The 57671-nt window shown below is 57.1% G+C and carries 54 protein-coding genes, 1 CRISPR repeat array and 1 other annotated feature (1 of these 56 running past the window's edge); of the genes, 13 read left to right on the top strand and 41 right to left on the bottom strand.

The features are described 5' to 3' along the window. From EDC14_RS03500 to EDC14_RS03475, 6 genes are all read right to left on the bottom strand, one after another. Positions 1-213: the start of an alpha-mannosidase gene (locus EDC14_RS03500; protein WP_132012811.1), read on the bottom strand. The gene continues 2949 nt to the left of window position 1, outside the view; the window shows 213 of its 3162 coding nt (coding positions 1-213); its start codon is at positions 211-213; its stop codon lies beyond the left edge, outside the window. Positions 214-798: 585 nt separating this feature from the next. Next, positions 799-1620, bottom strand: a complete 822-nt coding sequence (locus EDC14_RS03495) for a carbohydrate ABC transporter permease (RefSeq protein WP_132012810.1) — start codon at positions 1618-1620, stop codon at positions 799-801. Between the two features lie 12 nt (positions 1621-1632). Continuing rightward, the gene (locus tag EDC14_RS03490; protein ID WP_243662795.1) at positions 1633-2562 is read right to left on the bottom strand and encodes a carbohydrate ABC transporter permease; all 930 of its coding nucleotides are present in this window, start codon (positions 2560-2562) and stop codon (positions 1633-1635) included. Positions 2563-2633: 71 nt separating this feature from the next. Then, positions 2634-3911 carry an ABC transporter substrate-binding protein gene (locus EDC14_RS03485; protein WP_132012809.1) on the bottom strand — a complete coding sequence of 426 codons (1278 nt, stop codon included), beginning with the start codon at positions 3909-3911 and terminating at the stop codon, positions 2634-2636. A 368-nt stretch (positions 3912-4279) separates the two neighbouring features. Next, positions 4280-5935, bottom strand: a complete 1656-nt coding sequence (locus EDC14_RS03480; RefSeq protein WP_132012808.1) for a response regulator transcription factor — start codon at positions 5933-5935, stop codon at positions 4280-4282. Next, on the bottom strand, positions 5928-7739 hold the full coding sequence (locus EDC14_RS03475) for a cache domain-containing sensor histidine kinase (RefSeq protein ID WP_165907761.1): 1812 nt from the start codon (positions 7737-7739) through the stop codon (positions 5928-5930). Before EDC14_RS03475 ends, EDC14_RS03480 begins: the two co-directional genes overlap by 8 nt. Positions 7740-8267: 528 nt before the next feature. Here EDC14_RS03475 and EDC14_RS03470 point away from each other — a divergent pair. Further along, positions 8268-9647, top strand: a complete 1380-nt coding sequence (locus EDC14_RS03470) for an amidohydrolase family protein (protein WP_243662794.1) — start codon at positions 8268-8270, stop codon at positions 9645-9647. 12 nt (positions 9648-9659) lie between these two features. Here EDC14_RS03470 and EDC14_RS03465 read toward each other — a convergent pair whose 3' ends face one another. The 3 genes from EDC14_RS03465 to EDC14_RS03455 form a co-directional block, all read right to left on the bottom strand. Then, positions 9660-10280 carry a copper homeostasis protein CutC gene (locus EDC14_RS03465; RefSeq protein ID WP_132012806.1) on the bottom strand — a complete coding sequence of 207 codons (621 nt, stop codon included), beginning with the start codon at positions 10278-10280 and terminating at the stop codon, positions 9660-9662. 81 nt (positions 10281-10361) lie between these two features. Next, a complete protein-coding gene (locus EDC14_RS03460) occupies positions 10362-11618 on the bottom strand; it encodes a hypothetical protein (RefSeq protein ID WP_132012805.1) in 1257 nt (418 codons plus the stop codon). 21 nt (positions 11619-11639) lie between these two features. After that, a complete protein-coding gene (locus EDC14_RS03455; RefSeq protein WP_132012804.1) occupies positions 11640-11831 on the bottom strand; it encodes a copper homeostasis protein CutC in 192 nt (63 codons plus the stop codon). Positions 11832-11940: 109 nt separating this feature from the next. Continuing rightward, a CRISPR array of direct repeats spans positions 11941-12640; the repeat unit is 32 nt; unit sequence GTTTCAATCCACGCACCTACGTGAGGTGCGAC. A gap of 1113 nt (positions 12641-13753) precedes the next feature. Here EDC14_RS03455 and EDC14_RS03445 point away from each other — a divergent pair. The 3 genes from EDC14_RS03445 to EDC14_RS03435 are packed head-to-tail and all read left to right on the top strand — an operon-like array spanning position 13754 to position 16368. Further along, a complete protein-coding gene (locus tag EDC14_RS03445) occupies positions 13754-14725 on the top strand; it encodes an ABC transporter ATP-binding protein (protein WP_132012803.1) in 972 nt (323 codons plus the stop codon). A 24-nt stretch (positions 14726-14749) separates the two neighbouring features. Further along, positions 14750-15550 carry an ABC transporter permease gene (locus tag EDC14_RS03440; protein WP_132012802.1) on the top strand — a complete coding sequence of 267 codons (801 nt, stop codon included), beginning with the start codon at positions 14750-14752 and terminating at the stop codon, positions 15548-15550. 5 nt (positions 15551-15555) lie between these two features. Continuing rightward, positions 15556-16368 (top strand): ABC transporter permease, encoded by an 813-nt coding sequence (locus EDC14_RS03435; RefSeq protein WP_132012801.1) that lies wholly within the window; start codon positions 15556-15558, stop codon positions 16366-16368. Positions 16369-16370: 2 nt separating this feature from the next. Here EDC14_RS03435 and gltX read toward each other — a convergent pair whose 3' ends face one another. Together gltX and EDC14_RS03425 are read right to left on the bottom strand one after the other, a co-directional pair. Then, positions 16371-18050: a glutamate--tRNA ligase gene (gltX, locus tag EDC14_RS03430; protein ID WP_132012800.1), complete on the bottom strand. Its 1680-nt coding sequence runs from the start codon at positions 18048-18050 to the stop codon at positions 16371-16373. A gap of 340 nt (positions 18051-18390) precedes the next feature. Beyond that, positions 18391-18642 (bottom strand) — a binding site (T-box leader). 188 nt (positions 18643-18830) lie between these two features. After that, the gene (locus tag EDC14_RS03425) at positions 18831-19637 is read right to left on the bottom strand and encodes a carcinine hydrolase/isopenicillin-N N-acyltransferase family protein (protein ID WP_132012799.1); all 807 of its coding nucleotides are present in this window, start codon (positions 19635-19637) and stop codon (positions 18831-18833) included. Positions 19638-19833: 196 nt separating this feature from the next. Here EDC14_RS03425 and EDC14_RS27180 point away from each other — a divergent pair, with 196 nt between their 5' ends. Beyond that, positions 19834-19947 carry a helix-turn-helix transcriptional regulator gene (locus EDC14_RS27180; RefSeq protein ID WP_424337392.1) on the top strand — a complete coding sequence of 38 codons (114 nt, stop codon included), beginning with the start codon at positions 19834-19836 and terminating at the stop codon, positions 19945-19947. 90 nt (positions 19948-20037) lie between these two features. Next, entirely contained in the window at positions 20038-20535 is a 498-nt protein-coding gene (locus EDC14_RS03420; RefSeq protein ID WP_132012798.1) for a cysteine hydrolase family protein, read from the top strand. A 92-nt stretch (positions 20536-20627) separates the two neighbouring features. On the opposite strand, the gene EDC14_RS03415 is transcribed toward EDC14_RS03420, so the two are convergent. The 7 genes from EDC14_RS03415 to EDC14_RS03385 all read right to left on the bottom strand — a co-directional run bounded on the left by EDC14_RS03415 (position 20628) and on the right by EDC14_RS03385 (position 24576). Continuing rightward, positions 20628-21179, bottom strand: a complete 552-nt coding sequence (locus EDC14_RS03415; RefSeq protein WP_132012797.1) for a D-lyxose/D-mannose family sugar isomerase — start codon at positions 21177-21179, stop codon at positions 20628-20630. Between the two features lie 141 nt (positions 21180-21320). Further along, entirely contained in the window at positions 21321-21563 is a 243-nt protein-coding gene (locus EDC14_RS03410; RefSeq protein ID WP_132012796.1) for a zinc ribbon domain-containing protein, read from the bottom strand. Positions 21564-21587: 24 nt separating this feature from the next. Beyond that, positions 21588-21929 carry a VOC family protein gene (locus tag EDC14_RS03405; protein ID WP_132012795.1) on the bottom strand — a complete coding sequence of 114 codons (342 nt, stop codon included), beginning with the start codon at positions 21927-21929 and terminating at the stop codon, positions 21588-21590. Between the two features lie 9 nt (positions 21930-21938). Beyond that, complete coding sequence (locus tag EDC14_RS03400) at positions 21939-22763, bottom strand: HEAT repeat domain-containing protein (protein ID WP_132012794.1); 825 nt, start codon at positions 22761-22763, stop codon at positions 21939-21941. A gap of 65 nt (positions 22764-22828) precedes the next feature. Then, on the bottom strand, positions 22829-23437 hold the full coding sequence (locus tag EDC14_RS03395) for a TetR/AcrR family transcriptional regulator (protein WP_132012793.1): 609 nt from the start codon (positions 23435-23437) through the stop codon (positions 22829-22831). Between the two features lie 105 nt (positions 23438-23542). Beyond that, positions 23543-24052: a hypothetical protein gene (locus EDC14_RS03390; RefSeq protein ID WP_132012792.1), complete on the bottom strand. Its 510-nt coding sequence runs from the start codon at positions 24050-24052 to the stop codon at positions 23543-23545. A gap of 107 nt (positions 24053-24159) precedes the next feature. Further along, positions 24160-24576, bottom strand: a complete 417-nt coding sequence (locus tag EDC14_RS03385; protein ID WP_132012791.1) for a BC1872 family protein — start codon at positions 24574-24576, stop codon at positions 24160-24162. A 262-nt stretch (positions 24577-24838) separates the two neighbouring features. Between EDC14_RS03385 and EDC14_RS03380 the strand changes: the two genes are divergently transcribed. Beyond that, on the top strand, positions 24839-25114 hold the full coding sequence (locus tag EDC14_RS03380) for a hypothetical protein (RefSeq protein ID WP_132012790.1): 276 nt from the start codon (positions 24839-24841) through the stop codon (positions 25112-25114). A gap of 18 nt (positions 25115-25132) precedes the next feature. On the opposite strand, the gene EDC14_RS03375 is transcribed toward EDC14_RS03380, so the two are convergent. The 9 genes from EDC14_RS03375 to EDC14_RS03335 all read right to left on the bottom strand — a co-directional run bounded on the left by EDC14_RS03375 (position 25133) and on the right by EDC14_RS03335 (position 34553). Continuing rightward, complete coding sequence (locus EDC14_RS03375) at positions 25133-26080, bottom strand: hypothetical protein (RefSeq protein WP_132012789.1); 948 nt, start codon at positions 26078-26080, stop codon at positions 25133-25135. 169 nt (positions 26081-26249) lie between these two features. Then, positions 26250-27725, bottom strand: coding sequence for a lysine--tRNA ligase (gene lysS, locus EDC14_RS03370; RefSeq protein ID WP_132012788.1), 1476 nt, complete (start codon positions 27723-27725; stop codon positions 26250-26252). Positions 27726-27957: 232 nt separating this feature from the next. After that, positions 27958-28437, bottom strand: a complete 480-nt coding sequence (gene greA, locus EDC14_RS03365; RefSeq protein WP_132012787.1) for a transcription elongation factor GreA — start codon at positions 28435-28437, stop codon at positions 27958-27960. A gap of 250 nt (positions 28438-28687) precedes the next feature. Further along, positions 28688-29599 (bottom strand): hypothetical protein, encoded by a 912-nt coding sequence (locus tag EDC14_RS03360; RefSeq protein ID WP_132012786.1) that lies wholly within the window; start codon positions 29597-29599, stop codon positions 28688-28690. 141 nt (positions 29600-29740) lie between these two features. Beyond that, positions 29741-30643 carry a quinate 5-dehydrogenase gene (locus EDC14_RS03355; RefSeq protein WP_132012785.1) on the bottom strand — a complete coding sequence of 301 codons (903 nt, stop codon included), beginning with the start codon at positions 30641-30643 and terminating at the stop codon, positions 29741-29743. 12 nt (positions 30644-30655) lie between these two features. Beyond that, on the bottom strand, positions 30656-31681 hold the full coding sequence (dusB, locus tag EDC14_RS03350; RefSeq protein WP_132012784.1) for a tRNA dihydrouridine synthase DusB: 1026 nt from the start codon (positions 31679-31681) through the stop codon (positions 30656-30658). Continuing rightward, the gene (gene hflX, locus EDC14_RS03345; RefSeq protein ID WP_132012783.1) at positions 31675-32958 is read right to left on the bottom strand and encodes a GTPase HflX; all 1284 of its coding nucleotides are present in this window, start codon (positions 32956-32958) and stop codon (positions 31675-31677) included. The genes dusB and hflX overlap by 7 nt, the downstream gene beginning before the upstream one ends. Further along, a complete protein-coding gene (locus EDC14_RS03340) occupies positions 32955-33725 on the bottom strand; it encodes a type III pantothenate kinase (RefSeq protein ID WP_132012782.1) in 771 nt (256 codons plus the stop codon). Before EDC14_RS03340 ends, hflX begins: the two co-directional genes overlap by 4 nt. A 6-nt stretch (positions 33726-33731) precedes the next feature. Beyond that, positions 33732-34553: a Nif3-like dinuclear metal center hexameric protein gene (locus tag EDC14_RS03335; protein ID WP_165907760.1), complete on the bottom strand. Its 822-nt coding sequence runs from the start codon at positions 34551-34553 to the stop codon at positions 33732-33734. Positions 34554-34840: 287 nt separating this feature from the next. Between EDC14_RS03335 and EDC14_RS03330 the strand changes: the two genes are divergently transcribed. The 4 genes from EDC14_RS03330 to EDC14_RS03315 all read left to right on the top strand — a co-directional run bounded on the left by EDC14_RS03330 (position 34841) and on the right by EDC14_RS03315 (position 38159). Beyond that, positions 34841-35470 (top strand): hypothetical protein, encoded by a 630-nt coding sequence (locus EDC14_RS03330; protein WP_132012780.1) that lies wholly within the window; start codon positions 34841-34843, stop codon positions 35468-35470. Between the two features lie 233 nt (positions 35471-35703). Beyond that, the gene (locus tag EDC14_RS03325; protein WP_132012779.1) at positions 35704-36132 is read left to right on the top strand and encodes a hypothetical protein; all 429 of its coding nucleotides are present in this window, start codon (positions 35704-35706) and stop codon (positions 36130-36132) included. Between the two features lie 210 nt (positions 36133-36342). Next, positions 36343-36873, top strand: a complete 531-nt coding sequence (locus tag EDC14_RS03320; protein WP_207930700.1) for a hypothetical protein — start codon at positions 36343-36345, stop codon at positions 36871-36873. Next, positions 36870-38159 carry an APC family permease gene (locus EDC14_RS03315; protein WP_132012777.1) on the top strand — a complete coding sequence of 430 codons (1290 nt, stop codon included), beginning with the start codon at positions 36870-36872 and terminating at the stop codon, positions 38157-38159. Before EDC14_RS03320 ends, EDC14_RS03315 begins: the two co-directional genes overlap by 4 nt. Before the next feature lie 413 nt (positions 38160-38572). Here the strand turns inward: EDC14_RS03315 and EDC14_RS03310 are convergent, their stop codons facing one another. The 10 genes from EDC14_RS03310 to EDC14_RS03265 all read right to left on the bottom strand — a co-directional run bounded on the left by EDC14_RS03310 (position 38573) and on the right by EDC14_RS03265 (position 51986). Then, complete coding sequence (locus tag EDC14_RS03310) at positions 38573-39805, bottom strand: MFS transporter (protein ID WP_132012776.1); 1233 nt, start codon at positions 39803-39805, stop codon at positions 38573-38575. A gap of 457 nt (positions 39806-40262) precedes the next feature. Further along, complete coding sequence (locus EDC14_RS03305; RefSeq protein ID WP_132012775.1) at positions 40263-41105, bottom strand: DUF2268 domain-containing putative Zn-dependent protease; 843 nt, start codon at positions 41103-41105, stop codon at positions 40263-40265. 185 nt (positions 41106-41290) lie between these two features. After that, positions 41291-42757 carry a 6-phosphofructokinase gene (locus EDC14_RS03300; RefSeq protein ID WP_132012774.1) on the bottom strand — a complete coding sequence of 489 codons (1467 nt, stop codon included), beginning with the start codon at positions 42755-42757 and terminating at the stop codon, positions 41291-41293. A gap of 339 nt (positions 42758-43096) precedes the next feature. Further along, positions 43097-43594: a GNAT family N-acetyltransferase gene (locus EDC14_RS03295; protein ID WP_132012773.1), complete on the bottom strand. Its 498-nt coding sequence runs from the start codon at positions 43592-43594 to the stop codon at positions 43097-43099. A 248-nt stretch (positions 43595-43842) separates the two neighbouring features. Then, positions 43843-45621 carry a methyl-accepting chemotaxis protein gene (locus EDC14_RS03290; protein ID WP_132012772.1) on the bottom strand — a complete coding sequence of 593 codons (1779 nt, stop codon included), beginning with the start codon at positions 45619-45621 and terminating at the stop codon, positions 43843-43845. Between the two features lie 677 nt (positions 45622-46298). Next, positions 46299-47555 carry a Gfo/Idh/MocA family protein gene (locus EDC14_RS03285; RefSeq protein ID WP_132012771.1) on the bottom strand — a complete coding sequence of 419 codons (1257 nt, stop codon included), beginning with the start codon at positions 47553-47555 and terminating at the stop codon, positions 46299-46301. A 30-nt stretch (positions 47556-47585) separates the two neighbouring features. Next, positions 47586-48422 (bottom strand): carbohydrate ABC transporter permease, encoded by an 837-nt coding sequence (locus tag EDC14_RS03280; protein WP_132012770.1) that lies wholly within the window; start codon positions 48420-48422, stop codon positions 47586-47588. An 18-nt stretch (positions 48423-48440) separates the two neighbouring features. Beyond that, the gene (locus EDC14_RS03275; RefSeq protein ID WP_243662793.1) at positions 48441-49361 is read right to left on the bottom strand and encodes a carbohydrate ABC transporter permease; all 921 of its coding nucleotides are present in this window, start codon (positions 49359-49361) and stop codon (positions 48441-48443) included. Positions 49362-49437: 76 nt separating this feature from the next. After that, positions 49438-50688 (bottom strand): ABC transporter substrate-binding protein, encoded by a 1251-nt coding sequence (locus EDC14_RS03270; protein ID WP_132012769.1) that lies wholly within the window; start codon positions 50686-50688, stop codon positions 49438-49440. Positions 50689-50777: 89 nt separating this feature from the next. Next, positions 50778-51986, bottom strand: a complete 1209-nt coding sequence (locus EDC14_RS03265) for an ROK family transcriptional regulator (RefSeq protein WP_165907759.1) — start codon at positions 51984-51986, stop codon at positions 50778-50780. 505 nt (positions 51987-52491) lie between these two features. On the opposite strand from EDC14_RS03265, the gene EDC14_RS03260 reads away from it, so the two are divergent. Together EDC14_RS03260 and EDC14_RS03255 are read left to right on the top strand one after the other, a co-directional pair. Further along, on the top strand, positions 52492-53127 hold the full coding sequence (locus tag EDC14_RS03260; RefSeq protein ID WP_165907758.1) for a TetR/AcrR family transcriptional regulator: 636 nt from the start codon (positions 52492-52494) through the stop codon (positions 53125-53127). A 39-nt stretch (positions 53128-53166) separates the two neighbouring features. Then, positions 53167-54132, top strand: coding sequence for a hypothetical protein (locus EDC14_RS03255; protein WP_132012766.1), 966 nt, complete (start codon positions 53167-53169; stop codon positions 54130-54132). 213 nt (positions 54133-54345) lie between these two features. Here the strand turns inward: EDC14_RS03255 and EDC14_RS26580 are convergent, their stop codons facing one another. The 4 genes from EDC14_RS26580 to EDC14_RS03240 all read right to left on the bottom strand — a co-directional run bounded on the left by EDC14_RS26580 (position 54346) and on the right by EDC14_RS03240 (position 57495). Next, positions 54346-54522, bottom strand: a complete 177-nt coding sequence (locus EDC14_RS26580; protein ID WP_165907757.1) for a hypothetical protein — start codon at positions 54520-54522, stop codon at positions 54346-54348. A 506-nt stretch (positions 54523-55028) separates the two neighbouring features. Continuing rightward, complete coding sequence (locus EDC14_RS03250; protein WP_132012765.1) at positions 55029-55337, bottom strand: zinc-ribbon domain containing protein; 309 nt, start codon at positions 55335-55337, stop codon at positions 55029-55031. Positions 55338-55582: 245 nt separating this feature from the next. Beyond that, positions 55583-56794, bottom strand: coding sequence for a cation:proton antiporter (locus EDC14_RS03245; protein WP_132012764.1), 1212 nt, complete (start codon positions 56792-56794; stop codon positions 55583-55585). Positions 56795-56997: 203 nt separating this feature from the next. After that, positions 56998-57495, bottom strand: coding sequence for a cation:proton antiporter regulatory subunit (locus tag EDC14_RS03240; protein ID WP_132012763.1), 498 nt, complete (start codon positions 57493-57495; stop codon positions 56998-57000). Positions 57496-57671 lie beyond the last annotated feature (176 nt).

Here is a 57671-nt window from a genome sequence, read left to right as displayed (position 1 = left end):
ATCGCTCCGGAACCAGTAGTGGCGGTCCCGTCCGCCCCAGCGCATTCCGGGAAGGAAATCCCGCCAGGGCGAGGGATCGGCGTCGGCCGCCGCGCCATTCGGGAAATGTCCCTCCTTGTACTGCCAGTGATCCAAGGGCAGCCTGGCGCGGTCGATATAACCGGCCAATTCCGCGCAGATCGTTTTGACCCGTTCCATCATGAAAAAACCCATTTGGTAACCTCCGAATTTTGATACTTCCGGCTAATTTTTATCATACCATGTTTGCCAATCCTAAACTCCGTTGAACTTCGTTCCGTTCCCGAGATGCTCGTTTTATTGCTGAGAATCCTCACTCGGTTGCCGAGGATGTTCATTCGGTAACTGAATATGCTCATTCGGTTACTGAAGATCTTTATTCAGTAGCTGAACGTGCTTATTCAGTTACCGAACATACTCATTCAGTTATTGAAAATGTTCATTCCATAACTAAACATGGTGATTCAGTTCCTGAAGATGTTCATTCTGTAATTGAACATGCTCATTCGGTTACTGAATGAATTCATTTCGTTACCGAATATCTTCATTCAGTTACTAAAGATGCTTATTTCGTTACTGAAGATGCTCGTTGAATTGCGGATACGTAAGCACGAAAAGAAAAACATTGGATGCTTGTTCCTGTGGCCTCGGCTTCGCCAAAAAGGCAATAAAGACCGATGGTGTTGAGGCAAGAACCGTCCCCATCGGCTTTCAGTCGCTGAAAGCTTTTGCTTATTTTTTCCATGCAAAAGCCCCGTCCCCGATAGCGAGCCGGTCCCCTCAACCCTTGATGCCGGTAAAGGTGATCCCTTCGATGAACCGCTTCTGGGCGATGAAAAACACCAGGATGATCGGGAGCGAGATCAGCACCGCGGCGGCCATCATCGGCGGCCAGTAGGTCAGGTGGGCGGTCTTGAACTGTTGCAGCCCCAGTTGCAGGGTATACATCTCCGACCGTTGCAAATAAATTAACGGGCCGTTGAAATCATTCCAGGAACTCAGCATCTGAAAGATCATGATCGTCAGCACCGCCGGCTTGCAGATGGGCAGATAGATTTTTAAGAAGATCCGGAACTCCGAGCAGCCGTCGATCCGCGCCGAATCCTCCAGGTCCTTCGGCAGTCCCTTAAAGAACTGGCGCAACAGGAAGATATAGAACGGCACGCCGAAGTACTGCGGAATGATCAGCGGCCAAAAGGTGCCCACCAGCTTCAGCTTGGAGAAGATCATGAAGATCGGCACCATGATCACTTGATACGGGATCATCATCACCGCCAGGGTCACAAAGAAGAGCGGATCGCGGCCCCGCCATTTCAAGCGGGCGAAACTGTAGGCCGCCAGCGGGCAGCAGCAGACGACGCCGATGACATTCAGCACCGTAATATAGGAAGTATTCAGAAAATAGCGCCCAAAGGGGATCATGCCGAAGATATCCCGGTACCCCCGGAGATTGAAATGCTCCGGCAGCCAGGTGATGGGATAGACGTAACATTCGGCCTGGGTTTTAAAAGAGGTGCAGACCATGAAGTAAAACGGGATGACAAAGAACAGCGAGACGAGTATCAGTGACAACTGAACGGACAGGTGATATTTTCGTAGCATCGGCGGTCTCCTTCATTCACCCATATAATGAACCCATTTCTTGGAGACGGTAAACACGAAAACCGTCAGGGCCATCACCACCACGAACATCATCCAGGCCATGGCGTTGGCGGTGCCCATTTTGAAATAGGTAAAGGCGTTTTTATACAGATACATCGCGTAAAACATCATCGAGTTGGCCGGCGTCCCCTGGCCGTTGGTGATGACGAAGGCCAGCGTGAATTGCTGCAGCGCCCCGATGATCCCCATGATCGTGTTGTACAGGATGATCGGCGACAACAACGGCAGCGTGATCCGGAAAAACTTATGGCGGGCGCCCGCCCCGTCGATGGCGGCCGCCTCGTAATAGCTCTCGGGGATGTCCTGCAAGCCGGCCAAATAGGTCAGGATGTTGGCCCCGATGGTCCAGATGACGATGAGCAGGATCGAGGGTTTGGCCCAAAGCTCGCTGCCGAACCAGGGCGGCCCCGGCAGGCCGACCCGGTATAACAAATAATTTACCAGCCCGAACTGGCTGTTCAACAGCCACTGCCAGATGATGGAGACGGCGACCACCGGCACCAGCGTGGGGATGAGGGCGATCACCCGGTATACCCCCCGCCCCCGGATCTTCGCGTTCAGCAGCACCGCCACCAGAATCCCAAAGATCAGGCTGGCCGGGACGGCCATCGCCGCAAAGACGAAGGTATTCTTGACCGCGATCCAGAAGGTTTCATCCGCCATCAAATCGGCGTAATTCCGGCCCCCCACAAAGCGGCCGGCCACGATCCCGTTGAATGAGGTGAAACTGTAAACGATCGATGAGCATAAGGGGTAGATATAAAAGACCGTCAATCCGATCAGCCAGGGCAGGGCGAACAGCCAGCCGTAGATGGGATGATTGGCGGCGAAAAAAACTTTGCGGGGCGCCTTTTTCGAAACCATGGAGGGTTGCGCGTTCATCATGGAAGACTCCTTTGAAGAAGATCGGGGAGGCGGAGGATCCTCCGCCCCGCCCACCAAATGCCGGGGGATTAGTAGCCCAGTTCCCGGTTGACCTTGGCCGTCGCCTTGTCCAGAAGCTCTTTGGGGGTTCCCTTGCCGTTCAAGGCGCTGTCCGTGGCATTGACCAGTTCGTCCCAGAGCAGCTGGCCCTTGGGGATCACCGGCCGGCAGAATGATTTGGGAAGCAGCGTCACAAAGATCTTGTACTTCGGATCTTCTTTGAACCAGTTGAATTTGTCATTCAGGGCTTTCGCCGACATGAAATGGGTGGTTTCCTCGCCGTAAATGCGGGCGCCCTCGCCGACCGACATAAACTTGGCGAAGCGGAACGCCGCTTCCTTATTTTTGACGCCCTTAGGAATGACGTAGGACCAGCCGCCCGCCCAGGAATGGAAGTTGGCGCCGGTGGGCGTGGGGATATAGGAGATGCCGTAGTCGAGGTTCGGAGCGTTGACTTTGAAGCCCGAAATCTCCCAGGGGCCGCTGATCACCATGGCCACCATCCCGGCGGCGAAGGGATTGATGTCGCCGCCGGCGGCGGTGGCGAAATTGGTCACGGCCTCGATATCATACTTCTTGGCATAGGTCGTCTCCCATTCCAGCGCCTTGACGACGCCCGGATCGTTGGCGGTGATCCGGCCGGTTTTCGGATCCTGGAAACGGCCGCCGAAGCTCCAGCCCCACGTATATAGCCAACCCTGTTGCAGCCAGGGAATAAATCCGATGACTCTGTAACGGTTTCCTTCTTTTTTGGTCAATTTGGCCGCGTATTCATCCAATTGTTTGATGGTCAGCGGCGGTTTCTCCGGATTGAGCCCGGCTTCCTTGAACATTTTCTTATTATAGAAAAGCGCCCGGGTATCGGTATCGAACGGCAGGGCGTACAGGTTGCCCTTGTAACTTGCTTCCTGCCAGGCAAAATCATAGAATTGATTCTTGCTAATCTTATGCGTCCGCGCCAAAGCGGTCAAATTCTCAAACAACCCTTGATCGGCCCACTGGCCAACCATAAAACGGTCAAAGGTGACGACATCGGGCGGATTTCCCCCGCTGATGGCCACCATTAATTTGTCGGTGGCGCCTTGGCCGCTGCCGCTGGCCCCGACAAATTCGCCTTTCACTTTAATATCCGGGTTCTGCTGGTTGAACAGATCGACCGCCTTCTTCAGAACGGCCTGTTCGTTGCTGAGGCCGTTGGGATACCAATAGGTCAGTTCCACCGGTTTCTTGGCGGCCATCGTGAGGCAATTGGATAGGATAAACAGAGCGATGAGCAATCCCGCGCACACTTTCATCGATTTTTTCATAACCAATTCAATCCTCCCCGTCGTTTTCTGGAAAACCCGGCCCGCTATTTTTTTACATTCATCGACAGCATTTTGCGAAAGCGTTGACGGGTTTGGAGCGAACAAAGCCGTTTACGCTTTATCAAAATGCTATATCTCTATCTCCCGCGGTTCGCCGGTACCGTAAACCGGATACGCCAACGAACCAAGCCTGTCACCTCCTGACCCGGGGGTCGATTCGCCAGGTTTTACACTATTTCAATTATATAGGCCCTCCTCTCGGTGAAGGAAGAGGAGGGCCTTTGTTTTTAGTCTACGATTTTTGTTTGTTATCGAGCGTGAAACAAATCGCTTCATGTTTCATCACGGCCGGCTTCGGGACATGATGCTCATTTCGAAATGGAATTCAACTTATGGGGCAGGCAACGGTCCCGGTATTCGCCGGGGGTCAGGCCTTCCAGTTCTTTAAAGACTTTGGTGAAGTATTTCAGGTCGCTGTAGCCGACCCGGTCGCCCACTTCATAAATTCGGACGCTGGGATCCTTCAGGATCTCCTTGGCCCTGGCGATGCGGATTTTCATGAGATACTTGGTGAAGGACTCTCCCGTCTCGGAACAGAACAGCTTGCTCAGGTAGGAAGGGTTGAAATGAAAATGCTCCGCCGCCGTGGCCAGGGAGATCTTCTGCGGGTAGCGTTGTTCCACATATTCGCGCACGCAGCGGATGATCTTCCGCTTTTCTCCCCCCAGCAACTGTCGCAGCCGGTCCAGCCATTCCAGGAATTGCGACTCGACGCAGCGGGCGGCCTTATCCAGATGGTCCTGGTACTTCAATTCCTTCAAGGTCCGCAATTTATCGGCGCTGAATTGACCGGCCGCCTGCGGGACCTCTTCCGCCAACTCGCGGCTCACATACTCCAGCAGCCCTTCGTAAATGAACAGCGCCTCCTGGGAGGTGAGGCTTTGATGATGCTCCAGCAGTTCCCCGGCCAGCTGGCGCAGGCGCTGCTGAAGCAGGGCGCGGTCTCCCAGGCGCAGCGCCTCCAGGATCCCGCGTTCGGAGTGGGCATCATAACGATAGGGCGCCGCGGCTGCGGCCGGAGGCGGATCCTGAGCCGGATCGTAAAAGAGCAGGGCCGTTTGGGGGGCAAAGAAGCGGCGTTCGCGGCACCGCTCCGCCTGCTCCCGCAGTTCCGGCAGTTGGGTAAGGTCCGTCCCCCTTCCGCTGACATAGAGGCGGATGGATAACTCCGGCCCATGGCCCGGAATGGCGCGCCAGCCCTGCCATTCCCGCTCCAGCCCGGCCTCCGGGGGCGCTTCCGGGAACCCCACGCAGCCGTAGATCCGGTCGTTCTCCCCCGGCAGCGCCAGGCCCACTCCGTGAAGATCGATCCATCCTTGAAGCGCCTTTAGGAGGCGCAGTTTCATATCGTCCTGCTCCTTCAGCGACAGCTGCCGCTTCAGCCTTTCAAAATCGCTGATCTCGGCCAGAAACACCCGATACGCGGCAGCCTTCATATTCAGCCCCAGCTGCCGCAGGCTGTCGAGCGCCGCCGCCCCGTCCCGAACCGCCTCCTTGAGCAGCCGGTAGAGGGACTCCTGCTGCCGGAGGGAAGAGTGGGCCCGCATCTGGGTTTTGGCCGCTTCCAGCTCGTCCTGGCGTTGCCGCTCCTGGGCGATGGTCCCCAGGCACCGTTGCACCGTGGCCACGATATTCTCTTCATTCAACGGCTTCACGATATAATCGAAGACTCCCAGGGTCACGGCCCTCCGGGCATAATCGAAATCCTGGTAGCCGCTGATGATGATCACTTTGGTCCGGGGCAGTCTGTCCCGCAGCCGGTTGCAGAGTTCCAGGCCGTCGAGATCGGGCATCCGGACATCGGTGATGATGATATCCGGCTGAAAGGCGAGGCTTTTCGCCAACGCCTCCCCGCCGTCCTCAGCCTCCCATACCTCGTCGATTCCGCAGCCCCGCCAGTCGATGATCTGCAATAAGCCCTGGCGGATCCAAGGTTCATCATCGGCGATCAATAGCTTATACATCGGCCTCGGCCTCCTCTGGTTTCGAATGCTCCAAACGGGGCAGAAAGACCCGCACCACGGTACCCCGGCCCGGCTCACTGTCAATGGTCAGACCGAATGGTTTGCCGTAGCACAGCCGGATCCGGCGGTGAATATTCAGCAAGGCAAAACTTTCGCCATTCTCGTCCCGGCAGCCCTGAAGCTGTCGCTGGATCCGCCGGAGCTTCTCGGGAGCGATCCCTAGGCCGTTATCCTGAACCGTAAAGACCATTCCTCCGTCGCAGCCCTCCAAGGCGACCCTGATCCGGCCGGGACCCTTCTTTTTCTCAATGCCATGGCCGATGGCGTTCTCCACCAGCGGCTGGATGATCATGGGCAACACCGGATACTGGAGCATGGCGGGATCCGCCTCCACCTCCACCGCGATTTTGTCGCCGTAGCGGATCTTTTGAATCTTGAGGTACTCCTGAATCAGCGCGATCGTCTCGGCGACCGTGACCGTTTCCCTGCCGCTGGCCAGGCTCAACCGGTAAAAATTGGACAGCGCGAAGGTCAGCTGGCTGACTTCGTCCAGCTTGTGAAAACGCGACAGCCAATGGATGGAGTCGAGCGTATTATAGAGAAAATGCGGGTTGATCTGCGCCTGCAGGCTTTTTAACTCCGCTTCCTTCTTCAAGAGTTTTTCATGATAGAGTTCGTCGATGAGGCGCTGAATCTGATTGATCATCCGGTTAAAACCCCGGTTGAGCATCCCGAATTCATCCTGCCGCGCGCCGGGGATCTGGACCGTCAGATTCCCCGACTCCACCTGCTTCATCGAATCTTTCAAGACCCGGATCGGCCGGTAGATGCTTTGCGAGAAGAGGAACGCCAGGAAAACCGCGAGGCTGATGGATAACAGATTGACCCATATGGCTAAATTGCGAATCTCCACCGTATTGAGGACCACTTCCCGGATGGGCTCCATCGAAACATATTTCCAGCCGGTATAAGGGGAGGTCGTATAGCCGATCAGCATTTTTTCGCCGTTCACCTCGGCGATGAACGATTCCCGGGCGCCGTTCAAGAGGGTCCGGACATAGGACTGACTGCGCAATTCCTGCGAATAAACCTTGCGGTCACCGCTCGCCGAAAGCAGCGCGCCCCGGCCATCCAGCAGCATCACCGTGCCCCTGGCGCCTTCCCGGATGCTGTCCAGCAAATTATGCCGGAAATAGTGTTCTTCCAGGGCGATACAAGCCACGCCGATGGGCTGCTTCATATCGATACTCTTGATATTCTTAGTGACGACGAAGGAGTAGACCCCGGTGTCGTTGATATTGCTGCCCATGACGTTTGCCGCCGCCCATTCCGATTGACCGGTGGCGGCATCCACCGGCCTATTCAGCCATTGGTAATCCCCGGGGCGGTTGACTTCAATGACCCGGCGGTTATCGAAGGAGGTGAGCATCAGCCGGGGACGGTAGAGGTAAATGTAGATGGCGAGAATATTCTGGTTGGAAATCCGGAAATTGCGGAGCCGGGTCCAGATCTTCATGGCCAGCAGATCCTGGAAATAATCCGGCTGCCGCGTCACGTGGTTTAATTGGCCCAGATTCTCCGGATAAATGGTCAAAAAGGTCAACTGATATTCGGCGTCCTTCAGAATCGTATCGATCACCCGGCAAGTCTGTTCCAGACTGTTGACGATGGAATCGCCCTTTTTCTCGCCCAGCAGCCGCGTGGAGCGCAGGTACATCACTGTGGTGATCAAAATGGAGGGGATCAGGATCACCAGCAGGAAAAAGAAGATGAGTTTGTTGCGGATGTTATAACCGTGAAGCAAAACCGCTACCCCCGATCGTTTCCGGCATGCCCGCACCCAAATTATAGCATCCGCGCGCGGAAATATGAAATTTTTTTGAACAATGAAGAAACCGCGCCGCCCGGAGGAGTCCTCGTCAACCGGTCTTAGCTTGGATGTCATAGAAAGCGTATCGCATCATTTTGAAAATCATGTTTCGTCCCCATACCGGTCATGATGCAATTTTCTGATATTCGTTGAAAAATCCCCGGTTTTTCCGCCAATCTTGACGGAACCGCGCCACCGGAACATTCTCCCGCCGGCTTTCGGGTGGACGATGACATATTCGGCGTTACTCCGCTTGACAAGCGTCATATAATGGAATCAAACGCCCCGAAATGAAAGGGCTGCTATAGCATTTTATTAAAGCGTAAACGGCTTTGTTCGCGAAAAGCGCGGTGAAGCGTTCACGCTTTTCGCTCCAAACCCGTCAATGCTTTCGCAAAATGCCGTATTCCCCGTTTCAGGACCCATGGGTTCTTCCCTTGCTTGCCACTGGAGGTGGGCTGTTTGGAAACGGATGTTTATGATCTGGTGATTCGCGGCGGAATGCTGGTCGACCCGGAGCGGGCCACCGTCACCCCGGGCAATATCGGGATCCGGAACGGCCGGATCGCCCGCATCGCGCCGGATGAATTGCGCGGCGACCGGCTCATCGGCGCGGCGGGGCGGATCGTCTGCCCCGGCTTCATCGATAGCCACGCCCACATCGACGGCGTGCAGAGCGGCGCCGAGCTGGCGGCGCTCCAGGGGATAACCACCACCGTCGGCGGCAACTGCGGCGGCGGCCCCGTCGATCTGGCGGCTTTCTTCGGCGCGCTGGAAGAACGGGGCTTTCCCATCCATCAGGCGCAATTCATCGGGCATTCCCTGAGTTTGCGGCGGCGCGTGGGGCTGGATGATCCTTACCTGGCGGCGACGTCCCAACAGATCGCGGACATGGCGGAACTGGCCGAGGCGGCCTTCCGGGCCGGCGCCGGCGGTCTGTCCCTGGGGCTGGAGTACGCGCCAGGTTCCTCCTTCGCGGAGATCCTATCGTTAAGCAAGATGGCTGCCCGTTACGGCCGGCCGGTGGCCATTCATACCCGGGTGCTCTCCAAGGGCGACCTCGATTCACTGGATGAAGCCTTCCGCATCGCCGAGCAATCGGGCGCCGCGGTGCTGGTCTCGCATTTCGTCTATCAATACGGCGGCGGTTACATGGCCAAGGCGCTGGCAATGGTCGACCGGGCCCGCCAAAAAGGCCTGCCGGTGGCCATCGACAGCGGCATGTACGCCAGTTTCGCCACTCATATCGGGACGCCGGTCTTCAGTGAAAAGGCCATGGCCGAATTCGGCTGGCGGCCCGGGGATCTGCTGGCCGCGACCGGACCCCACCGGGGGCGGCGGCTCAACGCGCCGCTCTACCATGAATTGCGCCGGCATCAGCCGGATACGCTCATCATCTGGCGGGGCGGCGACGAACGGGAAATCGCCCTGCCGCTGCTCCGGGATTACGCGATGGTCTCCTCCGACGCCGGATCGTCGGCTTCGGGCGCGGCCCACGAGGGCCATCCCCAATGCGCCGGCAACTTTCCCCGTTTCTTCCGCAAGCTGGTCCGGGAAGAAGGACTGCTGCCGCTGGCCCAGGCCGTCGCCAAATGCACCATCGTGCCCGCCCGCTTCCTGGGCCTGGCACATAAAGGACGGCTGCGCGAAGGGGCCGACGCCGATCTGGTGGTCTTCGACAGCGCCCGGATCGGGGACCGGGCCGGTTTTCCGGGCATCGGCGATCCCGTCGCCCCGCCCGAGGGGATCGATTCCGTCATCGTAGCCGGCCAAACCGTGGTCCGGGACGGCCGGATCATCCCCGGCGCGCTGCCCGGCAAACCGCTCCGGGCCGGAATGTAAGCGGCGCTGATCTTACAGCGCGCCGACGATCCGGGTGCCATGCAGCTCCACGGCTCCGGTGGCCGCCGCCACCTGCTCCCGGTTGACCCGGGTAATGCCGCCGCCCGGCATCACGATCAGCCGTTCTCCGGCGTGCTCGACCAGCTCGCGCAGGGCCGCCAGATTGGCCGGGGCCGAACCGGCGCCGCCCCGGGTCAGGATCCGCTCCACGCCCAAACCGGCCAGGATGTCGATGGCCTCCCGCCGCTCCGCGACCTCGTCGAAAGCCATGTGAAACGTCACCTTCATGGGCCGGGCCGCCGCCAACAGCTCTTGCATTTCCGGCCGGGCGATCCGGTTACCCCGGTCCAATACCCCGAATACCACGCCCGCCACTCCCAACTCCCGGCACTTCAGGATGTCGATCCGCATCGCCTGCAACTCGTCGGCGCTATAGACGAAATCGCCGCCCCGGGGCCGGATGATCACATGGATCGGAATCTTCACGACCCGTTTTGCCAAAACAATGACGCCGAGCGAAGGCGTGATTCCGCCCTCCGCCAGATCGGCGCATAACTCGATGCGGTCCGCCCCCAGGGCCGCCGCCTTCTTCGCCTGTTCCAGATCCCCGACGCAGGCTTCGTAGATGGGCATGAGAAAACATCCTTTCAAAAAGCAATTCGAATTCAATCTTTTATCGCTTCTTCCGGTTGTCATTTCATTTCAATATTAAGCTTAAGCCACCGTTTCCTGATTTGCCCCTGATAAACTCCTTTCCTCAATATCCCGGTTTTCCGGCTGGACGATAAAACAAAATAAAGCAATCCCCAAAAGCACCTGGAGCAGCAGATCGAAACCATCGAGGATCACTCCTCCGAAATATTTGAAATCATTCAAGGGTGGCGTGGCTCTGCTTAAAATAAGATTTAAAAATCGCGGGATAAATAGGACTGCGCTGCCGGCGCCGATGAACAGGAGATACTTTACAAAATGCAGCCGAATGAAATTCAAACCTCGTATGAATGACTCAACTACGGTAAGATTATTCGTTATCAGAAAGACCGGAGCTCCCAAAGTCAACACGACGATTGCCGGAGCGATATTGTTAAAAAAAGGCAAAAGCCACTGTAGCGTAGGAAATGAACTCTTCGCCGGTAAAAATTGTAGCATTGTTTGGTAATATAAAATCAGATCCCGCATCAAACTGGGCATTACCAACCATAAATTCAGAAACAACAAGCGTTTTGCAACCATCGCGGTTTGATGTATCCGCGCTTTGACAGCTGCCTGGTCGCCGATAATCAGCCCTTTCATACGCAGCAAAACAAAAGTTTCTATAACCGTTGAAATTATTAATGCCACAAACCGGATTATGCTAAGCGCCCAATTACCGGCGGCAAAGCCAAGTTCCCGGTTTCTCCCGAATATGCCGATGAGGAGTGGGAGAATCATTGCGGCGAGAGCAACCAGAACAATTCTCAAAGTTTTCGCCAACCCTTCCACATTCGGCAAACCCTCTTTTTGCAACCGCGCGATGAGCGGTCGATAGGCCACGAGGCAGATTAGCGCGCCGATGAAAACGAGCTTTCCGGAGAAACTCCAATAAAACCCATCTACGGAATTGATACCGCCAAAAACTGCACCAAGTATATCCTTAAACGTAATCGGCAAACGATCTTCCAGTCCAATAGGATTTGCGCCCTGATAAAGGCGGGTAATTTGCCATTTAGTATAGATGAAAAAGCCAGTTTGAATGAGTTTATCAAATGCGAAAAAACTAAACGGAAGGAAAAATAGCCAACGGTTGGCTTTCATAAGCCTGATTGCCTGCCGAAAATAATACCAAAAGTGGTGGTACGAATCAAATCCCTCCAATGATAAGAGACAACGTATCGTAACCCGTTGATTGATTTTCAGTGCATAAAAAGCAATAACCAAAAGTGCTGCGGCAATGAAGATCAAAAAAGCCCAATCGGGGTTTCTGTGAGCCATCTCATTTCTCCTTCGATATCTCTAAAGCCATCGGGGCCGGATGATCACATGAATCGGAATCTTCACGACCCGTTTTGCCAAAACAATGACGCCGGGCGAAGGCGTGATTCCGCCCTCCGCCAGAACGGTGCATAACTCGATACGGTCCGCCCCCGGGGCCGCCGCCCGCTTCGCCTGTTCCAGATCCCCGACGCAGGCTTCGTAGATGGGCATGAGAAAACATCCTTTCAAAAAGCAATTTAGTCAAGCAAAATAAAAAAACGCGGAAGTAAACCCGCGAATTGCTCAATCCCGCTTATGCGAGGTGTATTGCGGGGTTGTGGTTTCAATCCACGCACCTACGTGAGGTGCGACCAATAGTAGTCGCCGGCTTGTTCGACCCGCTCCAGTTTCAATCCACGCACCTACGTGAGGTGCGACTGTTACCGGAAGGATCTTGCCAAACCGCTTCGGTGTTTCAATCCACGCACCTACGTGAGGTGCGACTGCAGCAATTTAAATGTTTCGGCTGCGTCTTTGGTTTCAATCCACGCACCTACGTGAGGTGCGACGGCGGTTGACTTCAGGTCCTCCGGCTCTTCATAATGGTTTCAATCCACGCACCTACGTGAGGTGCGACAAACGTCCCGGCGATCATAGTAATGCGCGGTATCAGTTTCAATCCACGCACCTACGTGAGGTGCGACTCCAGTATGCCTGGGAACATGTGACGATTACATTCCGTTTCAATCCACGCACCTACGTGAGGTGCGACAAAAAAACGTAGTAATGATAAGGGTTTACCCCGGTTTCAATCCACGCACCTACGTGAGGTGCGACCCGCCGACCCAAACCGTGCATCCGGGCCTTGATGTTTCAATCCACGCACCTACGTGAGGTGCGACGCCGCGCGCATCGGCGGCGCTGACCGCCTCCGTTTGGTTTCAATCCACGCACCTACGTGAGGTGCGACAGACCGGTGTCGTATATATTAAGGTAGGTTTTCATATCGTTTCAATCCACGCACCTACGTGAGGTGCGACAGCATCCCCTTCAAGCCCTTTATTCGTAAAGGATTCGACAACCGTTTCCGCGAACCTCTTTTTTCCTTCCCAAAAAATTGTAAAATTTGAAGCTCCGATCGCTCCAACCCGCGCCGAACCGGCGCCGCGAACCTCCTAGAGAAACCGTGTCCGCTTCCGGTTCGCGGAAACGCGCGCTTCAGCAATGCCAAATGAATCAGCCATGAAGATTTCCATTGTAGAATATGAATCTCCTTTTCTGTTCACGAAGTTCGAAACCAATGGTTCCTCACACCATCCCCCATCCCGGCCCCTCTAATATATCAGTCCATCATCCCTCATGTAAGGTATGGTCTTTCGTCCAACTAGGATATTCTTCATCCTTGTTAGGATGAAAGCCATCCTTGTAAGGGATGCCTCGATCCTTTCAAAGGATCCTGCGATCCTTGTAAGGGATGCCATGATCCGTGTAAGGGATGGTCTTCATCCTTGTAAGGGATCCGATGATCCTTTCATAGGATCTTCGGATCCTTTCTTCCCGAAAGATCATCCTAGCATCCCGGAGCCTTCGGGAACCATCCCCAAGGTTCCGGGATAAAGGACCAAGGCTCGGGGATGCTTCCCCAAACCTCCGGGAAAGAGGACGGAGGCTTCGGGAAGTATCCCCGAAGCTTCGGGAAACTTCCCCGAAGTTCCGGGAAGCTTCCCCAGGTTCCATCCCCGCCGGGGGAAGCACGATCCGGCCGGTTTAAAGAGCGTTCGAACCATGATTCGCCGGATTCAAGGATTCCCGGATGCACACAACCGCTGTTTTCCCCGGCGATCAATGTCCGGCTTGATTTATGATACAGGCAGATATGGCCGGGGGTATGCCCGGGCGTATGGATGGCCACGATCCCGCCGCAATCGGGCACTCCTCCAATATGGTCCATATCTTGATGCGTGATGATGATCTTCGCGAGGCGGCGCTTCCACCGGACCCGACAGCCCCGCATCCACCAGTAACAGCGCCTCGTCATCCCAGAGCAATACGCAAATGGCATAAAAAGGATTTCAAAGAACGGTGTCGAAGATACTCAAATTGACAGAAGTCTATGGCGAAAGTTTCATCATTCTGCAACAAGGTTGGTAACCATGCCCGTTATCGAAGTGGACCGTCTTGCAAAGCATTTTACTTATTACGAGAAGGAACTGGGACTGAAAAACTCCTTGAAAAACCTGTTCCGCCGGCGCAAGCTCGTCAAGGAAGCGGTCGCCGGCATCTCCTTCGCCATCGAGGAGGGCGAGATCGTGGGTTTCCTGGGTCCCAACGGCGCCGGGAAAACCACCACCCTGAAGATGCTCTCCGGCATCCTCTTTCCGAGCTCCGGCCGGGCGACGGTCCTGGGCTACGTCCCCTGGGAACGCAAAAAAGGTTTCAAGATGCAGTTCTCCATCGTGATGGGCCAAAAGAACCAGTTGTGGTGGGACCTGCCCGCCAACGAGTCGCTGTATCTGAACAAATGCATCTACGAGATTCCGGACCGGGAGTATTTCAGCATCCTCGACGAATTATCCGAATTGCTGGAAGTCCGCCAGTTGCTCAAAGTCCAGGTGCGCCGGCTTTCGCTGGGCGAACGGATGAAACTGGAGCTGATCGCGGCCCTGCTGCACCGGCCCAAGGTGATCCTGCTCGACGAGCCCACCATCGGCCTGGACCTGGTCTCCCAGCAGAAGATCCGCAACTTTTTAAAATATTACAATCAGCAGATGAAGACCACCATCATTCTGACCAGCCATTATCTGGTGGACATCGAGGAGCTCTGCAAGCGGACCATCGTCATCAACCAGGGCCAGATCGTCTATGACGGCGAGCTGACCGGCATCAACGGCTTGTTCAGCGAGCAAAAGATCGTCCGGCTGCAGTTTGGGGAGGAGATCGGCCGGGAGCGGCTGGCCGGCTTCGGCGCGCTCAAGGCGTTCGACGGGGTCAGCGCCACCCTGGCGGTGGAGCGGGGGCAGCTCAAAAAGAATTCCGCGCTGATGCTGGAGCACCTGCCGGTGATCGATTTCAATATCGAGGATGTGCCCCTGGAAGAAGGCATCGCCGCGCTTTACCAGCGATAAAATCAACCATGAGGAATCTTCGGGATGCAGAAATATCTTTGTACCTTTCAACTGGGCATTCAAAACGCCATGGAATACCGGGCCAATTTCCTGCTTTCCATGGTCAGCGCAGTCTGGCCCACTTTCATCCAGTTTTTCTTGTGGACCTCCATCTACCGGGGGGACACCGCGGCGGTCATCAATGGCTATACCTATGTCCAGATCATCGCTTACACGCTGATGGCCAACATCGTCTCCCGGCTGATCCGGACCGGCTTTGAGTATGAGATCAATGAGGACATCAAAAACGGCGGGCTGAACAAGTTCATCGTCAAGCCGGTGGATTATTTCTGCTACAAGCTCTCCTCCTTTCTCGGACAGAAATTGATCCAGACCGCTTTTCTGTTGCTGTTGATCGGGGGCGTGCTGCTCCTGCTCCGGCTGCGGTTCGGCATGGCGCTGGACCTCCTGCGGATCGGCGTTTTCTTTCTTTCGCTGCTGTTGGCTTTTTGCTTGAATTTCATGATCTTTTTCAGCGTCGGCATGATGGCCTTCTGGCTGTTTGAGGTGGGCTTCTTATTTGAGGCGATCCGCATCGTCATCATCATGTTGAGCGGCGGCATCTTTCCCCTGGACATCTTCGGCGCCGGAGTCTCCCGGGCCCTCGGCTTCCTGCCTTTCAAATACACCATCAGCTTCCCGGTGGAATTGATCAATAGCCGACTGGAGCCGTTCGCCCTGGGCCGGGGCCTGCTGGTTCAGATTTTCTGGATCATCCTGTTGACGGGCATCGCCCGGCTGCTGTGGCGGGCCGGCAGCAAACGCTACGTGGCGGTGGGAGGTTGAGCGGGATGCGGGAAGCGCTGTCGGAGATGAAAAAACACGGCTATCTTTACGGGCTGTTTCTGAAGAATTCGCTCATCGCCCAGCTGGAGTACAGAGCCAATTTTATCACCGGCATCCTGATGGAATGCGGTTATCTCGTGGTGAAGATCCTGTACGTGGTGGTCTTTTACATCTCCGGCAAGACGGTGAACGGGCTCTCGCCCGACGCCAGCCTCCTATTCATCGGCACTTTCGTGACCATCACCGGGTTTTACGCCGGCCTGTTCATGATGAACTTCTTCGAATTGCGCCACCAGATCAACAGCGGCTCGATGGACCTGCTGATCACCAAGCCGGTCTCGCTCCAGTTCATCCTGACCCTGCGCCGCGCGGACGTGGGAATCATGGCCGTGGATATTCTGGCCGGGCTGGTGATGGTGGCGGTCGGCTGGAGCCGGCTGAAGATCCCCTTCGACCTGGTGAACGCCCTGGGATTCCTGGGTTTTCTCTGCGGCGGGGCCGTGGTGGGCTATGCGCTGTTCCTGCTCCCCCAGATCTGCTCGTTCTGGTTCATCGAGACCAGCGCCATCTCCGAGGTGACCGATGCTTTCTGGGACTTCAATCTGGTGCCGATGCTGGTCTACGACCGCCTGATCCAGCGGATCGGCACCTTCGTGCTGCCGATCTTCGTGGTCACCAACTTCCCGGCCCTGTTCGTGCTGGGCCGGATGAACCGGATCTACATCATCTGGGGGATCGCGGCTCCCTTTTTGATGCTCGGGCTGACCCGGCTCTTCTGGAACTATGCGGTCCGCCACTACACCAGCGCCAGCAGCTAGCGCTACCCGGCGCGGCCATTCAGGCTTTGCAGACAGCGCTCCAGCCGCTCCCGCACCCGTTCCGGCCCCATCACCCGCATGATCTGATAGAGCTCGGGGGTGGCGGTCCGGTTGCACAGGGCGACTCGCAACACCATCGCCACCTGGCTGATGCTGCCCCGGAAAGCCGCCGGGTCCGCCCGGTAGCTCCGGAGATCCCGGGCATAGCCGAGGCGGCCCGCCAGCTCGCGCAACGCGCCGAACCACTCCGCCTGATCCCGGTATTCGCCATGGATCGCCCGGTATTCCTCGAGAATCTCCCGGATCGCCCCCGGTTCCAGCTCCGCCGGAAAGCGATACCCTTCTCCGAGGCCCCCGTAGAACAGCTCATCGTAGAAATACCCGCAATCCTCCTTGAGATCCGACCATTTGGCCCAATCTTTGCGCGGTTTGGCGGAGTCTCGCTCGATGCCCAGCAACTGCACGCTATACTCCGGATAGCAGCGCAGCAAATCAAAAAAGTCCTGGTTCCAGCGCTCGCTCCAGCGGAGCGCCGCTTCGTAAACGGTTTCCGCCGCGTAGCCGGCGATCCGGTTGCGGCTCACATCCAGGAGCTTGGCGGGATCGAACAAAGCCCCCCCGCTGCCGGTCCGCGCGAAGCTGACCGCGAACTGCTCCCAGGAGAGCGCCGGATTTTGGCGCCGCCAGGCTTCGAAATTGGAGTTGAGCAGGTTCAGCAGGTACTCGACCACCGCTTCGCCGGGATAGCCTTGCTCCTGGTAAAAGGCGGTCACGGCGTCGGAATCCTTCCGCTTGCTGAACTTCCGCCGCGAAGCGCCCTCTTGCTTCAGGAGCGGCCCCAGGTGCCCGTAGGCCGGCGCTTCCCAGCCCAAGGCCTTATAGAGCTGCAGGTGCAGCGGGACCGAGGGCAGCCATTCGTCGCCGCGGATCACGTGAGTGGTCCCCATCAGATAGTCATCCACCACATGCGCCAAATGATAGGTCGGCAGGCCATCGGACTTGACCAGCACGATATCCTGAAAGTTATCGGCCATCTCCAGCCGGCCTTTGATCTGATCCTGGAACGCGATCCGCGCGTGCGCCGCCTGCGGCGCCTTCAGGCGGATCACATAGGGCCGGCCCCGCTCCAATTCCGCCCGGATCTGCTCCAGGGTGAATTTCCGGTGCGCCGCCCACCGGCCGTAATAGCCGGACAGCATCCCCGATCGCTCTTGAAGATTCCGCATCCGTTCCAGCTCCGCCTCGCTGCAGAAACAAGGGTATGCCCACCCCCGGCGGAGCAATTCCTTGACAAAGACCCGGTAAAGCCCGGCCCGCCGGCTCTGGAGGTAGGGACCGTAGGCCCCGGTCTCCAGGTTTGCGCCGCGGATGCCCTCGTCGCAGCGGATCCCGAAATAGGCCAATGAATCGATGATCCCCGGGATGCTTGCCGCGATCTCCCGTTTCTGATCGGTGTCCTCGATCCGCAGGTAAAAGACTCCCCCGCTCTGGTGCGCCAGCCGTTCCGAAAATAAGGCCGCGTATAACCCGCCCAGATGCAGCATTCCGGTGGGACTGGGCGCAAACCGGGTGACCATCGCTCCTTCCGGCAGATTCCGCCGCGGATAGGCCGCCAAAACCGCGGCCGGATCCGCAGTCACCCCGGGATATAGCAGTTCGGCCAGTTCAATCGTTTCAGTCATTGCGACTCTCCTCTCTCATCGGTCCCAAAATTAAAAAAACCTCTCGTCCTCGGAAAGGACGAAAGGTTTAAACTCTCGCGGTACCACCTTGTTTGGCAAAATGCCCACTCTGTAAAGCAGCATAAAGAAGAGCGCCCATTGCAAAGAGCTGTGATAAACCAGGCTTAAAAGCCGGAAGGAGTCACAGCGATTGCTTGAAGCAAGTGATAAAGTCGTTTTTGAAATCTTTGCAAGCCGGATCGATTGAAAGAGACTTTATCACCTGGCTTCCATGAGAAGCATCCCCTTCCTGATCTCAACTCCAGGGTTGTACCGTCCAAAAATAAAAACCTTCCGTCCGTTACAGGACGAAAGGTTAAATTTCCGTGGTACCACCTGGCGTTGGCATCGAACGATGCCCCCTCAACAAAGCAGCATAAAGAATCCTCTTTATAGTGCCCTCTTCTGTAACGGGAAGATCCCGGTTAGCCTACTCCGTCTTTCAGCCACTGCTCCAAGGCCTGTTTCATCAAGCTCGACTGCCCAATTTCCACCGGCATGGGCTCTCTGCGGGTCAAGTTCCCTGACTACTCTTCCCCTTCATCGCAATTCCGGATATGAATGATTTGGAAGTATTTTATATTATAGGGAGCGGCAGCCGATTTGTCAAGCGAGAGGATTTCAAATCGCTTCGAAAAAGCTTCGCAATACAATATATTGAATGATATATCCGGGTTACTCACTATATATTGTATTGCGAAGGGAAGGTTATGGTGATTTGAAATTCTCTGAAGCTGCTCCTTACGGATAAAGTTTGACCTGATGCCGCCCTTTCCTTACCTCCCGGGCGAAGTTATATTTTACATACTTTGAAAAATCGTGCCGGTAAAACACGTAAATATCGAGGCTGCGCGCGTCGACGATATAGGAATAGATGGTTTGGTACTGCCCTTCCTGGTGAGTCCGGCGCAACAGCTCCGTGACCGCGGCCAAATCGACCTCTTCCTTCGGGCGCGTCCGGAGCTCCCGATCGACCGTCTGAAAGCGTTCGCAGGGATACCAGCCGACCTTCGGATTGACGACGCTGAAGTTGGTGATCACCTGATAGTTGCGGTCCTTCCGGATAAAGGCATAACCCCGCTCCGACCACTCGATGATGCAGGAAGCGCCGCTGCGATCGGCCACCAGCAGATGCTCCTCGGCCAGATGGGGGCAGTTGTACTGCCCGACCAGCCGGATGGCCTCGGCCACGGTTTGGCACTGCTTCAGGATTTTATAGAAGATATCCTCATCCAGCGTTTTTTTGCCCGGATCATTCCGGAACGGCTGGGGAGTCAAGGAGGCCCAATCCAGACAGACGCCGTGCTCATTCACGCCGCCTTGCGGATAGCCGGGCAGGTAAGCTTCCCAGCCGAAGACGATATAGCCGTAATGCTTCCCGTCGCCCGGCTCGACCCGCATGGCGGGATCGGTGGCGCTCCAATCCTCGTTGCTGGCGAAATAATGAGTGGCGGTCCCGCTCACCTCGAAAATCGTGCAGGCCCAGGTCGGCCCGGCCACGGCCAGCGCCAATCCCCAAACCATGAGAACCCAAACCAGTTTCTTCATCGTCTCACCCCAGTCCCGATTGCTTAAGCCTCGGCCCGGTCATTGCCCCTTTGCAGCCATGCTCCAGGCCGGAAAAGAAAATCGATCTTCATTCCACGGGGATCATTCTGCCTTTGCCGTTTTTTTCCTGCCCATTCTTCCGAAAATCCCAAAAATTGGTCTTTCTTTTCCGGCTCCGCGATGGGACCGTCCGAATATGGAATGTATAGCGCTGGAGAAGGGGAAATATTACCCCTCGCTTGAATTGGCCTTTAAGCTCGCCCGCCGTTTTCAAATCTCCGTGGAGGAGCTCTTCGAATACCAGGAGTAATTGTTTTCCAATTGTTCACCCTCCCCTTGCAGGACTGCCGGCCCGCGCCGTCGAATCACTGTCCTCGGAAAAACCGAAGGAGTGATTGCCATGAAGCCCGCATTGTTAGTCATTGACGTTCAAAAACAGTTCTTTGGCCGCAGTCCGGTCACGGATGAATCGCTGAACCGGGCCATCGTCTTCATCAACGAAGCCATCGCTTTTTTCCGCCGCAAGGGCTTGCCGGTCGTCTGCGTCCAGCATATCGACGAGGAAGACGGCTTGCTGCCGGGGACTCCCGGCTTCGATCTCCCCGAGCATCTGGCCATCCTGCCGGATGATCCGCACATCCACAAAACCTATGGCAATTCGTTCAATAAAACGCCGCTGGAGCAAGTGCTGCGCGATCGCGGCGTCGATACCCCGGTCATCTGCGGTTATATGGCGGAAAATTGCGTCCTCTCCACCTACCGTGGCGCGCTGGACCGGGATCTCCGCCCCATTCTGCTGCGCAACGCTCTGGCCAGCCGCAATCCGGGGAATATCCCCTTTGTCGAGAGCATCAACGACCTCGTCTCGCTCGGCGGCTTGATGAAACTGCTGTCCTAGTTCATTCGCTTGCCATCCGTCCATAACAAAAGCAACTCCCGGATTTTTGAGAGTTGCTTTTTCCAATGTCTTTCCAAATGAAACGGTTCTGACTACCGAATCTCCGGAATCCGCTGAATCTGCGGGTCGGACCAGAGATCCGCTTCATCCCGGCTCTTGGTGGAAAATTCCGATACCACCGCGCCCTCGGGCCCGGCCTGGAACCAGTGCCAGGTGTCTGGGGCCAGCGTGTACTGGTCCCCGGGATGCAGGATGATCTGGTGTCTGGCGGTAAAATATTGCTCCCGCCCCGCCGGCAGCGTCGCCTTGATCTCCGGCTCCGGCGTGGCCGGGCCGGCCACATACAGGTAGACCAGGCCGTAACGGCAGCGGAAGGTCTCTTCCTTGCCGGGCTCGCCCGCCACCGGCGGATGGCGGTGCTCCGGACAGGTCTGCCCAGGGAACAGCACCAGTTCCTTGGCGCAGCACCGATCGGTATTGACATAGGTGACGATCTCCAGGCCGAAGCGGTCCAGATCCTCCAGGCCGAAATCGGCCACTTCCAGATGCTCCTTCTCCCGGTCCGTCAGGACGATGGCGGCTTTTTCAAACAAGGCCAAGGCTCTTTGCTGAGCTTTTTCCCACTGCTGCTTGGTTAATGACATCTCCAAAAACCACCCTTTCCATTTCCGAGTTTTCCGGCTCCTTCTTCAGTATAGCAAAAGTAGCAGGGTTCGCAAGCCCTTTTGGACAGCCGCGCGCTCCCGCGGAGCGGCCGGGTGGTTTGGAAATCACCGGAAGCCCGGTTAATCCCGGCCTTGCCAGGCCGGGAGTTTGGCCATCATGCCCCGGGCGGCGCTATGAGCGGCCTGTTCATCCAGGCCCTGGGTCCGGACGATAAACTCGGTCATCCCGGCCAGCTTCTCCTCATACGACTGCATCGAGCCGTCCGGCCGGGCGCAGTAGCGGCAATAATCCTTGGCCGGATCGGCGCCGGCGAAATCCTCCGGCTGCTCCATGGGCATCCCGCAAGCGATACAAATTTTCACTGTCATCACCCTCCTTTCCTGATGCTATTGGCGATAATCGGCGATCCCCAGGCGGTTCCCGAAGGGATCGAGGAATTCAGCCGCCCAGCCGGTGCGGATCCGGAAAGGCTCTTTCACGAAGCGCACCCCCCCGGCGGTCAACCGCTGATGCTCTTGCTGGACGTCGGCCACTTCGAACCAGATCGCCGGCGCCGCGTCTGGAGCGGCGTTCAGGATGATCGCCGGTTCCGCGTCGCCGACCCGGAAGGCGGTCATGCCCTGCCCGGGAAAGCTGAATTTGACCGGCAGCCCCAGCACGTCCCGGTAAAATTCCGTCCCTTGCCGCAGATCGGCCACTGGGAGCAAAAAATTGTCGTAATTCTTCATCACTCATTCCTACTTTCTGCCCGTTTTTTGAGGCATGATCGCCAGCACCTCCGCCACCAGCGGGCCATAGCGCCCGGCCAGGCGGGACTTGGCCAGGTTGGAGCGGATGATCCGGCCCAGCTCGGGATCAGCGCTGGCGGCGTAATGTTTGAGGAAGGCGAACCCTTCCTGCGGCAGGTGCGCCACGAAGACGCTGAGCGCGTACCCGAGCCCCTTGGACAATGCCTTGAACTCTGCCGTGCGGCGGCCGGCCCGCTCCCGGGCCGGGATCTCATCCAGGATGGCGGCGCTGATTTCCAGGCTAAACGCCGCGATTTCCGGATGCTTCAGGATTGGGGGGTGGGCCAGGGCCGCCAGAAAGCCCCGCTTCTCCAGATCGCTGGACTCCGGGTACCAGAGAGCGAAATGCCGCCGCACCGGCGCGAAATCCCGCTCGGCAATGCGCTGGCAGGCCATTGCCGCGGCTTCGCGGACCCGCCAGCGCGGGTCATTCATGGCCAGCCTGATCCGGTCGATGATCTCCCGCTGCCGCTCCGGGCCGGCGCCGGCATAGTGCGCCCCCATGGCCAGGACGGCGCAGAAGACCAGGTACTCTCGGGGATGATTCATCGGCGCGCTCTCGGCCGGGGTATCCGCCCAGCGCCGCAATAAATCCCACAGCTCCGGGCCTACCGCTTCCCGCTCGAAGCCACCGGCCAATTGGTCCGCCAGGGTCAGATTGCCCCTGGGTCCGGGCAGATTGGAATGGTGGAGCAAAAACTGCTCGATCCGGGGGTATTCGGCGGGAATCTCCAAAAGGGGGATCATTGCCTGCCATTCGTTCGCTGTTTCCATGGTCTGCCGCTCCTTTTTCAGTTTCTCGGAAGGAAAAAGTGCAACTTTGCTGTCCGCCCTGGCGCTTACCGGCCTTCCTCCGCCGCGTCCGGGCGGATCAGTTTCAAGTAATGTTCGAGCAGCTCCGGCCCGTGCCGCTCCAGCACCGACCCGCCGGGGGCGAAAAGAGGGCCGTTGACCAGATAATAGTGAACCAGCCCCAGCCAGGTGTTGAAGAGCAAGTGCAGCGGCATGGGCCGCAGCGTCCCGGCGGCCATTTCCGCCTCGGCGGCGCGGCTCAGATGGTGCGAGGCCGCCGAGTGAATCATCAGCAATGTATTCCGGGCGCTCTCCGGCAACTGCCTGGCCTCCGCCACCAGCCGGGTATAAAACGCTTCGTATTCCTTCATGCCTTGCAGATGGGCGGTTAAAACCGCCCGGACGCTCCCGCCGCCGCCGGCCAATTGGTGCAGGCGCCTGACACTGCGCAGGCCGAACTCCTCGATCACCGCGTTCAACAGCGCCTCCCGGGTGGGAAAATGAGCGAACACCGTGCCGTGGGAGACGCCGGCGGCTTTGGCGATATCGCCGGTGCGCGCCGCCAGCAATCCGTCCCGGGCCAGCAATTGGAAGGCCGTCTCGATCAGCAGCGTCCGCGTGCGCCGCTTCTGTTCCTCGCGTTGGGTTTCCGACAATTTCAATGACTCCTAACTCAATGAGTTTAAACTCATTATAATCCGCGAAGTTTTCCCTGTCAATATCCGATTCCCATTTCTTTCACCGCTGGCGGCGAGGCGAACCTACGGGCGGAGACCGGCGCAACCGGCGGGATTCCCAGTTCGCGACGGCCCACTGCTCAGGAATCTCTGCCATAAAAGAAACTCCCGGAACCGCCGGGGAAAGCGCATTGCCGGCGAACGCGGCATATCCGCCAAAGGAGGGACTTGTTCGGCCCAAGCAACGATGGCAATGACCGCCACAGTTCCTGGATTCACAAAAGTAGGATCATGAGCCGCCGATGATCGATCTTCGTTTACCCAAGGAGCATCTGGATTCACAAAAGCAACTACGGCGGTGAGCGCCACAGTTCCTGGATTCATAAAAGTAGGATCATGAGCCGCCGATGATCGATCTTCGTTTACCCAAGGAACATCCGGATTCACAAAAGCAACTACGGTGGTGAGCGCCACAGTTCCTGGATTCACAAAAGCAGGATCTTGAGCCGCCGATGATCGATCTTCGTTTACCCAAGGAACATCCGGATTCACAAAAGCAACTGCGGCAGTCGCCGCCACAGTTGCCGGATTCACCGGCGGAAGTTTCTCATCCCGGGTCGACGCAGGCGCGGCCCCTGACAGTGGAGCATACGAAGAGGCTGCCGGAACCGGCAGCCTCGGGCGGGGTGAATAACCAGGATTCATTCCGATTCATTGCTCTCCAATGCCAGCAGCGCCGCTTTACAGATGGCTTCCGGCACCGTCAGTTGGGAGGCGGACTCTTCGCCTCCGGCATGGACCTCCGCCTGGCGGCCGGTCCACGCCGTGACTTGGCCTCCTTCATCCAGCATCACTACGAACGGCCAGCCCCGCGAGTTCAACTCCTCCACGATTTTCCAGGCATCCTCCAAATTGGTGGAATACTGCGGCGTCACTTCCGAAAGGGCGTGGTCGCGGATGGCCGGATCGTTCTCGTCCGACCCGGGTGTCCGGATCGTGCCGAATTCCGCAGGCGTTTGATATAGGTAAAGCCGCGGCACGGACATGACCCGCTCCGCCACCCGCCGGTCCAGTCCCGCTCCCGGCGCTTCGTTCATGATTTCCGCTCGTTCTGGCATCCAATGAATCCCCCCATGATTTTTAGCGGCTCCGGCGCAAAAAAGGTGCTTCCGTACCGGCCGTAGCGCTAGTATGCCCAAAACCCGGGCTTTCTGTGACGGAACCGGAACGGGGTTCCGCAAGAATCGGGCCCGAATCCCGGCGCGCTTTGGGACCGGGCTCCATACCCTGATCAGAGGATGCCAAAAACCGGAGCAGCCGTGGGGGTTCCGGCAATGGCCAGAGGAATTGCCTGGAGAGTCTTTGTGGAGGAAACGACCGATGGCTTCTTTTCAAATTTCGGTGCGAGTCTCCGGGCCGGGCCGAGTCCGGTCCAAGCTGAAGATCGCCACCGCCGCGAATGAACCCTTTCCCGACCTGGACGGAATCATGCTGGAGAGCAATCTGATCGACGCCCGTTCCCACCGGCTGCGGATCCAATTCAAGAATCCGCCGGCCGAAACGGTTCCGGAGGCGCCAGCGCCGGAAGAGCGTAACAGCTTTTGGGAGAAGGTCCGTTCCCGCCTGGGCGGCGTGCAGCTGCACCTGCCGTTATAGGGGAAGGTAAAAGAGTCCTCAACGCTTCAGCGGCTTCAGGACTAGCCGGGCCGGTCGCTTATCCAACTGCTGCAGCATTTCGAGGATGGCCCCGGCCAACAGGAGCAATCCGCCCAGCCAGACCAGGTACATATGGCGCAAGAACCGGGCTTTGAGCCGGATCCGGCCATTCTCCTCATAGCCCGCCACTAACAGCCGCAACTCCTCCGCCCGGTCGGCATGGATCCGGGTCCGGGAGCGGGTGCGGCCGGTGGCCGGATCCTGGACCATTTCGGCGTTGGCCAGGAAATGCTCCCTGGCTCCGCGCTTCACTTCCAGCCAGGCCGTATACTTGCGGGTCCCGCCGGGCTGCGGCTCGATGCGCAGACCGCGGTAGACGATCCGGTACTCCCCGGCCGTCATGGCGTCGCCCGGTTCCAGGACTTCTTCCGCGCCCGCCGTGGTCAGCAGGGCCGAACCGAAGCCGATGACCGTAATCAGCGCCGCCGAACGGATCAGGATTCCGGAACGGTTCCTGGCAGCGCCCAGCGCTTCCCCCAGGCCCATCCAGAAGATCAAGGTATTGACCAGGGCCATGGCGGTCCCGGCGATCAGCAGCCTGAACAGCAGCGGCCGGTCCGCCGCTTCCGGAAATAACCCGATCACCAGCCCGATGGCCAATCCGGGGCCGATGGCCCAGAGCCGCCGGCGCAAAGGAACGCTCCGCCCACCGCCCAGCGCCGGCTCCAGTCCCAGTCCCAGGACGAGCAGCAGGCTGAGCCAGCCCAAAATCTGATCCATGTTGGCGGCGAAGATCAGCTGCGGCATGACCGTTCCGGCGAAGATCAGTCCGGCTCCGGCCGCCAGGCTCAGACGAAACCCGGCCTGCGCCGCGACGCCGGAGCGCCGTTCCCGGCCGATGACGGCGAGCCCGACGATGGCCGCGCCCAACGCGATGCAAAGGCAAAGCCAAGCCAAGAGTGTCATCGGTTCCTCCCCTCTTCCGATATGCCGTGACAGTAATCGGAACTTTCACTCAAAGGACGGACCGTCGCCGCAAAAGGTTCAGCCGGGCCGATTCTTTTCCAAAAAAATTCAAGTCCGCCCCGGATAAAAAAGAAAGAGCCGGTGTAAACCGGCTCCTGGTCGTCGCTTCTTATTCTTTTACCGGCCGCATCAGCGGGAAGAGAATGACATCCCGGATCGACGGCGAATCGGTCAACAGCATCACCAGCCGGTCGATGCCCATGCCCATGCCGCCGGTGGGCGGCATCCCGTATTCCAGGGCGTTGAGGAAATCCTCGTCCCAGACCATGGCCTCTTCGTTGCCTTTGGCCTTCTCCTTGGCCTGCGCCACGAAACGCTCGCGCTGATCGACGGGGTCGTTCAGTTCCGAGAAGGCATTGGCCATCTCCCGGCCATAGACGAAGAGCTCAAAGCGGTAGGTCAGTTCGGGATTGTCCGCTTTTCGCTTGGCCAGCGGCGAGATCTCGATCGGGTAGTCCACCAGGAAGGTGGGTTGCATCAGTTTGGGCTCGACGTATTCGGAGCAGATCTCGTCCAGCACCATCCCTTTGGTGGCTTTGGGGTCGATCTTCAGCCCCAATCCCCGGGCGGCGGCGACCGCCGCTTCATCGCTGTCAATGGCCAGCCAGTCGATGCCGGCGTAATTCTTAATGGCCTCGGTGATCGAGAGCCGGGCGAAAGGCGGGGTCAAGTCGATGGGCGTGCCCTGGTATTCGATGCGGGTGGTGCCGCAGACCGCCATGGCCGCCTCGGCGATGATCTGCTCCGCCAGCTCCATCATCACCTCATAATCGGCGTAGGATTGATACAGCTCCATCATGGTGAATTCCGGATTGTGCCGGGTGGAGATCCCCTCGTTCCGGAAACAATGGCCGATCTCATAGACCCGGTCGAAACCGCCGACGATCAGCCGCTTATGATACAATTCCAAGGCAATGCGCAGGGTCAGGTCCAGATCCAGGGTATTGTGGTGGGTTTCAAAGGGCCGGGCATGGCCGCCGCCCGCCAATACGCTCAGGACCGGAGTCTCGACCTCCACAAAATTCTTGCCGTCCAGCAGCCGGCGGATGGTGCTGATGGTTTTGGTCCGTTTCAGAAACGCCTCCCGTACCTCGGGATTGGAGATCAGATCCACGTACCGCTGCCGGTAGCGCAGGTCCGTATCTTTCAGGCCGTGCCATTTGTCGGGCAGGGGCCGCAAGGCCTTGGCCATTATCTTGAAGCTGGCCAACTGCACGCTGATCTGGCCGCGATGGGTCTTAAAGACGGTCCCGGTGGCGCCGATGATGTCCCCGAGATCCAGGTCGAGGAAATCCTGAAACGGCGTCTCCCCCAGTCCGTCGATTTTGCCGTATAACTGAATGGTGCCGCTCTGGTCGGACAGATTGGCGAAGAAAGCCTTGCCTTGATCCCGTTTGGCGATGAGCCGCCCGGCGATGGTCACCGTCTGCCCCTCCAGCTCCGCGAAGCGGTCGGTGATCTCCTGCAGGAGATGGGTCCGTTCGAACCGTTCCCCGTAAGGGTCAATGCCTCTGTCGCGCAACATGTCCAGTTTGGCGCGGCGCAGTTCCATCTGTTCGCTTGTCTTTTGTACTTCCGAGTCCATTCCTTTTCTACCCCCATCCCGATCGAAGCGAACCCCACGCGGAGCCGCCAAGATACGATTCAATATGAATAAAACTGTTCCATCCCGGGAGGGCATGGAAAAACAGCGCCGGTAACCGGCAGTTGAAACAGTAGGTCCTATGGGAAAAACGATGTCCGAACCGTCCCTGCCGCATGATATCAAACGGCGAGGCGGATCGGGTAAAAAACGGGAGTGGTTCTCACCACTCCGTTCACTTGACGCCTTTGATTTTGTATTGGAGTGTGCCCATTGGCACATTGATATTCACGACGCTGCCCACCTTTTGCCCGACGAGGCTCCGGCCGACCGGGGATTCGTTGGATATCCGGAATTGCAACGGGTCCGCTTCCGAAGAGCCGACGATCATATACTCAACTTCTTCGCCGTTGTTGACATCCTCGAGGGTAACTTTGGAGCCAACCCGGACGACTCCGGCCTGAACCTCCTGCTCATCAATGACCTTGGCATTACGGAGCATTTTCTCAATATCGAGGATCCGGCCTTCGTTGAACCCTTGCTCATTTTTGGCATCCTCATATTCGGAGTTCTCACTGATATCCCCAAACTCCAGCGCTTGCCGAATTCGTTCGGCGATCTCCCGACGGCGAACCGTTTTTCTCTGCTCCAGTTCTTTCTCCAGCTTGTTCAATCCATCGAGTGTGAGAATGACTTCTTTGTCAGTGCTAGCCATAATCTCGCTCCTTTCGGGCCAGGCGAATTCTATGTTAATATATGTCCACCTAAAAGAGATTATTCGAAAAGGTTCCTACCCTTCATCCGCTCTGGCATACTCCGTGAATAATAAACAGGAAGCACCGGACTGCAGTAGTCCCAGTGCTACTTGAAACATTTTTTATTATAATCGAAACCGTTTCCCCTGTCAAGAAAAACCACCATCGGGCCCGGCCCCGCCGGCGTTTTAAAGCCCTTGGTCCGGGGACTCAGACGTTGATCTCGAACCCCAGCTCCCGCAGGAGTACCGCCAGTTTGAAGACGCGTTCCAGGGGCAGATCCGAGCCGTACCAGAAACCGAGATTCAGTTCGAAATAGGAGCGGATCAGGGCCTCGCCCAAGGCGGGGTAGACCGGCAGCATCCCGTGGCGGTCGCGGACGGCGATGGTATGCTCGATATTGATGCTGTTCAGCGAGGGGTAGGTCTGAAACAGTTCGCACCAGATGGCCCGGCGGGAACGGCGGGGCAGCTCCAGGTTGGGGGTGGGCCCGCACTTAATGATGATCCGAGCCCCTTTATAGTCGGGCGGCGGCGCGGCGTAGATCTGCGGCGAAATGCCCGTCTCATAGACCACCAGTTCGGCGGTTCGTTCCAGCAACCGGGTATTGGAGGAGACCAGGATTAGAAAACGCAGTTCTCTGGCGACCAAGCGGGCGCAGGCGATCCCCAGATTGCCCTCTTCCCAGATGATCATCGCCTTGGCCTTCTGCGGCGCGATATCGTAATTCTTGATCAGTTTCCGGAAACGTTTCAGGAATAATAACATTTCCAGGGCTTTCCCGTCGCTCACCCCCGGAAAATTCGGCAGGTTGAGCACTTGATTCGAGGGATAAAAGTACGTCCCGGGATCCAGGCCGACCACTTTGACCTGGCGCTCGGCTAGGTCACCGACGAGCTTCTCCCAGATCTTGACGGTTTTTTGCTCATTCCAGACCCGCAAAGCAGGCTCGGGGATCCGCCACCCCCAGCCCCGTATCTCTTCCCGGGGCAGGACCCCGGTCAAGGGGCCGGCCGGCAACGGCCCGAACCAGTAGCGCCACCGCTCCGGGATCAGCCGCTCCCAAAGGTCGCGGGGTTGTTTCTGCCCCAATAACTGCGAGATGATTCCGAAATTGCCCATTCCTCCACCGCCCCTCTGATACATATGAGGAGCGGCGGCGTTTTATGAGTTACACCCTCCGCCGCGGAGGAAGCGGAACGGCCCGTTGCAACGCGCGTTACAACGGGCCGATGGGTTCCGTTCGGTCGAACCGGGTGTTATTCATCCGAAACGGACCACCCGCGGTTCGAAATGCAACCGGTCCAACAGCTCCAGATAATCGGCCTCGGTCAATTCGGCCGGACGCTTTCCGGAACAGGAGACCAGCAGGGCCTCGATGACATTGGTGCCGAACGAACGCCCGCCGAACTCGGGGGTCGAGGTCACCAGCATGGCAGCGCCGCGGCGTTTCAACTCGGCGAGATCGGCGGCGGTCACGGTGTTGGTGACGATGATTTTCCCCTGCAAACTCGGGGGCATATATTTCTTGATATACAGGAAGTCCCCGGCGATAATGTCGGCTTCCTCAAAAAACGCGCGATATTTGGGGGAATTCTCCTCCTGTTTGGACCCGGTCGGATAGAGCATGGTGAAGGGCAGCCGGGTGATGACTGGCAAGGCGGCATTGGCGATCCGCCGCAAGCCTTTCAACGTGCGCAGCGGAATCGGGATCCCCAGCGCAAAGAGGAGATCCCCGAAGACCATCCGGCACCCGGCCGCGTCAAAAGCCTCGGCCATCCCGAAGCGGTCCACCGCCGAAACCATCAGCACTCGCTTCTCGGGCAGGGATACTCCCAGGCGCTCGGCCAGATACTGCACGACCCGGCGCTCAAGCGTGTTTTTCAGTCCGCTGCCGTCCATGATCGGCGTCTGCCGGGCCGCTTTGGCGATGCGGGCTGCATCCCGGATGACGTACCGTTTCTCGCCGGCCACCAGGTACAGGTCGATCCCGCCCATGCCAAAGGCCGCCACTTGACCGTCCAAGCTTTTGATCAAGCCAATCGCCTTCTCCAGATCTCCGTCGGTGCCGATCCGCTCCACGACCAGCTTTTCGCCGCAAAATTCGACTTCGGCGCGGTGATCGCGGCTGGAACTGCCCAGGCTAATACTGACAATCCGTTTCAATGGGGGACCTCCTCATTCAAAGCATCCGGCAACGCTCGAAAAATGTCCTTCGTCAAGCTCGGCCGGGGCCACGCCCAGATCGGCGGCGTATTCCCGCAACAATTGGAGCAAGGCCGGGAGATCGGCGATGGCGTTAACCCGTTCCCGTAGCCTGGCCGAACCGGGCACTCCCTTGAAGTACCATCCGAAATGCTTGCGCATCTCTTTGATGCCGCGCAGCTCGCCCGAGTATTCAACCTGGAGCCGGAGATGCTTCAGCACCACCCGGAACTGCTCCGCCAGCGACGGGTCCGGCGGCAACTCACCGGTCGTCAAAAAAGCCGCCGCCTGCCCCAGGAGCCAGGGACGGCCCAACGCGGCCTGGCCGATCATCACCCCGTCGCAACCGGTCTCCTCGATCATTCTCCGCGCGGCCTGCGGCGAATCGACATCGCCGTTGCCGATCACCGGAATCGCCACACTCCGCTTGACCCGGGCGATCCATTCCCAAGCGGCCCGGCCTTGATAAAACTGGTTGCGGGTCCGGGCATGAAGCGTCACGGCGGCGGCGCCGTTCGTCTCGGCCAGCCTGGCCAATTCCGGGGCGACGATATGGTCGTCGTCCCAACCCAACCGGAATTTGACGGTGACCGGAACCGCCACGCTGGCCGCTACGGCCCGGATGATCTCTGCCGCCAGCGGCAAGTTATTCATCAGGGCCGAACCCTCGCCGTTGGATACCACTTTGGGCACGGGACAGCCCATATTAATGTCGATAATGTCGGCGCCTTCCGCCGCGACCCGCTGCGCCGCCTCCGCCATCAAAACGGGATCGGATCCGAAGATCTGCATGCTGAGCGGTTTTTCCTGCGGCGATACCCGGATCATGGCGTAGGTCTTCTCGCTCTTAAAATGCAAAGCGGCGGCGCTGACCATCTCCGCGCAGAGCAGGCCGGGACGGTACTGCTTTACGATCCGCCGGAAAGGCGGATCGCCGACTCCGGCCATGGGCGCCAACACCACCGGATTCTCCAGGCGCAGCGTGCCGATGATCAGCATTCGGTCCGCTCCTCCCCGGTCAAAAACCGCTGGTAGGCCCGGATCGGCTCGGCTTCCGACTCCACCGCCAGGCGCACCCCCTCGGCGGTATACTCCTCTTCCAATATCCGGAACTGCCGGTGCAAACGGTCCAGCATGCCGGCTTCGCTGAACGGAACCAGCAAACGGTATTCCCCCATCCCGGCCGAGAGTCTCCGGCGCAGCGCCGTCAATAACTCGGGGATTCCGGCGCCGCTCGCCGCCGATACCGGAACCGCCGACCACTGATGGGAGAGCCGTTGGATCAGCGGTTCCGAATCGAGCAGGTCGATCTTGTTGAGCACGGCCAAGGTCTCCTTGGACTCCGCGCCGAGCTCGGCCAGGACCGCCCGGACCGCGGCATGGCGGCGCTCCAGATCCGGCGCGCCGGCATCCATCACATGCAGGATCAGATTGGCCCGCAGCGTCTCCTCCAGAGTGGCTTTGAAGGCTGCTACCAGTTGATGCGGGAGATTGCTGATGAAGCCGACCGTATCCAAGAGGATGGCGGTCCGGTGGCGATCCAACGCCAGCTGGCGCGAGAGTGGATCGAGCGTGTCAAAGAGCCGGTCCCGGGCCGAAGTTCCGGCGTCGGTCAAACGGTTGAAGAGGGTCGACTTCCCGGCATTGGTGTAGCCGACCATGGCAATGGTGGGAATCCCTTTTTTCTCCCGCAAATGCCGCTGGACGGTCCGGTTTTGCTGCACTTCGGCCAGTTCGGAACGGAGATCGGCGATTCTGCGCCGCACGGCGCGGCGGTTCGCTTCCAGCTTGGTCTCGCCGGGACCGCGGGTGCCGATCCCGCCGCCTTGCCGGGAGAGGGCCAGACCGGTCCCTCCCAAGCGGGGCAGGCTATAATTTAACTGGGCCAATTCCACTTGGAGCTGGCCCTCGCGGCTCCGGGCGCGTTGCGCGAAGATGTCCAGGATCAGATCGGTCCGGTCGATCACCCGCACCCGGACCTGGTCCTCAAGGTTTCGGACCTGCACCGGCGACAGTTCCTGGATGCTGATCACCAGGTCGGCTTCGGCCGACCGGACCAGTTCCGCCAGGGCTTCCGCTTTGCCGCTCCCCAGAAACAGCGCCGGATCCGGCGTCTCCCGGGCCTGCAGCATCCGGCCGGCTTCCTCCGCTCCGGCCGTCTTCACCAACTCAGCGAATTCGTTCCATTCGTACTCCAGGATCCGCTCATCGGCCCGCGGAGACGATAATCCTATCAAAATGGCCTTCTCCGGCCGGTTATCCACCGTGTCAATCATGCGTTCTGGTTCATCCCGTAGATCAAGCGGAGACCCTCCAAGGTAAGATAGGGGTTGATGCGATCGATCATTTTAGTATCGCCGGCGATGAGCTCGGCTAAACCACCCGTGGCCACCACCAGGGGATTGCAGTTCATTTCGGCTTTGATCCGGGTGATCAGGCTCTCCACCATGCCGATATACCCGAAGAACAACCCCGATTGGATGCTGTTGACAGTGTTTTTGCCGATCACGGTCCTGGGACGGACGATCTCCACCCGGGGCAGCTTGGCGGTACGAATGAACAAAGCTTCGCTGATGATGCCCAGCCCGGGCGCGATCGATCCGCCCAGATAGTCCCCTTGAGCGCCGATGGCGCAAAAGGTGGTGGCCGTCCCGAAGTCGATGATGACGAGCGGCGGCCCATACAGCTGAATGCCGGCCACGGCGTTGACCACCCGGTCCGCCCCGACCTCGCGGGGATTCTCATACTTGATGACCAGGCCGGTTTTGACCCCCGGTCCCACTTCCCTGGGACGAACTCCGAAATACTTTTCGATCATCCCGGCGAACAGCCCGGTCACCGGCGGCACCACGCTGGAGATGATGGCCGATTCCACCCGGCGGTGGTCGAGCCCGGCTTCGCTAAAAAGACTTTTGACGAGGATCCCGTACTCATCGACTGTCTTCAGGCGATCGGTGGCCAGCCGCCAATCGGCCAGCAATTTGGCGTCCTCGTAGACGCCCACCACCGTGTTGGTATTGCCGATATCCAAAACCAGTAACATCTTGATTCACTCCATTTTTTCGATAAATGAAAACAGTTCCGGACCCATCTCCAGATCGTCGCTTTCGGTGAAGGCGGCGCTATAATTGTCGAGAATGGAATAGCTCGTAAAATAATTGCACGAATACAGCCCGTCCAGAAAATCAACCGGGCAGTGATCGGACAATCGTTCGGCCAGTAAACGGCGGAATTTATTCATGCCGGCGCGGGCCGCCGCGCTATGCCCCAGATCGATCAGTTTTAATTGATGTTCAGTCCCGAACCGCAGTGCCGCCATGGTCAGTTCGCCGGAGAGCAGCGTATCGCACCCCTGGGCGCGGCATGTCTCCCAGACTGCGCGACGGTGCGGCAGAAATCCCGAACCCAGATAAATACCGACCTTCCGGACCGGGCTTCGCAATTCGCCAAAATAGGGCACCACGGTAAGCTCCAGCGTCCGTTGGCAGACTTCAATCAAGCCGCGCAACGCCGTTTCGGTGGTACCGATCATCACTCCGTCCCGTTCTGCCACTTCCCGCAGTTCGCAAGCTTGGACCAGTTCCGGAAGGATCCCGGCCGGGGCGGAATCCCAGTTCCCATGCAAGGCCAGCAGCCGCAGGTTGGCGTGGTTCACGATCTCTGTCGCCTCGCCGGTCCAGGGATGATAGGTAATGAGCAAGTCGATGCCCCGCTCCACGGCGGTCTGGATATTCTCCGGGGTCGGGTCGACCGCCACCCCGATCCGTCCGACCGGCAATGTTCCCAGATCCGGGACAAAACGGAGCGAACCCCCGGCGTTCTTGCCGGGGATCAATTCCTGAAGAATATGAACTAAGGTTTCAACCTCCATCTTGCCCACCATTCCAGTATTGAAGACCATTTTGCTTTCAAAAGCCCCTCAATTTCGGCTTGAATGCAAAATCTCTCCCCCGATTATAACATAAATTATAGCATAGGAAATTTTCTCCTACAATAAACCGTCGTATCCTCGCGTTCGAACCCCTCGCGAGAAATTTTCGATCATTGACAGGAATTGATTGGTCGGGGGTTGAATAATCCATTGATGGAAAGAACCCGAAGTAAATTCTTTCCCGGACCTTTTTGGTTGAGGTCCGGCAAAGCAGGAGGTCGATGAGAATGAAACGTTTATTTTTGGTACTGTTGGCGCTGTTGGCGATGACCACCGCCAATGCCGGGATGATCCGGGCCGAACAGGACTATAGCCCGATCCGTCCCCAGATGAAGGTGAAATTCCGTTACATTATCGCCCATATGGAGCAGAAAGAGAGCACTTGGGAAGTGACGGTCGTGAAGAGTTCCTTCCCCGATTCGATTACATATACCTGGATCCGGCCCCAAAAGGATCGGGAAGCCTGGAAAGGAACCCGGATTCTGCTGGAAATGAAGACCAGCAAAAATTTTAACCCCTGGTACCGGAATGGCGAGTCCAAGGCCACTACCGACACCGCGCCCTGGCTTTCGCAGATGATCCTGAGCGAACTGCGGGAGAAAGGCCGGTCGGAGACTTTCAAGGAAGGCGGCAGCGGCGCGCTCAACTGGGCCGCGGCCGACTTGACCGTCAAGGAAAAAGTGATCTTCCCGGTATTGCTGAACGGGAAGCCCGAGGCGCTCAACGCCCTCAAGCTGAATAAGGGCATCACGGTTTGGAACAATCTCAACAATCCGCTGGTGCTGGAGTACGAACCCCTGGCGATTCCCCTATTTACCAGCGTAACCGGTTGGAAAGTAACGGAGATAAACTACTGAAACCCCGTCATCCCCGGCCCACTCCCTGTCTGGAGTGGGCCTTTGTATTTTGCTTGTAAACGGTTCAGCTCATCCCCGCCGGTTACCGGGCGGGTCGCCAATTCAATGACTCTCCATCACGCGCCGGCCTTGGCAAACCGCTTTTTAAATTTCTACCGCCCGAAGTTGACTTTCACGGGAGGATGGGTGATAATGGTATTTAAAATAAAAATCTATACCCGGGAGAAAATTTCATGTGGCTTTACTACTTTGCCATCTTTTTGGTGGTGATCTCCAATGTCTTTTACCATATTTCCCAAAAATCCACTCCGGTTGCAGCCCACCCCATTCTCTCCCTCACTGTGACCTATCTCACGGCGGCGGCGTTCACCCTCATCCTGTTGCCCTTCTTTCCTTTGCAAGAGGGGCTCGCCGCCTCCCTGAAGAAACTGAACTGGACATGTCTATCGCTGGGAATCGCCATCGTCGGCTTAGAGCTGGGTTTCTTACTGGCTTACCGGGCCGGCTGGAATATCAGCGTCGCGCAGTTCTTTTCGACCGTCATTATCACCTTGGTATTGATCCCGGTGGGGCTATTGTTTTTCCAAGAAAAAATGACCCTGATTAATGGTCTGGGGATCCTGCTCTGCCTGGGCGGCTTCATGCTGATTAACATCAAATGATTTCGGGATCCCGATCCACTCTTGAAATCACCGCCGAATCTACAAGCGGTGTTTTTTTGAAACAACTTGTAACTATCTTAGTTAATATTGACAGTTTCAAAAGTGTTTGTTATATTGAAACCAGCGCGTATTCCAGTGGTCCGCTCTTTGACTGGAGAAGGCCGGCTGGGAGTTTGACGCCGAAATCGAATCCAGGTGGAGGTTCAGATGATGATGAATCAACAGGAAGCTTTTGCCGCAGCGCTTTGGTCGGAAGGGCCCGCTTCCGATGCGGGCGACCCCATGCTATTCGGACAGTTCGTGGGGGAATGGGACTTTGATTGGACTGGTTTTAAGGCCGATGGCAGCCCTTGGACTGTCAAAGGAGAGTGGATCTTTGCCTGGGCGCTCAACGGCCGGGTTATCCAGGATGTCTGGATCTGTCCTTCCCGCAGCGAACGCCGGAAGCCAGGCAGTCCCCAGGGTGAATACGGCTCCACCTTGCGCTTTTATGATCCGAAGATCGACGCCTGGCAGATCGTTTGGATCGGGCCGGCCAATCACCGGGTCCGGAATCTCATCGCTAAACCCGTCGGCGCTGAAATTGTGCTGGAAGATACCTGCCGCGAGGATGGTTTGAGCCGCTGGATCTTTTCGCAGATTACCCCGGACTCGTTTCACTGGCGCTCGGTTACCTCGAAGAATGAGGGGAAAACCTGGCTTCTCAAAGAAGAAATGAGCGTAAGGCGGCGTTCCCAATGAGTAGCGAACCTTCTTTGCGGCGTTCGCTCTCGTGGGTGCAAGGCTTGGCTTTGACCACCGGCGCGGTGTTGGGTTCGGGAATCCTGATCCTGCCGGTCCTCGCGGCGCAGCTGGCCGGACCGGCTTCGTTGGTAAGTTGGCTGTTGATGGGGTTATTGACCGTGCCTTTGGTGATCACCCTGAGCCATCTCGCCGGGCGTTATCCGGAGGCCGGCGGAATCGCCGCCTATGCCCAACGCGCCTTCGGCGACCGGGCCGGCGCCATTACGGGCTGGCTGTTCTTGGGGACGGTGCCGATCGGAGCGCCGGTCTCCGTCCTGATCGGCGCGAACTATATCGGGGTGTATCTCGGACTTCCCAAAACAGCGATTTTCCTGATCGCCGGCGTCATGCTGTTGCTGGCCATCTGCTTCAATTACCGGGGTATTACCCTCTCGGGTAATGTCCAGCTGGGAGTGGTCGGGCTGATCGCCGCCATCGTCATCCTGGTGATCGTCGCCGCTTTTCCCAAGGTGCACCCGGCGGCTTTTACGCCCTTCGCGCCGCGGGGTTGGTGGCCGGTGGGCACGGCCATGACCATCCTGTTCTGGGCTTTTGTCGGCTGGGAGATGATCGGCCATCTGGCGGAGGAATTTCGCAATCCGGCCCGCGATATTCGCTTGAGTCTGGGCGGATCGCTGGTGGTGATCAACCTCCTCTATCTGCTGCTGGCGGTGGTCACCGTCGGCTCCCGCTCCTATCTGGCTGAGGATAATCTGGCCGCCCTGGCGACTCTCGTCCTGCAGAGCTGGGGAAGCTTAGCCGGAGCCGTCGTGGCGGTACTCGGTTTTGTGGTCTGCTACGGGTCGATCCATACCTACGTGGCCGGTTTTTCCAGGCTGGTCTATGCCCAGGCCCGCCAGGGTGATTTTCCGGCCTGTTTTGCCAAGTTGCATCCGAAGCACCAAACGCCGTACCGGGTTTTACTGGCCCTGATCCCGCTCTTTTTGGCGGTGCTGGGAGCAGCCGCGCTCGATCAGGCCGTCACCTCGGTGCTGATGCAACTCACCAGCGCCGTCTTTATCGCCTTATACATCATTGGAATGGCCGCGGCCGTGAAACTGTTCGGCTCCGAACCCTCCAAGCGCCGCTCCGCCCTGATCGCGCTCCTCGTCTGTCTGGCAGTGTACGCCTTTACTGGCTGGACCGGATTGTACCCGCTCATTCTGGCGGGAATCGGCTGGTGCCTCGCGGCCCGGAGAGTGCCCCAAAAGCCGGGCCGGACCGAAGATTTAAAAACTCTTTAGCCCCGCTCGTCCGGGTGAAACGCCGGGAAAGTCCGCGAACATATTCCTCTCGCACCCAAGCATGCGCAACGATCGGGTATTCAATCCCGGTCATTGCGCACGCTCACTCATTCACAGTGTATCCACGCCCAATCACTGTACCTGCCCGCCCAGTTGCTTTGAATGTTTACCCGGTTACTGTGCATGCTCGCACAGTAACTGTGTAAGGATGCGGATCCACAGTGTCAACAGGCACGGTTGTTGGGCATACTTGCTCAGGAGTCGTGCGGGCAAGCCCAAGAAACGAGCGACCTGTCCTCATTACCGTGAGCGCCGGTCTCCCTCGTCGCGGATATCCCGCTCTGTGATTCGATGCAGAATAAAGTCTGTAACCATTACCAGCCGGACATCATTGGCGACTTGGCCGGGATGAACTAAGAACCGAGTTTTTCCGATGTCGATGTCACTCCGGCCTCTGCGCGAAACCGGTTCAGAAAATAGGCACCGGTCAACAATTCGGCACCGGCGCAAAGGATGAATAGCCAGCTTGGCTCCAACCACTGGGTGAGCAAGCCCCCTAATAAGAGCGAGACCACGCAGATAGGCTCGACTATCGAGTGAATGAACCCGGAAACCGCGCCCAAATGCTCAGGCGGAGTCCACTCCTGTACCGCCGTCTCCAGAATGGTCCCCATAAACGCGGCAATAACCCCCATCAACCCGTATAAAATGAGGTTTAGCGGGAAAAAGCGGACCAGGGCAAAGCTCAATACCAACAGGCTGTCGAAGAGTAAAGCCTTAGGCAACGCCAGCAGCCGATTGCCGCTCCGCAAGCGGTTCAGCAACAAGCCGCCCAAACACGTGCCGATTCCGGCGGCGGCGAAGAGCAGTCCGGTCCGCTGGGCCATCCGGGCGGGGCCCCCCAAATACCGGGCGACAAAGATGTAGGTCAGCGGGATTTGCAGTATAATAATGAAGTTGGTCAGGACTTCCAGGGTAAGGACCGCTTGAAGCCGGGGGTGGTTTCGAATCATATTCCAAGTCGTCTTGAAGGAGAAACGCTGGTCCGAAGCGGATTGCTTTACGGCGGTCGCGTTTGGAGCGGCCGTCGTTTGCAGAAAGAGCGTGGTGAACGCCACGCTCAAAAAGGAGCAGCCATCCATGACAAATGCCACGGTATTGCCGAGATAACCCACAATTGCCCCGGCGAAGCCATACCCGAAAATCGCGATCATTCCGTTGAGAGAAGCCCGCATGCCATTAACCCGCATCAAATCCGCCGGGTCCACGATCTGCGGCAGAAAAGCTATCCGGCAAGGTAGGAACAAGGTCTGAAGGACCCCGGTCAGCAACAGGATCAAATAAAGCAGCGGCGGACTCGCGGTAACCGCAAACAGAAAGGACGTTACGGCATAGAACGTATTCACCGCCACAAATAACCCTTTTTTATTGTAGCGATCACAAAGGGTTCCGGCCATGACCCCCAAAAACAGCATCGGCAGGCTTTGCAGCAGGAAGACCAGGCTGATGCTGAAATTGTCCCCGGTCAGCTTGTATAATTTATCGGCCAAACCGATGGTGGTCAACTTAGTCCCTAATCCCGAAATGAAGGAGCTGCCCAAAAACAAGAGCCAATTGCGGGGTATATCCCATTGCTTTTTAACCATAAAAAAACCTCCGTATTGTGCTTCGCTGTCAACACAACCCGGAGGTTCAACGCATCAAAGATTTTTACGCCGATGCTTTTGATAATGGAGAAGCGTTTGACAGGTCAGCCATCAAATTAACATAATATTGAATTTTCGCGACACGAATCCCGTTCATCGCTCTTCCGCTCATGTTAATGATTGCGACCATCTGATAACGCTCCCTAAAATAAGATCAATTGAATTATAAGCCATGTGATAAAGTCGTCCATTCGGAAATCATCCTTTCAGTGGGCTAAAAAACGACTTTATCACTTGCTTTTCTGAGCTTTTGTGTTCACCCTGGCCTTCGGACAGGGTTTATCACAACGCTTTTATAGCATACCATCTTCTCCCGTTTTGATCAACACCCGGTCCCCGCGATTCGCCGCGCTTTTAAAAAAAGAGCGTGAATCGGCACTTGGGATCTTACAAAATCCTATGCCCACACTTTCTCCCAATCCAGATCGACCGCTGCCGCCGGAGTCAGGTTATGGGCCGCCAGGTATTGTTTTACCTTGAGATACCCGTAGGCGTAGCCGATCCGGGGGCATTCGCCGGGAAGCAGGCCGGATGTGGCATTGCGGGTAAAAAAGCCGGAACGGTTATCATTCTCCCGGGCTTGAGCCCGGAAGACCCGGTCGACGCTCTCCCAATGGGCGGCGACCCATTGCAGGGTGCTTTCGGGAAGATAACAGTATTCGTGGGCCGGATAACCCGGAAACAGCCACTCGGAACAGGCGATGGCCAGTCCCTCGGTGACGGCGCGTTGTCCGATGCAGTCGCCAAAGAGCCGGCCCGGAAAATAGCGGTCTCTGAGCCAGTGATGGCACTCATGAGCCAGCAGCAGGCGCAACCATTGCAGGTCGCCCTGGACCGACTCCAGGCATAGTACGGTCACGTCCCGTCCACCATAAGGCGTGGCATAAATGTTGGTGCAATCCAGACCGACCAAGACATAGAGCTCAACCTCGGGGATGACGGCACCCGCTCCGAACCGGTCCAGGATCGCTTGGGTAATCCGGACGATCTCCGTTTCATACGCTTCGAAAGTGCCGATGTTGGAGCGGAGCGGCGCGAAATGCCCCTGCCCCAACCCGCCGACGCGTTTCAGGATGCTGGCAACGGTGGGGAAACCTTTGGGCTGAAAATGGATGGCCTCGAGCAATTCGCGGTTGGGCGCGAGATAAGACTGCTCATACCTATCCACCCAGCATTCCGGGGCGGGGCATCCATCATAGGCAGTAATGAAATCCCGGTATTTCCAGATCCAATGGATCATCTTATCCCTCCATGAAAAGATACCGAAGCAGCCGCAAAGTAGTTAGGCGCTCCGGCGTACTAGAACTCAAGCAGGGAAATCTCCCTGCTTGAACGGTTTACACGATTGAATTTCTTTAATATATAGGATGGATAGGCTTCCCCCCGGACACTTGAATCCTCCCAGTAAATCAGCCGCAGAGCCCTTCAATCCAGGCGGTACTTCTCGGTCATGGAATTGTAATAGTAATCATAGGTATTGACCTTCTTCAGCCCGGCCACCGCGGTGATGATGGGGACCAACACATAATTGCCCTGCCAAAGATTGACGGTGCATTGGGTGTATCCGGCCAGCGCGGTGTCGACCATCAGGCGGCCGGTGTACTTACAGAGATCGATGTCAAAGCCATTGGGCGGCGTAGCCCGGATCAGGTGCCGCGGCTGCACGTAAAAGATATCCGGGGCAATATTGGCCTTGAAGTAATCCATCAGCGCCAGGAAAGCGTTGTCCAGCTTCTCCCTGGCTCCTTGCATGAATTGTTCATCCACCCGGGTCCCGAGGGGAAGGCCGTCCCGTTTGGCATCCAGCGCCACTTTGAGAATGGGCACGGCTCCTTCGGCCACCACCAGCAAGGCATGCATCCGTTTCTCGCGGCGTTTTTTGATCCGCTCCACACACCGGTCCAACTCCGCCAGAGCGTCGCCGACCGTCTCGCCGAGCGCCTCCGGAATCAGCACATAATCCGCGTCGTCGCTGGCATAGGCGGTATGCAGCGCTACGAAGCCGCTGCCCGCTCCGAACAGCTGCACCACGGCCACCCTTTCCAGGGTCTCCGCCTCGCGGTGAAAATCGCGCAGCATCTGGATGGCATTGTCCACCGTGGTCCGGAAGCCGAACGAATAGTCGGTAAAGTTGATGTCATTGTCCATGGTCTTCGGCCCGGTGACCACCAGACACTTATGACCGTTCTCCTTCAGTTTGTCGGCCAGCTGGCCGGCGGCCCGCAGGGTGCCGTCGCCGCCGATGGCGTACAGGATATCCAGGTCCAGTTTTTGGACGTTCTCGGCCATCCGGTCGATATTGTCCTTGCGCCGCTCGGCGCGGAGGGCGTGCAGATTGCTGCAGCCGAGATGGGTCCAGGGATCGGTGACCAACGGATTCAGAGGCATGGTCCATTCCCGGTCCGTTTGGTCCAAATTCAACAGGCCGCGATACCCGCCGATGATCCCGGTGAACTTCAGATCCGGCGGAAATCCCGCCCGCAGCGTGATTCCATGCTGCTTGCAGTATTCGGTGCCCAAGGCGAATTGGTGTTTGACGATGGAATCCACAATCACGTTCAAACCGGGGGCATTGCCGCCGGCGGTCAATACTCCCACCTTGAGCTCGGCAGGGTTCAGCCGGAGTTCGCGGCGGGCGCCGGCCAGCAGGAACCGGGGCAACTCGCGCCGGTTATATTCCTGGAATACTTCCAAAATCTCAATATCCGAAAGCACGGCGATATTGGCGTCATCGGTCAGAAACGCCTTCTCATCGATCACATTGGCCGACGGATGAAGCACCCGTTGGCCGGTCTCCCGCCGCTCCACCTGGTACTGAATGAGGCTGTCGGTATGTTCATTCCAAAGCGTCATGCCTCGCCGCGTCTTTCGAAGCTGTTCCTTGAGGCTCATGCCATCCTCTCCTTCGCTATCACTGCAGCGTAACCATATCCCGCTCCGCTGGAACCGCTGACGGGAAAAACAGTTTTGCTCAATTTTTGGAAAAGATTCGCGATCTGGCCGGTTAAATCCTGCGCATTTTGCTTAGTTTCCCACAAAAGCGGAGAAATTTTTCGAAAAAGATGAGTTCGGCGCAGCCACGGGATAGGCCAGGCGAGGTAGGGAAAGAGAGGCTTTACTCCGAGCTCAGCGACATGAATCCTTCGTGTCAATGATTTGGGAAAATGACGAACGCCTCGCCGTTTTTCGCACATCATGGGATTCAAATTATGGCGTCATATAGCGATCGGCTTATAGCAACCGCTGCATCCAGACTACATCAAAATCCGTTCCTTTTTTGCGGCCGACCCGCAGGAAACGGCCACATTCCTGAAATCCGTGCTTCCTGTGAAACTTGAGGCTGGGCGGATTCAGTGAACTGATGCTGGCCACGATGCAGTCCACCTCCATTTGCCGCGCTCCCGCCAACAAATGATCGAGCAGCCGCTGGCCCAGGCCGCGGCCGGTATACTCCGGTTTGATAAAATAGGAGATCTCGGCCGTCCTGCGAAAGACGGGGATAAGATGATAAGGCCGGAGAAAACCGAATCCAATGACCATGCCCGCCGGAGTCCGGAGGGTGGCTGACGGATATCCTTTGACGGAATGCAGGATCATGTCAAAGAACTCGTAGCTCACCGGATGTTCGGGATAGGCCGCGAAGCTGTTCTCAATGGCATCATTGAAAATGGCGATGACCGCCGTTCGATCGGCAGCCGAAAGGTCTTGCAACTCGATTTCTTCATTCATGGCTCGAACCTCCTCCAATATTTCGCAACCCAACGATTGGGAACTCATTGTCCCCTGACCCATCATTCATTTCAGTCCGGGGATGGTTACGAAGATTATACCAGAACCGGATGATTTATAAACGGCCAATTCCGAAGGCTTTTCACCCCACCAAAAAAGCGGGAAATCAAAAGAAGCTGCCCCGTAGGAGCAGCCTCACAGTATAAGTCTTTGAAAATACCCATCCGCTTCCAAAGCCGGCGGTATCATTACACGCTGAACTGTTGCACCGTTTCACGCAGCTCCACGGCCATCCGGGAGAGCGTCGAGGCGGAGCTCAGGATCTCCTCCAGCCCGGCGGTCTGCTCTTCGGCGGCGGCGGCCACCTCTTCGCTGCTGGCGGAGGATTCCTCGGCGATGGTGGCGATGGTTTGGCTCATTCCCTCGACATTTTTGATCTCGCCGACCATCTTTTGAATCTCCTCTGTCATCTGCTTCACTTGCTGCTCCACTTCGAGGCTGGTGTTCACGATCGCCTGGAAGGCCACCCGGGCTTCCTGGGCGACGGCGTTGCCGTTTTTGACCTCCTTGACTCCTGCCAAAATGCTGGCGGCCACCTGTTCCGACAGGCGCTGGATCTCCTCCAGGATCTGGGTGATATCGATGACCGATTGTTCGCTGCCCTCCGCCAGTTTCTTGACCTCGTCGGCGACGATGGCGAAGCCCCGGCCGTATTCCCCGGCGCGGGCCGCCTCGATCGAGGCATTCAGCGACAACAGGCTCGTCTGGGAAGAGATCTGGGTAATGGCCCCGAGGATCTCGCCGATCTCGTCGGAACGCTGCCGCAGACTGTCGGTCACGGTCTGAATCGCGCCGAATTTCTCCTCAATCACCCCGATCTGGCTGATCAGTCCGGCGATCTTTTGGTTGCCCAGGGCAGCGGCTTGCGTGGCCTTCTCCGAAGTTTCCAGGACGCGTCCGGCATTGGCGGAGATCTTCTCATTCCCCGCCAACAGTTCATTGACGACGTCCACCGTCTTTTGGGATTCATGGGACTGCTCGGTGGCGCCAAGCGATATCTGTTGAATGGTGGCGGCAATTTGCTCGCTGGCCCGGGTGCTCTGATCGGCGCTCTCCTGCAAAAAGCGGGCCGATACCGCCACCTGGGCGCTGCTGGCGCCGATCTTGCCGATCAGCTGCTGCAGATTTTCGCTCATTTTATTAAAGGAGTTGGCCAGGATCGCGATTTCGTCCCTGGAGGTGACCCCGACATCCTCGACCCGCAGGTCTCCGGCAGCGATGCGTTGGGCCGCGTAGGCCAGCCGCGAGATGGTTCCGGTGATTTTGGTAAGGTAGAGCCCGGCCAGCAGGGTGCTGAGTCCGGCGGTGACGATCAGGATCCCCAGAATGAGAAAGCCCAGTTGATTGAGGCGCCGGTCCAACATTGCCTTGACTTTCCGGTAGTAGTTCAATTCGGTGGCGATCAGTTCCTGGACCGTATCCTTGATAAACCCGCCCGTCTTTTTGACCTCTGCCGAGCGCTCGTGAAAGCCTTGAATCGTATTTTGCACCAGACCGCCGATTTTCTTAACATCGGCCCCGTCGCCCGCGGCGGCCGCGGCGGTGCTGTCCTGTTGCTTGTCGAGATAATTGAAGGCTTCATCGATCCGCTCCCGGTACGTTTGGATGATATTCGCCAAGGAGTCCACCAGGCCGGCGCCGTCCTCGTCCCAGACCTGAGTCTTCAATAAATCCACGTCTTTTTGGAGAATGGCCAGATTGTCGGAGATTTCCTGCCGAGATTCATCCTTCTTCAACAGGAAGAACTGGTTCAGCTGCTCCGGAATGGCCAGGGCCGGCGCGATGAGGTCATTGGCGATGATGGTGGTCTCGGTCATGGTATTCAACTGGGTGATGACCGAACGCAACGCGATATAGGAGCCGATGCCCACGCCGCCCAGGACCAGCACGATGAGGAGCAAGCCCCCGATCAGTTTCGCTTTTAACGAACGCCTCGCCATGGAACCCCAGACCGTCTCCTCAGCCATCGCCACATGCCCCCTCCGGATGATGTCAACCGTTCCTTCAAAGGATTAACCCAGCGCCGATCGAGATTGAACTCGCAATCCAAAATTTTTGAAAAATGTTACGGAATCGTAAAGTTAATTTCAACAGTTTTCCATTTTTTCCTGCCGTCTTTCGGAAAATATTATGAAATAGGCCCGGCCTTCATGGTCCGGGCATAAAAAAAGGAACTTGCAGTAACCTTATCTCCGGCTACCGCACCACGTTGCGTGGATATCTGCAACCTTTCGGCTGCAAACACCCATTACACGTACTACGATAACCTTTGACCGACTGACAAGGAAACTTGGGGATCTACCTGCAATCTCTCGACTGCAAATAAACCCTTTCGCTCCATTGCCAATCTGGGCTCGACCGCTACCGATAAGTTTCCCTACCACGACAGTCTCATCAACTGCCGTAGCAAGTTGGCCCACCGATGACAATCTTAGCTCAGACCATTATGAATCCTTGCGAAAGAACCCATAATGATCAGTTGCTCGACTGATAAAGACCCTTCAAGTCCGAAGACAGAGCCTTTATCAATCTGCGCCTCGGCTACTACAAATCCCTGAGTATAGAATGACCCGGGTTGCGCGAAGTTATACAAGAATTTTTAAAAATTTCGACAAGCTCAAGCAACCCGTCTTGCCGGACGCCGTTATGCTCCGTCGGAGCTTCCCGGAAGGCGCGAAAATTGGTCCAGTTGAATCACTCTCCCGGTCAAACGGGATTCTTCGGCGGCGAAAGCCATCACATGGCTGGATAATGAGACCTCCGCCGAGGTATCGGCGGCCATTTTGCCTTCGCGCTCCGCCTTGATCAGCTGTTCCATCAGGCCGTAGTCGCCGCCGCCATGGCGGCCCGGGCATTGGGGCGTCGTGATAAGCTCCTCCTCCCTGCCGAAATAATGGACTGCAATCCGGTTGCTTTCGAATTTTCCTTGGATGATGCCCAGCGTCCCCATGATCTTGATCTCTCGGGACAGTTCGTGGGTGAGGCCGCACATGGTGAAATTGGCGATGGTCCCCCCCTCGAATTCCACATGGACCGTCTGGTGATCCACCACATTATTATCGCACTTGTAGACGCACCTTCCGTAAGGGCCCTTGCGCAAGGCGTCCACTCTCGCGGCGCTCGATAAATCCTGGCTGATGACGCTCACCGGCCAGCCGGTATCCTGGCCCAGGTATTGCCGGACAGCGGAATAAGGGCACTGGTGCTTCAAGGGACAGTCCAGGCAGCGCTCGGCGGAACCTTCCGGAGCGTTTTCAGATTTAAAGTATTGTAAGGAGCCGAAGGAAGCCAGCCGTAGCGGTTTTTTTCCGGAAAGCCACACCAACAGGTCCATGTCATGGCAGCTTTTCGCCAGGATCATCGGGGAGGATTCCCGGGAATTGGCCCAGTTTCCCCTGACATAGCTATGGGCGTAATGCCAATACCCCACGTTTTCATCCAGGTTGATCTCCACCACCTCCCCGATGGCGCCGGAGCTGATCAGTTCTTTGATCTTTCCGAAAAACGGCGTATAGCGCAGCACGTGGGCCACTGTCAGCTTTCCCGGCCGGAGCTTCGCCGCCCGGACCATGGCGATGCACTTCTCCAGCTCGGTCGCCATGGGTTTCTCCAGCATCACATGGTATCCCTGGTCCAACGCCAGCAGCGTCGGCTCGTAATGCATCCGGTCCAGCGAGCAGATGAACAGGAGATCGCACAACTTCGGCTGGGCCATTAAATCCTGCCACGAAACGAATTGCCGGTTCTCCGGCACCCCGTGCAATTCGGCGAAGCGTTTCCTTTTTGCGGCATCGGGTTCGGCGATAGCGACGAAGCGGATCTCCTCCGGGTGTTCCAGAGCATACCCGCCATAGACATCGTTCCCGCGATTTCCGGCACCGATTAATGCAGCTTCAAGCATTACCAAGTTTCCTCCTCCAAATATAATGGACTACTCTTTGATAGCGCCGCCCATGATCCCGGCCACAAAGAACTTTTGCACGAAACTGAACAGGATCGCTATCGGCACGGTGGCAATGATTCCCCCGGCCATCATCTGATGCCAATAGACAATATTCATGCCCACAAAATCGGTCAGTGCCAAAGGAATGGTCTTTAAGGACTGATCGGTGATGAAGGCGAGCGGAAAAAGCAGATTGTTCCAGGCCATGATGAAGGCGTAAATACCGGCCATGAGCACGGCGGGGAGGGCGATGGGAAAAATGATCTTCCGCACCGCCACTACCCTGGAACAGCCGTCGATCATCGCCGCGTGCTCCATATCCAGCGGTATGCCTTTCAAGTATCCGTGCAGCAGCCAGATGGCCATCGGCAGGGAGATGGCCCCGTTGGACAGGATCAAGCCCATCAGGCTGTTGATGAGCCCGAGCGAACTCATCATCTGCATCATTCCGATGATAATGATCAGCGGCGAAAACATCTGGGTCAGCAGCACCACGAACATCAGCGCCCGGTGGCCTCGGAAACGGAAGCGGGTCAGCGCGTACGCCGCCGGAAAACCGAAAAGAATGCTCAACAAGCTGGTAAAGAAGGATACCACGAAACTGTTGACAAAGGGTTTGCTAAAATGATATTCGCTGACCCAGACCTCGAAGTAGTTCTGCCACATCACCGGGTGGGAAAGCCACTGCGGCGGCCATTGAAAGGTCGCTTGATAGGTTTTTAACGAGGTCGACAGCATCACCGCGAACGGGAACAGCATGGCCAGAATGATCAGACTCAAAAGTGCGTAGGAAATGATCGATGAACCGCGATGTTTCGCTTGCAAAGGAATCCCGCCTCCCCTTTAGTCGGTTTCGCTGAGTTTTTGATTATAGAACGCGCTGAAAGCCAGCAGCACCAGAAAAATGATGACCGCCACCGCCGAGCCCATGCCGATGTCGAAAGAGCCGAAGGCCAGCCGGTATGCTTTAATGATCAGCGTCTCGGTGGCCGATACCGGTCCGCCCCGGGTCAGCGGCCAAATGATCTGAAACGAATTGAAGGTCCAGATCGCCGACAGCGTGGTCGCGACCAGGACGATCGGCCGGATCACCGGAAGCTTGATATAAAACAGCTTCTTGAAGTACCCGGCGCCGTCCATATCCGCCGACTCCAGGATCTCCTGGGATACCATTTGCAGCCCGCCCATGAAGACAATGGCCATGAAGGGCACGCCCACCCACACGTCGACCAGGGCGGTGAATAAAAACGAATAAAAATTGCTGCTCAGCCAGGAGATGGGCTGGCTGATGAGCTGCAACTGCAGCAGCAGCCAGTTGAGCATCCCGAACTGGCCGTCAAAGATCCAGCGCCAGGTGATCGCGCCAACCACATTCGGCGTGACCCACGGAATGAACAGCAGGAAAATGAAGAGTTTCTTGCCGCGGGTGATGTTCACTAGGAGCAAGGCGATGATGAAGCCGATGACCGTCTTGCCGGCCACCGACAGCAGGGTCCACCAGACCGTGCGCTGAAAGGCCATTAAAAAATCGGCATTCTGCAGCAGGGAGAGAAAATTCCCCAGGCCGACGAAGTAGATCCCCTGATCCGGCCGGGTCAAGACATTATGCATCAGTGACATATAAAGCACCCGGAGGATGGGATACGCCACAAAAACAGCCAGAATAAGCAGGGCCCCGGCCAAATAGCACAGCGGGGAATATTCGGGAGAGATCATGCGCCGGAGATCATGCTTGGGAAGGCCCGCCGGATACGAATCCCTCATCTTTCAATCCACCCCTTTTCGTCTCCGATAAAATTGTAATTGCCGGTTTCATGGCCGGCAATTACGGTTTCTTCCGTTAGCGTCTCGGTTCCAGTTGCTGTTCCTTGATGAGTTTCACCGCTTTCGCCAGGGCCGCTTTGGGGCTGACGCCCTGGAACGCTTCTTGGACCATGTTGGCGATGATGTCCTGGAAAGGCTCCCAGATGGCTGGCTGCGGCTGGGGCAGGCCGTTGTCGATGGCCTTGATGAAGATCCCGAAATAGGGATCGTCTTTGAACTCCGGCATTTTGGCCTCTTCGATCAGGATCGGGGTCAGCCCGTGATCGCGATCGTATTCGGCCTGGACGTCCAGCGTGGTTAAGTAATCGATCAGCTTCCAGGCGGCGGCGGGGTTCTTGCTGTTGGCCGAGACCACCAGCGAATCGGAGTTCAGAATGCAGTGCTGTTCAGTGCCGGCCGGCAACAACGCCATTTTGTACGGCACTTCCGTATTGTCGGGCTTCAGGCCCATCATCCGGCCGGCCCACGGACCGCACTCGAACATCGCGATCTTCCCCTGCTTAAACAGGATCGGCAACTGCTCCCGGTTGTACTCCAGCGGGCTCGGCACGATCTTGGCATCCAAATGAAAACCGGCATATAATTTTAAGGCTCGTTCTCCCTGGGGCGAATTCAGTACACACTTTCCGGAACGGTCGAATACCTTTCCGCCGAAGGAGAACAGGACATTGAAGAACTGGTCGGTGGTGGAGACATGTTTAGCCCCGGCCGCGCCGTAGCCGTATACGCCGGGATGTTCCTTCTGGACCTTTTGGGCGGTCTCGATCAGTTCATTCCAGGTTTTCGGGGGTTCCTTGATCCAATCGGAGCGGTAAAACAATACCTTGGAAGAGAAAGCATGGGGGACGCCATAGATCTTGCCGCCCGATATTTCCGAGTCCATCAGCGGCTTGGGGAATTGCTGCATTTTGCTTTTGGGAAAATACTTGTTCAGCGGGAGAATGCCTTTCATATTGGCGAAGGGGACGACCCAGCGGGTGCCGGTGTAAATCACGTCAGGGGCGGTTTTGGTCTGAAACATATTGACCAGTTTGTCATAGGCCTGGTCCCAGCCGACCGTGATCAGTTCCACCTTGATATTGGGGTTCTCCTTTTCAAACTGGTCGATCTGTTTCTGGGTCGCCTGTTTCATGTTGGGCTGTTCCAGTCCGGGCTGGAGCATCGTGATGGTGACCGGCTTGCCGGCGCCCTGCGCCACGGCCGCCGCCGTCAGGCACAGGAGCAAGAGAATGACCGTTAACCGCAGAAAACCATACTTCCTTTTCATTTGATCACCTCGTTGTTTTTTATGATTACGCCGCTCCGTCTCCACGGAAGGAAAACGGCATAAATCCCATGCGGATGCCGCCTTCGCGGTCAGGCCGTCATCACCCGCGGCATCTCGAAATAGGCTTCGATGGCCAGCGCGGCGACTCCCTTTAAAAATGCCCGGGGGACCCGGTGACGGCTGATGGCCAGATCCCGGGCGGCGGTTTTCAGGGCCATGTTAAAAATGTTCGTTTTTAGTTCCTGAAAATACTCATCGCATTGGACCATTCCGTCCCCGGCGATGACGATCAATTCCGGATTGAACAGATTGACCAGGTTGGTGATGCCAACCGACAGCGCGAAGACGCTTTCCCGCACCGTCTGCACGGCCAAGGGGTCGCCGCTCCGCAGCGCCCGGGCGACGGCGGGCACCGTCAGCGCCTCCTCCTCCAGCGCGGTGGGCGCGCCTTGGCGGATTGCCGCCGCGATCCGCCGCAGCAGCGCGTCTTCGGACACATACTCGGTGAGGCAGCCGTAATTGCCGCAATTGCAGCGCGGGCCGTGAAGATTCACGCTGGTGTGCCCGAACTCCACCGCGCTGCCGTTACATCCCTCAAAGATCCGATGGTCGATGATCATCCCGGCGCCGATCTTCTGGCCGACCATGATGTAGAGAAGATTGGCGACCTTCAGATCGGGCTGGAAGACTTTCTCGGCGTAAGCGGCGGCGTTCATATCGTTAACGACGAAGATCTCCTGGCCGAATTGTTGTTCGAGCATCGCCCTCAGTTCTAGATTGTTCCATTGCAGTCCGGCGGAGTACAGAACCTCGCCTTTCTTGAAGTTGACAATACCGGAAATGCCAATGCCGATGCTGGCGGGGTGGATATTCGCCGCCGCGGCCTGGGCCAGCGCCCGCTCGATGGTCCGCACCAGGAAGTCCAGGGCTTCCTCGCCTTTTCTCCCTTGGAGCGGGATTTCTTCCAGCAGCTCCAGTTCCCCCTGGAGATCGGAGACAGCCCAAAGCAACTTGAATTCATTCAGTACCAGCGTGAGAATATAACTGCCTTTGGGGTTGAACTCCAGTAGGATCGGCCGCTTCCCGCCGCTGGATACCCCCACGCCGATCTCCTTGGCCAGCTGGTTTTCGAGTAGCGAATTCACGGCATAGCTCACGGTGGTCGGGCTCAAGCCAGTGGTCTTGGATATCTCCGCCCGCGAAATCGGTCCCTGGTTGCGCAGTATATTTAGGACCAGCAAGTAGTTGGACCATTGCACAAACTCCAGATTGGCTGAACTCCATGCTTTATTTTTCATCTTATGCCCCACACTTTTTGATAGACTTTGTTTTTCCATTGGACTAACTTTGTTCTTATTCGATCCCGGTTCCAATTTTCCTTTCGGAATCGAAAAATTTTTTTAAAAAATTCTCCGCCGTTCCTTCCGGTGCAGCAGCGGCCCCCCGGCCCGGCCTTGCGCGGACTGCGCTTGAGCGTACCGCGCGGGTCGCGGTTCTTGCCGGGCTCCTTCCCGATCCTCTCGCCGCGGCGGCGGTCCATGCCGGGAGAACTCCGGCAACGCCGGCGGGCATCGCCGCTGCCGCCGGAGCGGCTGAAGATCTTCCGGCGATCATCGCCGTTGCCTCTGCAACGATAGCCAATACGGTGGCAGTCCCCGCCGCTGATCCATGCGTATCGGAAGGAGATAGGACAGCCCGCTCCGGAGTTTCAAAATGGGGAATGGATAATCTTTACATCGGCCGTTTTTGGAGTTATAATTAACGGTGTTAACTTAAGTAACGATGTTTAGAAACGGAGTATCCATGGGAGTCAAGGAACGGAAACAACGGGACAAAGAGTCGATCCGCCGCAAGATCCTGGCCGCGGCCGAGACGCTGTTCGTCCAGGAGGGGTATGAGAATGTCTCCATGCGCAAGCTGGCGAACCGGATCGAATACTCCCCCACCACCATCTATCATCATTTCAAAGACAAAGAGGAGCTCCTCTCCTGCCTGGTCCAGGAGATCTTCACCCAGTTCATCGCCTACCAGGACGCTTGCTTGGGCGAAGGGCCGGATGCCGACCCAGTGACCGCCATCCGGCGCGGCATGCGCGCCTACATCCAATTCGGACTGGAGAACCCCAATTATTACCGGCTGGCTTTCGCATCGGGCTTGCTGGCAAAGGCAAGCCCCGCCCTGGGCGACGGGGGCGGCGCTCCGCAGCAGGCCTTCCGGATCCTGCAGCAACTGGTGGCCGCGGCCATCGAGCAGCAGTACTTCCCCGCCCGCGATCCGGCCTTGATCGCTCAGACGCTCTGGGCGGTCAATCACGGGATCACCTCGCTGTTGCTCACCCACATCCGGATCACCGAATCCCAGCAGGAAGAGTTGATAGGGCAGGTAATCGACACCGCCCTGGACGGCTTGCTCCACCAGAAACTACGGGAACAAGGGTAAAAATTCATGGGAAGATAAACAGGAAAGAAGGGTGCCGTGATGTATAAGGATACCTGGGCCCGCGTATTGAAAACCCCGGAAGAGGTCCCCAGTTTTTTCAGGGAATTTTGCGAAACAATCCGCGACGGCGGCCGCCAATTCCCCTACACCATCTTTTGCCCCCCGGACCGGTTCGGTTTCCGGAAGACCACCCCCAAGCTGATCTGCCTGTCGGAGGAGACCGTGGCCATCGCGGAGAAGGTCCAACACGAACTGCGGACGGCCGTCTATCCATTGAGTCGGATCACCTATCTGGAGACCGGCCACAGCCTCCTCTACGCCTGGTTCACCCTTTACTGTCCCGGCGCCGCGGCGCTCAAGATCGAGTATTGCGCCGTCGTCAAGCAGCTTTTCCAGCCGCTCTTCGCGCGAATCCGCGCGGCACTTCCCGCGGAAAGCCTCCCGGAACCCGGCGATCATCAAGCCGAATTGGCCAAATTGAACATTTATAGCCGCCAGAACTACAAATTCATGAATTTTGCCAAGCAGAGCATCTTGCCGGGCGAAACCGTGCTGCAGTCGCTCCTGCAACCGGAGGTCCATCTCCCCTATCTGAAGTTCTTCCAGCGCACGCTGGTGGGAAACCACCTGACCGTCCTGACCGACCGGGAGCTCATCGCCATCCGCGACCTTGACCGGATCGGAAAATACTATGCCATGCGCTACGGCGGGGTCTGGAATTTCATCCCGTTGACCCGGATCGTCCGGATCCAATTGGCCCCGGATGATGCTTCCGCCGTCCCTGGGGGACGAATGCTGCTGCTCCGGCTGGAGCTGGAAGGCTCGGGCACGATCACGCTGCCCTTTCATGAGGCGCAACAGCCCGGCCTGCAAGCCCTGGCCGAATCCTTGGCCCGGCAGTGCGGCATCCTGCGCGGCCAACCCGTCCCCGTCGACCTGCGGCCGGGCTTCCTTGGCGGCGCGGCAGACCTCCCGGCCGCTCCGGCCAAGCAGACCTCTTTTTGATAGACGCAGCTCTCCCATACTCAAAAAACCGGGCCCCCGCCGCAGTCAAAAAAGAAGCCGCCTTCACTCAGGTGAAAGCGGCTTCTGCCTTTGAACAATCCTTTGGGTACCTATGGGGGGAAGTCCGCCAGGGCCGGCCCGGAGCCCCGGCCATCCGGGAGCCTGACGGAGCCGGCCCTGCGGCGACCACGGTTGAACCGGCGCCAGCACCAACTACCAGAGGAATTCGGCGCAATTCAACCAGGTTTCGAGGGTGGTTACCACTTTCAGTTGGCGGATTCCGATCAGATCAAGCCCAAGAAGGGAGACGACCGTACTCGTACCGGTGACGACTCCGCGATCCAGCAGATCGATCGGATGGTGCATGGCCATCTCCTGGATATCATTCATCGCAAATCGCCTCCTTTGCAGAAGGGATCTCTACTCCGGGGGTGATTCCGAGGGGCGATTTCGGAAAAACCGTGCCCTGTCGGCATTTTCCAAAATCGCCCGTGATTTTCCGGAGTAATATATTATATCGGCGATGCAATTTTTGGTGAATTCCCGAATGCAATCCATGATAAAACCCTGCGAAATCAGGGCAAGATACTTGAATCATTATCATTATCGTGCAAAATAACAACGCTCCGCCGTCGGGATGGCGCGGCGCTTGGAACCATGCGCAGGCCGCAGGCATATGCTAAGAACGGGTAAAACATGGCGGCCTGATCACTTGCAGACCCCGGGGATCCGATCCTGAAAAGCCAATCCCCGCGACCGGCGGGCGGAGCAATCCGGCCCGCCGGTCCTATTCCATTCCCGGCGGATACTCCGGTAATCTCCGAACGTCCCACCAAATAAAAAAAGCCCCACGAATGGGGCTCTTTTCGTCAAAAGTAACGCTGCAATTCTCCGGATTAATAGCTTCTTCTGGATTGGAAGCAATCCCGGCAATAAACCGGTTTGTCACCGCTCGGTTGGAAAGGAACCATGGTGTTGGCGCCGCAGCTGGAGCAGACCGCCGGATACATTTGACGCTCGGAACGGCCGTTGAATCCGCCACGGTTGCCGTTGAAACCGGATTTCTCTTTCCGGGCGGCACGGCAGGACGGGCAACGTCCCGGCTCATTGGTGAAACCCTTGGAAGCAAAAAACTCTTGCTCACTGGCGGTGAAGGTGAACTCCTGATTGCATTCCTTACACACTTTGACTTTGTCTTGATACATGAAAAAACCCTCCAAATGTTAGCCTCAGAGGCTATATTTTGCCTTTCCTCAGGAGGCTACGTCGGAGGCAACTTCGAAAGAGTGAATTTGCAGACCTTAGAATCCTCAGTATAGGCATTGCTTATAGTATAGCATTATTTCCTGAAATATACAATCTGTTTTTCGTAGGAAGCGATTTCCGCCTATCCCTTGCCCATTGCCGGTCCGCCGTTCTTTCAGGTCCATGCAATTATAACTTATATATTTCAAGAGGGCCGCCGCTTAAAACTTTTCAGCCAAGTGATCATATTTTGCGTTGCACTATAAATCTTCTTGGACTCTTTGGTCAACAGCGGGCCCAACACCGCCAGGATCAACACGTAGAGGACGGCAAACGACTGAATGGCCGGTTTCAGGCCGCCGGCCTTGCCGATGTTGGCCATGATAATCGAAAACTCGCCCCGGGAGATGAGCGTAAATCCGATATTCGCCGTGGAACGGGCGGAAATGCCCGAAGTCTTGCCGGCCAGGGTTCCGGAGCAGAGGTTGCCGATGATGGTCAGCAGGACGCCGAGGATGGCCGGACCGACCGCCCCGCCCAAAGATAAGGGATCGATGCTCAAACCAAAGCTGAAAAAGAAGAGGGCCCCGAAGAAATCGCGAAAGGGCGCGATCAGATGTTCGATCCTTTTCACATGGGCCGACTCCGCGAGTACCAATCCGACCAGCAGTGCACCGATGGCCTCCGCCACGTGCAAAGTCTCGGAGAAACCGGCGATCAGAAACAGGGCCGCCATGATCACCAGAAGAAATTGTTCCGGCGATTGAATGTCAAGCGCGTTGTCAAGATACTTGATGGCTCTTCTGCCGAAGACCAGAAACAGCAGGATGAAAGCGAGGGCACCCAAAGTGGTCAGCAGCACGCCGGAGACGGATTTGGCGCCGCTGAGGATCAAGCCGGACAAGAGGGACATGTGGACCGCGATGAACAGGTCGTCGAACATGATCATGCCCATAATGATCTCGGTCTCGGGATTGGCGGTCCGTTTCAGATCCACCAGCACTTTGGCGACGATGGCAGTGGATGAACTGGTCATGATTCCGCAAACCACCAGGGTTTCCTTGATGGGGAAATTGGCCAGCCAGCCGAGGAGCAAACCGGAGCAGAAATTAATGGCCACATAAAACGTGCCGCCGAAGAGAATCGACTTGCCCGAGCGTAACAAGCGGCTCACCGAGAATTCCAAACCCAGATAGAACAAGAGAAATAACACGCCCATCCGGCCCAGGAAATCGATGAACACCGAGCTTTCAATGAACCGTAGATCGATGATTCCAAAGTGGGGGGCATGGGGACCGACCGCCATGCCGATCAGGATGTAAAATGGAATCACCGAAAAACGCAGCTTGGTCGAGAGCAGCCCCACCAGCGATATTAAGCCAATAGCCAGTCCTACTTCAAATACGATGATATTCATGTTTCCCCCTAAATGGTGAGTGGTGAAACTTTTGCACCTCCTGATAACTTGTTTTGAGAAACCGGTTCGTCCCGGATTCCTCGTTTTCTCCCCGTTCGATAGGTCGCAACCGGTTTTTATCTATGGCGACGATTGCAATCCGCTCCAAACCATCCCGTCGCCGGGCCTTGCCAGACAGCAAGCAATGGCCCCGGTCCCGGCTTTTACTCGTTCGTCCCGCCGTTCAGCAACAATTCTTTCAACATCTTCAAATGCTTGCGCTCTCCGGCGATGACCAGGATGGAATCGGGGACGAATTCGTAATCCGGTCCGGGATTGATCCGTTTTTGCTCTTTCTCCACCACCGCGATGATGGAGACGCCGGTCCTGCGCCGTATTTTTAACTCGCCGATATTTTTGCCGATGCACTTGAAGCCGGGTTCAATGCGGTACCACTCGATCACCAGATCGTCCAGCGCAACGTCCATAATCTCCAACGCCTTGGGTTTATAGGCCATTCCGCCGATAATGCCCGCAATCTGTCTGGCCTCGTCGTCTTCCAGGGTCACCATGGAAATGCTTTCATCGGGTTGGTCGTGATAAAAATGGTACACCTCGCGCCGGCCGTCATCGTGGACGATAACCACCACTTTATCCCCGCTATGGGTCTCCATCTGAAACTTGCGGCCGATTCCCGGCAGATCCGACTCCAAAATTCTCATGTAATCTTCCCTCCAAAATTGTGTCCCTCGGGACGAACGGAAACCAAAACCGTTTCGAAAATGATAAAAAAATACCTATTATCACTACTGTCCGGTTAACGAACACAAGCAACCTTGGGAACCCTTGAAACCATTGATGAAAACACGCATCTGAAAATTTTTCGATTTGAATTCCG

Origin of the sequence: Hydrogenispora ethanolica (assembly GCF_004340685.1) — a bacterium.
Lineage (GTDB): Bacteria > Bacillota > UBA4882 > UBA8346 > UBA8346 > Hydrogenispora > Hydrogenispora ethanolica.
Note: the sequence above shows the minus strand (reverse complement) of the source record. Positions and strands in the feature narration are given on the sequence as shown.

Coding starts and splice junctions, on each gene's coding strand:
- EDC14_RS03495 (WP_132012810.1), bottom strand. CDS start 1,620: ATGCTACGAAAATATCACCTGTCCGTTCAGTTGTCACTGATACTCGTC.
- EDC14_RS03490 (WP_243662795.1), bottom strand. CDS start 2,562: ATGAACGCGCAACCCTCCATGGTTTCGAAAAAGGCGCCCCGCAAAGTT.
- EDC14_RS03485 (WP_132012809.1), bottom strand. CDS start 3,911: ATGAAAAAATCGATGAAAGTGTGCGCGGGATTGCTCATCGCTCTGTTT.
- EDC14_RS03480 (WP_132012808.1), bottom strand. CDS start 5,935: ATGTATAAGCTATTGATCGCCGATGATGAACCTTGGATCCGCCAGGGC.
- EDC14_RS03465 (WP_132012806.1), bottom strand. CDS start 10,280: ATGCCCATCTACGAAGCCTGCGTCGGGGATCTGGAACAGGCGAAGAAG.
- EDC14_RS03460 (WP_132012805.1), bottom strand. CDS start 11,618: ATGGCTCACAGAAACCCCGATTGGGCTTTTTTGATCTTCATTGCCGCA.
- EDC14_RS03455 (WP_132012804.1), bottom strand. CDS start 11,831: ATGCCCATCTACGAAGCCTGCGTCGGGGATCTGGAACAGGCGAAGCGG.
- EDC14_RS03445 (WP_132012803.1), top strand. CDS start 13,754: ATGCCCGTTATCGAAGTGGACCGTCTTGCAAAGCATTTTACTTATTAC.
- EDC14_RS03440 (WP_132012802.1), top strand. CDS start 14,750: ATGCAGAAATATCTTTGTACCTTTCAACTGGGCATTCAAAACGCCATG.
- EDC14_RS03435 (WP_132012801.1), top strand. CDS start 15,556: ATGCGGGAAGCGCTGTCGGAGATGAAAAAACACGGCTATCTTTACGGG.
- gltX (WP_132012800.1), bottom strand. CDS start 18,050: ATGACTGAAACGATTGAACTGGCCGAACTGCTATATCCCGGGGTGACT.
- EDC14_RS03425 (WP_132012799.1), bottom strand. CDS start 19,637: ATGAAGAAACTGGTTTGGGTTCTCATGGTTTGGGGATTGGCGCTGGCC.
- EDC14_RS27180 (WP_424337392.1), top strand. CDS start 19,834: ATGGAATGTATAGCGCTGGAGAAGGGGAAATATTACCCCTCGCTTGAA.
- EDC14_RS03420 (WP_132012798.1), top strand. CDS start 20,038: ATGAAGCCCGCATTGTTAGTCATTGACGTTCAAAAACAGTTCTTTGGC.
- EDC14_RS03415 (WP_132012797.1), bottom strand. CDS start 21,179: ATGTCATTAACCAAGCAGCAGTGGGAAAAAGCTCAGCAAAGAGCCTTG.
- EDC14_RS03405 (WP_132012795.1), bottom strand. CDS start 21,929: ATGAAGAATTACGACAATTTTTTGCTCCCAGTGGCCGATCTGCGGCAA.
- EDC14_RS03400 (WP_132012794.1), bottom strand. CDS start 22,763: ATGGAAACAGCGAACGAATGGCAGGCAATGATCCCCCTTTTGGAGATT.
- EDC14_RS03385 (WP_132012791.1), bottom strand. CDS start 24,576: ATGCCAGAACGAGCGGAAATCATGAACGAAGCGCCGGGAGCGGGACTG.
- EDC14_RS03380 (WP_132012790.1), top strand. CDS start 24,839: ATGGCTTCTTTTCAAATTTCGGTGCGAGTCTCCGGGCCGGGCCGAGTC.
- EDC14_RS03375 (WP_132012789.1), bottom strand. CDS start 26,080: ATGACACTCTTGGCTTGGCTTTGCCTTTGCATCGCGTTGGGCGCGGCC.
- lysS (WP_132012788.1), bottom strand. CDS start 27,725: ATGGACTCGGAAGTACAAAAGACAAGCGAACAGATGGAACTGCGCCGC.
- greA (WP_132012787.1), bottom strand. CDS start 28,437: ATGGCTAGCACTGACAAAGAAGTCATTCTCACACTCGATGGATTGAAC.
- EDC14_RS03360 (WP_132012786.1), bottom strand. CDS start 29,599: ATGGGCAATTTCGGAATCATCTCGCAGTTATTGGGGCAGAAACAACCC.
- dusB (WP_132012784.1), bottom strand. CDS start 31,681: ATGCTGATCATCGGCACGCTGCGCCTGGAGAATCCGGTGGTGTTGGCG.
- hflX (WP_132012783.1), bottom strand. CDS start 32,958: ATGATTGACACGGTGGATAACCGGCCGGAGAAGGCCATTTTGATAGGA.
- EDC14_RS03340 (WP_132012782.1), bottom strand. CDS start 33,725: ATGTTACTGGTTTTGGATATCGGCAATACCAACACGGTGGTGGGCGTC.
- EDC14_RS03335 (WP_165907760.1), bottom strand. CDS start 34,553: ATGGAGGTTGAAACCTTAGTTCATATTCTTCAGGAATTGATCCCCGGC.
- EDC14_RS03330 (WP_132012780.1), top strand. CDS start 34,841: ATGAAACGTTTATTTTTGGTACTGTTGGCGCTGTTGGCGATGACCACC.
- EDC14_RS03325 (WP_132012779.1), top strand. CDS start 35,704: ATGTGGCTTTACTACTTTGCCATCTTTTTGGTGGTGATCTCCAATGTC.
- EDC14_RS03320 (WP_207930700.1), top strand. CDS start 36,343: ATGATGAATCAACAGGAAGCTTTTGCCGCAGCGCTTTGGTCGGAAGGG.
- EDC14_RS03315 (WP_132012777.1), top strand. CDS start 36,870: ATGAGTAGCGAACCTTCTTTGCGGCGTTCGCTCTCGTGGGTGCAAGGC.
- EDC14_RS03310 (WP_132012776.1), bottom strand. CDS start 39,805: ATGGTTAAAAAGCAATGGGATATACCCCGCAATTGGCTCTTGTTTTTG.
- EDC14_RS03305 (WP_132012775.1), bottom strand. CDS start 41,105: ATGATCCATTGGATCTGGAAATACCGGGATTTCATTACTGCCTATGAT.
- EDC14_RS03300 (WP_132012774.1), bottom strand. CDS start 42,757: ATGAGCCTCAAGGAACAGCTTCGAAAGACGCGGCGAGGCATGACGCTT.
- EDC14_RS03295 (WP_132012773.1), bottom strand. CDS start 43,594: ATGAATGAAGAAATCGAGTTGCAAGACCTTTCGGCTGCCGATCGAACG.
- EDC14_RS03290 (WP_132012772.1), bottom strand. CDS start 45,621: ATGGCTGAGGAGACGGTCTGGGGTTCCATGGCGAGGCGTTCGTTAAAA.
- EDC14_RS03285 (WP_132012771.1), bottom strand. CDS start 47,555: ATGCTTGAAGCTGCATTAATCGGTGCCGGAAATCGCGGGAACGATGTC.
- EDC14_RS03275 (WP_243662793.1), bottom strand. CDS start 49,361: ATGAGGGATTCGTATCCGGCGGGCCTTCCCAAGCATGATCTCCGGCGC.
- EDC14_RS03270 (WP_132012769.1), bottom strand. CDS start 50,688: ATGAAAAGGAAGTATGGTTTTCTGCGGTTAACGGTCATTCTCTTGCTC.
- EDC14_RS03265 (WP_165907759.1), bottom strand. CDS start 51,986: ATGAAAAATAAAGCATGGAGTTCAGCCAATCTGGAGTTTGTGCAATGG.
- EDC14_RS03260 (WP_165907758.1), top strand. CDS start 52,492: ATGGGAGTCAAGGAACGGAAACAACGGGACAAAGAGTCGATCCGCCGC.
- EDC14_RS03255 (WP_132012766.1), top strand. CDS start 53,167: ATGTATAAGGATACCTGGGCCCGCGTATTGAAAACCCCGGAAGAGGTC.
- EDC14_RS26580 (WP_165907757.1), bottom strand. CDS start 54,522: ATGAATGATATCCAGGAGATGGCCATGCACCATCCGATCGATCTGCTG.
- EDC14_RS03250 (WP_132012765.1), bottom strand. CDS start 55,337: ATGTATCAAGACAAAGTCAAAGTGTGTAAGGAATGCAATCAGGAGTTC.
- EDC14_RS03245 (WP_132012764.1), bottom strand. CDS start 56,794: ATGAATATCATCGTATTTGAAGTAGGACTGGCTATTGGCTTAATATCG.
- EDC14_RS03240 (WP_132012763.1), bottom strand. CDS start 57,495: ATGAGAATTTTGGAGTCGGATCTGCCGGGAATCGGCCGCAAGTTTCAG.